54 protein-coding genes (1 of these 54 only partly in view) are annotated in these 56,428 nt (G+C 72.2%); 33 read left to right on the forward strand and 21 right to left on the reverse strand.

Annotated elements, in window-relative coordinates; all coding sequences use genetic code 11:
* The first annotated feature begins 133 nt into the window (after nt 1-133).
* The gene (locus tag ASG70_RS06695; protein ID WP_056883047.1) at nt 134-466 is read left to right on the forward strand and encodes a WhiB family transcriptional regulator; all 333 of its coding nucleotides are present in this window, start codon (nt 134-136) and stop codon (nt 464-466) included.
* Nucleotides 467-649: 183 nt separating this feature from the next.
* Here the strand turns inward: ASG70_RS06695 and ASG70_RS06700 are convergent, their stop codons facing one another.
* The 3 genes from ASG70_RS06700 to ASG70_RS06710 are packed head-to-tail and all read right to left on the reverse strand — an operon-like array spanning nt 650 to nt 3,670.
* Nucleotides 650-1,831 (reverse strand): ArsA family ATPase, encoded by a 1,182-nt coding sequence (locus tag ASG70_RS06700; RefSeq protein WP_056883048.1) that lies wholly within the window; start codon nt 1,829-1,831, stop codon nt 650-652.
* Entirely contained in the window at nt 1,831-2,886 is a 1,056-nt protein-coding gene (locus ASG70_RS06705) for an ArsA-related P-loop ATPase (RefSeq protein WP_082590213.1), read from the reverse strand. The genes ASG70_RS06700 and ASG70_RS06705 overlap by 1 nt, the downstream gene beginning before the upstream one ends.
* A 10-nt stretch (nt 2,887-2,896) precedes the next feature.
* The gene (locus tag ASG70_RS06710; protein WP_056883049.1) at nt 2,897-3,670 is read right to left on the reverse strand and encodes a S9 family peptidase; all 774 of its coding nucleotides are present in this window, start codon (nt 3,668-3,670) and stop codon (nt 2,897-2,899) included.
* A gap of 35 nt (nt 3,671-3,705) precedes the next feature.
* Here ASG70_RS06710 and ASG70_RS19220 point away from each other — a divergent pair, with 35 nt between their 5' ends.
* The 4 genes from ASG70_RS19220 to ASG70_RS06725 are packed head-to-tail and all read left to right on the forward strand — an operon-like array spanning nt 3,706 to nt 6,018.
* Nucleotides 3,706-3,861 carry a DUF4177 domain-containing protein gene (locus ASG70_RS19220; protein WP_140742397.1) on the forward strand — a complete coding sequence of 52 codons (156 nt, stop codon included), beginning with the start codon at nt 3,706-3,708 and terminating at the stop codon, nt 3,859-3,861.
* A 3-nt stretch (nt 3,862-3,864) separates the two neighbouring features.
* Complete coding sequence (locus ASG70_RS06715; protein WP_056883050.1) at nt 3,865-4,341, forward strand: RidA family protein; 477 nt, start codon at nt 3,865-3,867, stop codon at nt 4,339-4,341.
* Between the two features lie 19 nt (nt 4,342-4,360).
* Nucleotides 4,361-5,197 (forward strand): hypothetical protein, encoded by an 837-nt coding sequence (locus ASG70_RS06720; protein ID WP_082590215.1) that lies wholly within the window; start codon nt 4,361-4,363, stop codon nt 5,195-5,197.
* Nucleotides 5,194-6,018 (forward strand): MBL fold metallo-hydrolase, encoded by an 825-nt coding sequence (locus tag ASG70_RS06725; protein ID WP_056883051.1) that lies wholly within the window; start codon nt 5,194-5,196, stop codon nt 6,016-6,018. Before ASG70_RS06720 ends, ASG70_RS06725 begins: the two co-directional genes overlap by 4 nt.
* Before the next feature lie 9 nt (nt 6,019-6,027).
* On the opposite strand, the gene ASG70_RS06730 is transcribed toward ASG70_RS06725, so the two are convergent.
* Nucleotides 6,028-6,705, reverse strand: coding sequence for a Crp/Fnr family transcriptional regulator (locus tag ASG70_RS06730; protein ID WP_056883052.1), 678 nt, complete (start codon nt 6,703-6,705; stop codon nt 6,028-6,030).
* A 163-nt stretch (nt 6,706-6,868) separates the two neighbouring features.
* On the opposite strand from ASG70_RS06730, the gene nth reads away from it, so the two are divergent.
* Genes nth through ASG70_RS06745 form a run of 3 tightly spaced genes read left to right on the forward strand, consistent with a single transcriptional unit; the run spans nt 6,869 to nt 9,510 of the window.
* Nucleotides 6,869-7,603, forward strand: coding sequence for an endonuclease III (gene nth / locus ASG70_RS06735; RefSeq protein WP_082590217.1), 735 nt, complete (start codon nt 6,869-6,871; stop codon nt 7,601-7,603).
* Entirely contained in the window at nt 7,600-8,298 is a 699-nt protein-coding gene (locus tag ASG70_RS06740) for a CoA pyrophosphatase (protein ID WP_235531376.1), read from the forward strand. The genes nth and ASG70_RS06740 overlap by 4 nt, the downstream gene beginning before the upstream one ends.
* The gene (locus ASG70_RS06745; protein ID WP_056883053.1) at nt 8,299-9,510 is read left to right on the forward strand and encodes a MarP family serine protease; all 1,212 of its coding nucleotides are present in this window, start codon (nt 8,299-8,301) and stop codon (nt 9,508-9,510) included.
* Nucleotides 9,511-9,553: 43 nt separating this feature from the next.
* On the opposite strand, the gene ASG70_RS06750 is transcribed toward ASG70_RS06745, so the two are convergent.
* Complete coding sequence (locus ASG70_RS06750) at nt 9,554-10,468, reverse strand: alpha/beta fold hydrolase (RefSeq protein WP_056883262.1); 915 nt, start codon at nt 10,466-10,468, stop codon at nt 9,554-9,556.
* 132 nt (nt 10,469-10,600) lie between these two features.
* Complete coding sequence (locus ASG70_RS06755) at nt 10,601-10,999, reverse strand: phage holin family protein (RefSeq protein WP_056883054.1); 399 nt, start codon at nt 10,997-10,999, stop codon at nt 10,601-10,603.
* A 126-nt stretch (nt 11,000-11,125) separates the two neighbouring features.
* On the opposite strand from ASG70_RS06755, the gene ASG70_RS06760 reads away from it, so the two are divergent.
* Both ASG70_RS06760 and ASG70_RS06765 read left to right on the forward strand, forming a co-directional pair.
* Nucleotides 11,126-11,641, forward strand: coding sequence for a CBS domain-containing protein (locus ASG70_RS06760; protein ID WP_056883055.1), 516 nt, complete (start codon nt 11,126-11,128; stop codon nt 11,639-11,641).
* Nucleotides 11,638-12,927: an SLC13 family permease gene (locus ASG70_RS06765; protein WP_056883056.1), complete on the forward strand. Its 1,290-nt coding sequence runs from the start codon at nt 11,638-11,640 to the stop codon at nt 12,925-12,927. Before ASG70_RS06760 ends, ASG70_RS06765 begins: the two co-directional genes overlap by 4 nt.
* On the opposite strand, the gene nhaA is transcribed toward ASG70_RS06765, so the two are convergent.
* The 7 genes from nhaA to ASG70_RS06800 form a co-directional block, all read right to left on the reverse strand.
* Nucleotides 12,909-14,237: a Na+/H+ antiporter NhaA gene (gene nhaA / locus ASG70_RS06770; protein WP_056883057.1), complete on the reverse strand. Its 1,329-nt coding sequence runs from the start codon at nt 14,235-14,237 to the stop codon at nt 12,909-12,911. The genes ASG70_RS06765 and nhaA overlap by 19 nt on opposite strands.
* 154 nt (nt 14,238-14,391) lie before the next feature.
* Nucleotides 14,392-14,826, reverse strand: coding sequence for a thioesterase family protein (locus ASG70_RS06775; RefSeq protein ID WP_235531377.1), 435 nt, complete (start codon nt 14,824-14,826; stop codon nt 14,392-14,394).
* Nucleotides 14,823-17,252 (reverse strand): bifunctional salicylyl-CoA 5-hydroxylase/oxidoreductase, encoded by a 2,430-nt coding sequence (locus ASG70_RS06780; protein WP_056883058.1) that lies wholly within the window; start codon nt 17,250-17,252, stop codon nt 14,823-14,825. Before ASG70_RS06780 ends, ASG70_RS06775 begins: the two co-directional genes overlap by 4 nt.
* Nucleotides 17,249-18,928 carry an AMP-binding protein gene (locus ASG70_RS06785; protein WP_056883059.1) on the reverse strand — a complete coding sequence of 560 codons (1,680 nt, stop codon included), beginning with the start codon at nt 18,926-18,928 and terminating at the stop codon, nt 17,249-17,251. Before ASG70_RS06785 ends, ASG70_RS06780 begins: the two co-directional genes overlap by 4 nt.
* Complete coding sequence (locus ASG70_RS06790; protein WP_056883060.1) at nt 18,928-19,854, reverse strand: acyl-CoA thioesterase II; 927 nt, start codon at nt 19,852-19,854, stop codon at nt 18,928-18,930. Before ASG70_RS06790 ends, ASG70_RS06785 begins: the two co-directional genes overlap by 1 nt.
* Nucleotides 19,851-20,336, reverse strand: coding sequence for a cupin domain-containing protein (locus ASG70_RS06795; protein WP_056883061.1), 486 nt, complete (start codon nt 20,334-20,336; stop codon nt 19,851-19,853). Before ASG70_RS06795 ends, ASG70_RS06790 begins: the two co-directional genes overlap by 4 nt.
* A gap of 78 nt (nt 20,337-20,414) precedes the next feature.
* Nucleotides 20,415-21,248: a fumarylacetoacetate hydrolase family protein gene (locus ASG70_RS06800; protein WP_056883062.1), complete on the reverse strand. Its 834-nt coding sequence runs from the start codon at nt 21,246-21,248 to the stop codon at nt 20,415-20,417.
* An 89-nt stretch (nt 21,249-21,337) separates the two neighbouring features.
* Between ASG70_RS06800 and ASG70_RS06805 the strand changes: the two genes are divergently transcribed.
* Nucleotides 21,338-21,769 (forward strand): RidA family protein, encoded by a 432-nt coding sequence (locus ASG70_RS06805; protein WP_056883063.1) that lies wholly within the window; start codon nt 21,338-21,340, stop codon nt 21,767-21,769.
* Here ASG70_RS06805 and ASG70_RS06810 read toward each other — a convergent pair.
* Nucleotides 21,735-22,592, reverse strand: a complete 858-nt coding sequence (locus tag ASG70_RS06810; protein WP_056883064.1) for a PaaX family transcriptional regulator C-terminal domain-containing protein — start codon at nt 22,590-22,592, stop codon at nt 21,735-21,737. The genes ASG70_RS06805 and ASG70_RS06810 overlap by 35 nt on opposite strands.
* Before the next feature lie 177 nt (nt 22,593-22,769).
* Between ASG70_RS06810 and ASG70_RS06815 the strand changes: the two genes are divergently transcribed.
* The 19 genes from ASG70_RS06815 to ASG70_RS06905 all read left to right on the forward strand — a co-directional run bounded on the left by ASG70_RS06815 (nt 22,770) and on the right by ASG70_RS06905 (nt 46,128).
* Complete coding sequence (locus ASG70_RS06815; protein WP_056883065.1) at nt 22,770-24,191, forward strand: NAD-dependent malic enzyme; 1,422 nt, start codon at nt 22,770-22,772, stop codon at nt 24,189-24,191.
* Nucleotides 24,188-25,441, forward strand: coding sequence for an aldolase/citrate lyase family protein (locus tag ASG70_RS06820; RefSeq protein ID WP_056883066.1), 1,254 nt, complete (start codon nt 24,188-24,190; stop codon nt 25,439-25,441). Before ASG70_RS06815 ends, ASG70_RS06820 begins: the two co-directional genes overlap by 4 nt.
* A 102-nt stretch (nt 25,442-25,543) precedes the next feature.
* Entirely contained in the window at nt 25,544-26,092 is a 549-nt protein-coding gene (locus tag ASG70_RS06825) for a helix-turn-helix domain-containing protein (protein ID WP_056883067.1), read from the forward strand.
* 354 nt (nt 26,093-26,446) lie between these two features.
* The gene (gene pucL, locus ASG70_RS06830) at nt 26,447-27,355 is read left to right on the forward strand and encodes a factor-independent urate hydroxylase (protein WP_056883068.1); all 909 of its coding nucleotides are present in this window, start codon (nt 26,447-26,449) and stop codon (nt 27,353-27,355) included.
* 7 nt (nt 27,356-27,362) lie between these two features.
* The gene (locus tag ASG70_RS06835) at nt 27,363-28,775 is read left to right on the forward strand and encodes a nucleobase:cation symporter-2 family protein (RefSeq protein ID WP_082590219.1); all 1,413 of its coding nucleotides are present in this window, start codon (nt 27,363-27,365) and stop codon (nt 28,773-28,775) included.
* Nucleotides 28,776-28,886: 111 nt separating this feature from the next.
* Nucleotides 28,887-30,821, forward strand: coding sequence for a 2-oxo-4-hydroxy-4-carboxy-5-ureidoimidazoline decarboxylase (gene uraD, locus ASG70_RS06840; protein WP_056883069.1), 1,935 nt, complete (start codon nt 28,887-28,889; stop codon nt 30,819-30,821).
* A 10-nt stretch (nt 30,822-30,831) separates the two neighbouring features.
* Nucleotides 30,832-31,326 (forward strand): 2-oxo-4-hydroxy-4-carboxy-5-ureidoimidazoline decarboxylase, encoded by a 495-nt coding sequence (uraD, locus tag ASG70_RS06845; RefSeq protein WP_056883070.1) that lies wholly within the window; start codon nt 30,832-30,834, stop codon nt 31,324-31,326.
* Nucleotides 31,326-31,652 carry a hydroxyisourate hydrolase gene (gene uraH, locus ASG70_RS06850; protein ID WP_056883071.1) on the forward strand — a complete coding sequence of 109 codons (327 nt, stop codon included), beginning with the start codon at nt 31,326-31,328 and terminating at the stop codon, nt 31,650-31,652. The genes uraD (ASG70_RS06845) and uraH overlap by 1 nt, the downstream gene beginning before the upstream one ends.
* A 179-nt stretch (nt 31,653-31,831) precedes the next feature.
* A complete protein-coding gene (locus ASG70_RS06855) occupies nt 31,832-32,665 on the forward strand; it encodes a hydroxypyruvate isomerase family protein (RefSeq protein WP_056883072.1) in 834 nt (277 codons plus the stop codon).
* 40 nt (nt 32,666-32,705) lie between these two features.
* Nucleotides 32,706-33,587 (forward strand): 2-hydroxy-3-oxopropionate reductase, encoded by an 882-nt coding sequence (locus ASG70_RS06860; RefSeq protein ID WP_056883073.1) that lies wholly within the window; start codon nt 32,706-32,708, stop codon nt 33,585-33,587.
* A 105-nt stretch (nt 33,588-33,692) separates the two neighbouring features.
* Nucleotides 33,693-35,471, forward strand: coding sequence for a glyoxylate carboligase (gcl, locus tag ASG70_RS06865; protein ID WP_056883074.1), 1,779 nt, complete (start codon nt 33,693-33,695; stop codon nt 35,469-35,471).
* Between the two features lie 8 nt (nt 35,472-35,479).
* Nucleotides 35,480-36,610, forward strand: coding sequence for a glycerate kinase (locus tag ASG70_RS06870; RefSeq protein WP_056883075.1), 1,131 nt, complete (start codon nt 35,480-35,482; stop codon nt 36,608-36,610).
* Entirely contained in the window at nt 36,607-37,503 is an 897-nt protein-coding gene (locus ASG70_RS06875) for a fumarylacetoacetate hydrolase family protein (RefSeq protein ID WP_056883076.1), read from the forward strand. The genes ASG70_RS06870 and ASG70_RS06875 overlap by 4 nt, the downstream gene beginning before the upstream one ends.
* Before the next feature lie 98 nt (nt 37,504-37,601).
* Entirely contained in the window at nt 37,602-38,942 is a 1,341-nt protein-coding gene (gene allB / locus ASG70_RS06880) for an allantoinase AllB (RefSeq protein ID WP_056883077.1), read from the forward strand.
* On the forward strand, nt 38,939-39,778 hold the full coding sequence (locus ASG70_RS06885; protein ID WP_056883078.1) for a bifunctional allantoicase/(S)-ureidoglycine aminohydrolase: 840 nt from the start codon (nt 38,939-38,941) through the stop codon (nt 39,776-39,778). The genes allB and ASG70_RS06885 overlap by 4 nt, the downstream gene beginning before the upstream one ends.
* Before the next feature lie 234 nt (nt 39,779-40,012).
* Complete coding sequence (locus ASG70_RS06890) at nt 40,013-41,581, forward strand: xanthine dehydrogenase small subunit (protein ID WP_056883265.1); 1,569 nt, start codon at nt 40,013-40,015, stop codon at nt 41,579-41,581.
* Nucleotides 41,578-43,980 carry a xanthine dehydrogenase molybdopterin binding subunit gene (gene xdhB / locus ASG70_RS06895; RefSeq protein WP_056883079.1) on the forward strand — a complete coding sequence of 801 codons (2,403 nt, stop codon included), beginning with the start codon at nt 41,578-41,580 and terminating at the stop codon, nt 43,978-43,980. The genes ASG70_RS06890 and xdhB overlap by 4 nt, the downstream gene beginning before the upstream one ends.
* Nucleotide 43,981: 1 nt before the next feature.
* Nucleotides 43,982-44,818 (forward strand): xanthine dehydrogenase accessory protein XdhC, encoded by an 837-nt coding sequence (gene xdhC, locus ASG70_RS06900; protein ID WP_056883080.1) that lies wholly within the window; start codon nt 43,982-43,984, stop codon nt 44,816-44,818.
* On the forward strand, nt 44,815-46,128 hold the full coding sequence (locus ASG70_RS06905) for a guanine deaminase (RefSeq protein ID WP_056883081.1): 1,314 nt from the start codon (nt 44,815-44,817) through the stop codon (nt 46,126-46,128). The genes xdhC and ASG70_RS06905 overlap by 4 nt, the downstream gene beginning before the upstream one ends.
* A 58-nt stretch (nt 46,129-46,186) precedes the next feature.
* Here the strand turns inward: ASG70_RS06905 and aceB are convergent, their stop codons facing one another.
* Entirely contained in the window at nt 46,187-47,794 is a 1,608-nt protein-coding gene (gene aceB / locus ASG70_RS06910; protein ID WP_056883082.1) for a malate synthase A, read from the reverse strand.
* Between the two features lie 90 nt (nt 47,795-47,884).
* On the opposite strand from aceB, the gene ASG70_RS06915 reads away from it, so the two are divergent.
* Both ASG70_RS06915 and ASG70_RS06920 read left to right on the forward strand, forming a co-directional pair.
* On the forward strand, nt 47,885-48,679 hold the full coding sequence (locus tag ASG70_RS06915) for an IclR family transcriptional regulator (protein WP_056883083.1): 795 nt from the start codon (nt 47,885-47,887) through the stop codon (nt 48,677-48,679).
* A 121-nt stretch (nt 48,680-48,800) separates the two neighbouring features.
* Nucleotides 48,801-49,598, forward strand: coding sequence for a glycerophosphodiester phosphodiesterase family protein (locus tag ASG70_RS06920; protein WP_056883084.1), 798 nt, complete (start codon nt 48,801-48,803; stop codon nt 49,596-49,598).
* A gap of 23 nt (nt 49,599-49,621) precedes the next feature.
* On the opposite strand, the gene ASG70_RS06925 is transcribed toward ASG70_RS06920, so the two are convergent.
* Complete coding sequence (locus ASG70_RS06925) at nt 49,622-50,065, reverse strand: PA2169 family four-helix-bundle protein (RefSeq protein ID WP_056883085.1); 444 nt, start codon at nt 50,063-50,065, stop codon at nt 49,622-49,624.
* Nucleotides 50,066-50,226: 161 nt separating this feature from the next.
* Complete coding sequence (gene acs, locus ASG70_RS06930; RefSeq protein WP_056883086.1) at nt 50,227-52,200, reverse strand: acetate--CoA ligase; 1,974 nt, start codon at nt 52,198-52,200, stop codon at nt 50,227-50,229.
* A gap of 140 nt (nt 52,201-52,340) precedes the next feature.
* On the opposite strand from acs, the gene ASG70_RS06935 reads away from it, so the two are divergent.
* Complete coding sequence (locus ASG70_RS06935) at nt 52,341-53,177, forward strand: hypothetical protein (RefSeq protein ID WP_056883087.1); 837 nt, start codon at nt 52,341-52,343, stop codon at nt 53,175-53,177.
* Between the two features lie 91 nt (nt 53,178-53,268).
* Here ASG70_RS06935 and ASG70_RS06940 read toward each other — a convergent pair whose 3' ends face one another.
* The 4 genes from ASG70_RS06940 to ASG70_RS06955 form a co-directional block, all read right to left on the reverse strand.
* Nucleotides 53,269-53,904 (reverse strand): hypothetical protein, encoded by a 636-nt coding sequence (locus tag ASG70_RS06940; protein ID WP_082590225.1) that lies wholly within the window; start codon nt 53,902-53,904, stop codon nt 53,269-53,271.
* Nucleotides 53,905-54,049: 145 nt separating this feature from the next.
* Nucleotides 54,050-55,696, reverse strand: a complete 1,647-nt coding sequence (locus ASG70_RS06945) for a cation acetate symporter (protein WP_056883088.1) — start codon at nt 55,694-55,696, stop codon at nt 54,050-54,052.
* On the reverse strand, nt 55,693-56,025 hold the full coding sequence (locus tag ASG70_RS06950; protein WP_056883089.1) for a DUF485 domain-containing protein: 333 nt from the start codon (nt 56,023-56,025) through the stop codon (nt 55,693-55,695). Before ASG70_RS06950 ends, ASG70_RS06945 begins: the two co-directional genes overlap by 4 nt.
* Nucleotides 56,026-56,240: 215 nt before the next feature.
* Nucleotides 56,241-56,428, reverse strand: partial view of a cation acetate symporter gene (locus ASG70_RS06955; protein WP_056883090.1) — the final stretch only. 1,342 nt of this gene lie beyond the right edge of the window; 188 of the gene's 1,530 nt are visible here — the last part of the coding sequence; its start codon lies beyond the right edge, outside the window; it ends in the stop codon at nt 56,241-56,243.

Raw genomic sequence — 56,428 nt, forward strand, 5'->3', positions numbered from 1 at the left:
CTTCGGACATCGCAGAACTACACGAATGGGCCATGTCGTTGCAGTGCCAACCCTTCCTATGGTTTCAGCACATCGAGACGGACATAAGGCGCACGCACATGCACCTTGAACAGCAGCATCTGGAGGCACTGGGATGACGATCGCACCGGCCCGACCCACCCGACAGGGTGCTGCGAACGGCTGGGTCGAGGACTGGGCCCCTCTGGGCTCCTGCTCCACCGCCGACCCCGACGCCCTCTTCGTCCAGGGCGCGGCCCAGCAGACTGCCAAGGTCGTCTGCCAGCGGTGCCCCGTGATCGCCGAGTGCCTGGCGGACGCCCTCGACAACCGCACCGAGTTCGGCGTGTGGGGCGGGATGACCGAGCGTGAGCGCCGGGCCCTGCTCAAGCGCCGCCCCAACATCACCTCGTGGGCCAACCTCTTCGCAGCCGCGCGCGGCCAGTCCCGCGACGAGCAGAGCGCCTGAGCGCGCCGCTCTCCACCAGCCACCCGGGCCGGTCACCTCTTCGGGAGGAGGCCGGTCTGAGGTCTTTCCGGGGCAGGTCCGGGGCGGGCACGTCAGCCGTGGGCGCCCGGTCGGGGGGTGGGTCACCGACCGGGGCGGTCAGTAGGCGGGCGGTCAGCGACCGGGCGGTCAGCGACCGGGCGGTCAGCCGCCGGTCAGCGCGGTGGCGACCTCGCGCAGCCCCTCGAGGTCGTGGATGTCCTGGGCCGCGGCCGGCACCTCCACGAGGGGTATGCCGGGGTGCCCGGCCGTGAAGCGGGCCACCTGCCGCTGCTGGCGGTCGGCCGTCTCCGCGAGGGTGGCATGGAGGCGCAGCAGCCCCTCCGTGGTGGCGGTCGTCGAGGTGGTCGTGCCCGCGTCGCTGTCGGCGAGCTGCTCGGCGGCGGCCAGCGCCCGTGACGCACTGAGCGACGGGGCGGCGACGCGCTGGACGCGGTTGACGACCAGGCCCGCGAGCGGCATCCCCTCCTCGTCGAGGCGACCGGCGAAGTACGACGCCTCGCGCAGGGCGTCGCGCTCGGGGGTGGCGACGACGACGAACGCCGTCTCGGCCGCCTTGAGCAGGGCGTAGGTCTGGTCGGCCCGCTCGCGGAACCCGCCGAACATGGTGTCGAGGGCCGCGACGAACGTCTGCACGTCCTGCAGCAGCTGCCCACCGAGCAGCCTCGACATCGTGCTCGTGGCCACCTGCACCCCCACGCTGAACACCTTGAGCCCGGCCCGGCCGCCGGCCTTGGCCGGGGCCGTCAGCAGCCGGATGAAGCGGCCGTCGAGGAAGGACCCGAGCCGCTTCGGGGCGTCGAGGAAGTCCAGCGCCGAGCGGGACGGCGGGGTGTCGACGACCACGAGGTCCCACCGGCCGGTGCGGTCGGCCTCGGCCCGCAGCTGCCCCAGCTTCTCCATGGCCATGTACTCCTGCGTGCCCGCGAAGGAGCTGGAGACCGCCTGGTAGAAGGGGTTGGCGAGGATCTGGGCCGCCTTGTCCGGGGCGGCGTGCTGCTCCACCACCTCGTCGAAGGTGCGTTTCATGTCGAGCATCATGGCGTCGAGCGAGCCGCCCTCGGCGCCCGCGCCGGCGACCGGCCGGGGGGTGTTGTCGAGCTCGGTGAGGCCGAGCGACTGGGCCAGCCGCCGGGCCGGGTCGATGGTGAGCACGACGACCTTGCGCCCGTGCTCGGCGGCCCAGAGGCCGAGGGCTGCCGCGGTGGTCGTCTTGCCGACGCCCCCGGCGCCGCAGCAGACGACGATCCTGACCTGCTGGTCGGCCAGCAGGTCGCCGAGGTCGAGGCCCGGCGCAGTGGCGGGGGCGGTGCGGCGGGCGGGCATCAGATCATCCCCTGCTCGGCGACGGCGTCCGCGAGCACGGAGATGCCGCCGCCCTCGGTGCCCTCGGGCAGCAACGGCAGCCGTACGGTGAGGCGCCCCTCCTGCGCGAGGATCGCGTCCTGCTCCCGCTCCAGGGCGAGGCGGTCGGCGTGCTCGGCGGCATCGGCGAGCAGTCCGCCGACCACGGTCGCGGTGGCCCGGACGCGCACCGAGGACAGGTCGGCGGTGACGCGCTCGGCGAGGGAGCCGGTGCGTCCGGCACGGACGGCCGCGAGGTCGCGGTCGGACAGCAGCGGGTCGCGCAGCTGGTTCACCACGATCGCGCCCAGCGGGAGGTCGGCGGCGCGGAGCTCGGCGAGCGCGTCGACGGTCTCCTGCACCGGCATCTCCTCGAGCAGCGTGACGACGTGCACGGCCGTGGTGTGGCTGCGGACCATGCGGGTGATCGACTCGGCCTGGGAGTGGATCGGACCGACCCGGGCGACGTCGGCGACCTCGGCGTTGACGTTGAGGAAGCGGACGACGCGGCCCGTCGGCGGCGCGTCGAGGACGACGGCGTCGTAGGCGAGCCCCCCGCCTCGGCCGCGCCGGCCGGCGGCCTCGTACACCTTCCCGATGAGCAGCACGTCCCGCAGGCCGGGGGCGATCGTCGTCGCGAAGTCGACCGCCCCGAACTTGTCGAGCAGCCCCATGGCGCGGCCGACCTTGTAGAACTTCTGGAGGTACTCGCCGAGCGACTGCTTGGCGTCGACCGAGATGGCCCACAGCTCGCCGCCGCTGCGGTCGTGCACGATGCGGGTCTCGGTGTGGCCGAGCGGCGGCACGTCGAACGTCTGCGAGATGCCCTGGCGCCCCTCCACCTCGACGAGCAGCACCCGTTTGCCCTGGCGGCTCAGGCCGAGCGCGAGGGCGGCGGACACCGTCGTCTTGCCGGTGCCGCCCTTGCCCGTGACGACGTGCAGGCGGACCTTGGACGGGTCGTGCCCCGCCCGGTCCTCGGAGCCTGCGCGGGCCGCCGCCGCACCGCGCACGGGTCGGTCCACGGGCGCAGGCATGGGGCCCAGCCTAGGAGGCGAGCAGGTCCACGGCCGCGGCGACCTCGGCGAACGCCGGGTGCTCCGGGTCGATCAGCCCGTAGTGGCCGCCGGTCTCCACCGGCATGAGGCGCACGGAGGGCCCGCGGTGCTGCGCGGCATACCGGGTGGTCAGGTCGAACGGCACCACCTCGTCGTCCACGGCGTGCACGAGGATGACGGGCACCGACGGCGAGAGCCGCGCCGGGTCGGCCTCGGCATAGGCCTCCGGCACCTGCGCGGGGGTGCCGCCCAGGAACGCCGGTATGGCGCCGCCGCCCACCCCGGAGGCCTCGCCGTGGGCGAGGTCCAGGACGCCCGCGAGGCTGACGACCCCGCGCAGGCCGTGGGCCCACGGCTGCGCCGCGGCCCACGCGACGAGCTGCCCGCCGGCGGAGTGGCCGACGAGGACGAGGGGGTGGGCGAGGTCGGGGTCGCGGCGGATGGCGCCGACGGCAGCGGCGAGGTCCTCCGCGGTGCCCGGCCAGCCCCCACCCGTCATCCCGGGCCGGCGGTACTCGACCACGGCCGTCGGGTGGCCGGCGTCGGCGAAGGCCTGCGCCTGGCGGCTGGCGTGGGCGCGGTCGTAGTCCAGGCGCCAGAAGCCGCCGTGCACGACGACGACGGTCAGGGCGCGGGTGACGCGCTCCGGGAGGCGCACGTCGTAGACCTGGACCTCGTGGTCGCCGTACGCGGTCGTGCGCGTCGGCGGGGCGGCCCGCTCGTCGAGCACCTGGATGGGGTCACGCCTGCCGACAGAGGCCATGCGCCCATCCTGCCAGCGGTGGCTAGGCTGCGGGCATGCAGAAATGGGAGTACGCGACCGTGCCGCTGATCGTCCACGCGACCAAGCAGATCCTCGACCAGTGGGGCGAGGACGGCTGGGAGCTCGTGCAGGTCCTGACCGGGCCCGACGGCAACGGCCTCGTGGCGTACCTGAAGCGGGAGAAGGCCTGACCAATGAGTGCAGTCGAAGATCGCCTGGCCGAGCTCGGCCTGTCCGTCCCCGAGGTCGCCAAGCCGGTGGCCGCCTACGTCCCGGCCGTCCAGGACGGGCGCCGGATCTACACCTCCGGGCAGCTGCCCATGGTGTCCGGTGAGCTGGTGCAGACCGGCAAGGTCGGCGACGGCCACGGGCTGGTGCCCGCCGACGACGCGAAGAAGCTCGCGGAGATCTGCGCGCTCAACGCCATCGCCGCCGTCAAGGGCATCGTCGGCGACCTCGACAAGGTGACCCGGGTGGTCAAGCTCGTCGGGTTCGTCGCCTCGGACCCCTCCTTCACCGGCCAGCCCGGGGTCATCAACGGTGCGAGCGAGCTCATGGGCAAGGCCTTCGGCGACGCGGGCATCCACGCCCGGTCCGCCGTCGGCGTCGCCGTCCTCCCGCTGGACGCCCCCGTCGAGGTCGAGATCGTCGTCGCCCTCGCCGACGACTGAGCCCCTCGGGACCCGCGCGGTGCTCCGCGACTTCCCGGTCAGCGAGTCACCGTCGCTGCGTGCGCGCATCGACGCGTGGCTCGCTGACCCGGACCCGTCCTCGGCCCCCGACCCACGCCTCGCGGCGACCGTCATGTTCGTCCGCGACGGGGCGGCCGGGGTCGAGGTGTTCATGCTGCGCCGGGTCGCGACCATGGCCTTCGCGCCGCGGATGATGGTCTTCCCCGGTGGCGGGGTCGACCCCCGCGACGCCGAGGGGCAGCTGCCCTGGGCCGGCCCGACACCGGCCGCGTGGGCGCAGCTCCTGCGGGTCGACGAGGCCCGGGCGCGCGAGCTCGTCGCCGCCGCGGTCCGCGAGGTGTTCGAGGAGTGCGGCGTCCTCCTGGCCGGGCCGTCGGCCGACGCCGTCGTGGACGACCTCGCCAGTGACCACTGGCGCGAGCAGCGACGGCGGCTGCTGGACCGCGAGGCGTCCTTGTCCGAGGTGCTGGTGGAGCACGGCCTCGTGCTGCGCTCGGACCTGCTCGGCTACCGCGCCCACTGGGTGACCCCGGTGTTCGAGGCCCGCCGCTACGACACCCGGTTCTTCACCGCTGCCGTGCCCGCCGGGCACCGGGCCGACGACGGGACGACGGAGGCCGACCTCGCCACCTGGGTCCGGCCGGCCGAGCTGCTGCAGGCGTGGAGGGAGGGGGAGGCGCTCATGCTCCCGCCCACCGTGGTCGCGGTGGAGGAGGTGGCCGCCGCCTCGTCGGCCGCGGAGTTCATTGCCGAGCGTCCGGTCGTCGAGACCGTGCAGCCGGAGCTCGTCGACACCGGGTCGGGCGTCGTCCTGCGGGCGACCCTGCCGCGATGAGCGAGGCGCCACCGACCCCGTCAGCCGCCTTCGGTGCGTGGGCCGGCGGCCAGGTCACCGAACGGGCGCTGTGCGTCCTGTGCCCCAACCCCGGGCCCATGACCCTCGACGGCACCAACACGTGGGTCCTGCTCGAGCCCGGTGCCACCGACGCCGTGGTCATCGACCCCGGCCCCCTGCACGAGGAGCACCTGCGCGCAGTGGTCGCCGCGGTGGAGGCGCGCGGGGCCCGTGTCGCCCGGACCGTCCTCACCCACGGCCACGCCGACCACGCCGAGGGTGCCGAGCGCTTCGCCGAGCTGACCGGAGCGCCGACCCGGGCCGTGGGTCGTGGCCACGACGACCTCGGTGACGGCGACGTCGTCCGCGCCGGAGGACTCGAGCTGCGGGTCGTCGCGACCCCGGGCCACACCTCTGACTCCCTGTCGTTCGCGCTGCCCGCCGACCACGCCCTGCTCACCGGCGACACCGTCCTCGGCCGCGGCACCACGGTGGTCGCGCACCCCGACGGCGAGCTCGCTGCATACCTCGACTCGCTCGCGCGCCTCGCTGCGCTCACGGGCGGTGGGTCGGTGACCTCGATCCTGCCCGGGCACGGGCCGGTCGTGCCCGACGCCGCGGCGATGGTCGCGTTCTACCGGCGGCACCGCGCCGAGCGCCTCGAGCAGGTGCGGCAGGCGCTCGCCGACGGGGCGGCGCAGGCCGACGACCCCGTGCAGGCCGTGGTGGAGCGGGTGTACGCCGACGTGCCCCGCGAGGTCTGGCCGGCGGCAGCGCTGAGCGTGGCTGCGCAGCTGGAGTACCTGCGCGCCCGCCCCTGAGGAGCGGACCTAGCGGGCGCGGCGCTTGAGCCGCTCGACGTCGAGGATCAGGACGGCGCGGGCCTCGAGGCGCAGCCAGCCCCGGGTCGCGAAGTCGGCGAGGGCCTTGTTGACCGTCTCGCGGGAGGCGCCGACGAGCTGGGCGAGCTCCTCCTGGGTGAGGTCGTGGGCGACGAGGATGCCCTCCTCGACCGGCCGGCCGAACCGGGCCGACAGGTCGAGCAGCGCCTTGGCCACGCGACCGGGGACGTCGGTGAAGACGAGGTCGGCGAGGTTCTCGTTGGTGCGGCGCAGGCGCTGGGCCAGGGCGGCCAGCAGGACCTTCGCGACGGCGGGGCGGCCCGCGAGGAGGCCGTTGAGGTCCTCGTTGCCGAGGCCGAGCAGCTGGGTCTCGGCGACCGCGGTGGCGGTCATCGTGCGCGGGCCGGGGTCGAACAGGCTGAGCTCGCCGAACATCTCGCCCGGGCCGAGGATCGCCACGAGGTTCTCGCGGCCGTCGGGGGAGCGGCGGCCGAGCTTGATCTTGCCCTCGCGGATGACGTAGAGGCGGTCGCCCTGGTCGCCCTCGTTGAAGAGCACGTCGCCACGCTCGAGGCGCGTCTGGGTCATCGACTGCATCAGCGTCGAGGACGCCTCCTCGTCGAGGGCAGCGAACAGCGGGGCTCTTCTCACCACGTCGTGATCCACGGGCGACAGTGTGCCATGCGGCCGGAGGTGGCTGTCCCCGGTGACCGGGGCCCTCGTCAGCGGCGACCCGTAGGCTGGCCGGGTGCCCCGATCCGTCGCCCCTGCCGCGGCCAGCTCGCCCCGCGAGGAGTCCCCGGTCGCCCTGACCAGGCGTGCCCGGAAGATGTACCGCGTGCTCCACGAGCACTACCCCTATGCGCACTGCGAGCTCGACTTCGAGTCCCCGCTGCAGCTGCTCGTGGCCACGGTGCTGTCCGCGCAGACGACCGACGTCATGGTCAACAAGGTGACGCCGCAGCTGTTCGCCCGCTACCCCGACGCCGCCGCCCTCGCCGGGGCCGACCGCGAGGAGATGGAGGCGCTGCTCAAGCCCACCGGGTTCTTCCGGGCCAAGACCAACTCGGTGATGAAGCTCGGCGCCGACCTCGTCGAGCGGTTCGACGGCGAGGTGCCCCCGCGGATGAAGGACCTGGTCACCCTCCCCGGGGTCGGGCGCAAGACCGCCAACGTCGTGCTGGGCAACGCCTTCGGCATCCCCGGCATCACCGTCGACACCCACTTCGGCCGGCTCGTGCGCCGGTTCGGCTGGACCGCCGAGGAGGACCCGGTCAAGGTCGAGGAGGTCGTCGGCAGGCTCATCCCCCGCAAGGAGTGGACGATGCTGTCCCACGTCCTGATCTTCCACGGCAGGCGCACCTGCCACGCCAGGAAGCCCGCCTGCGGTGCCTGCCCGATCGCCCGGCTGTGCCCCTCCTACGGCGTCGGCGAGACCGACCCCGTCAAGGCGGCGAAGCTGCTCAAGTTCGAGATGGCCGAGGGGGCCGACAACCCGTATGCCGCGCGCACGGTCGACGTCGTGGCCGCAGCGGGCGGCGCGGAAGCGGCCGACGCGTCGTGACGGAGCGTCGCCAGCGTCCTGGGTGGATCGACCACGCCCACCGGGGGATCGCAGCCGCGGAGCGCGGGTTCTTCGACCGGTTCGCCCCACCGCCCAGCGGTGGTCGCCGCTCGAGCGTGCTGCTGCTCTTCGGACCGGCCGAGGGTGGGGGCGAGGACGTCGTGCTCACCGAGCGCGCCCACACCCTGCGCACCCAGCCGGGCGACATCTCCTTCCCCGGCGGCAAGCGCGAGCCGCACGACGCGTCGAACGCCGCTGCGGCGCTGCGCGAGACCCAGGAGGAGGTCGGGATCGACCCGGCCACCATCGACGTGGTCGCCGAGCTGCCCGACATCTACCTCAGCCCGCGGCGGTTCGTGGTGACGCCGGTCCTCGCGTGGTGGCGCGAGCCGGGGCACGTCGACGACATCGACCCCGGCGAGGTCCACCGCGCCGTGCGCGCCCCGCTGGCCGACCTGCTCGACCCGGCGGCCCGGTTCACCGTGACCCACCCCAGCGGCTACGTCGGCCCGGGGTTCGAGTTCGACGGGTTGTTCGTCTGGGGGTTCACTGCCGGCCTGCTGTCGGCCGTGCTCGATTTCGGTGGCCTGACCATCCCGTGGGACCGTGGGGTGGAGCGACCGCTCCCTGACCGCTACCGGCCCGGTGGCCCGCGGGACGCCCTGACCCAGACCGCGACGGAAGGCCGAGCCTGAATGTTCCTCGGACTCACCCTTCTCGATTTCCTGCTGCTGGTGCTGTTCGTCAGCTACGCCGTCACCGGCTACCGCCAGGGCCTGGTCGTCAGCGTGATGTCGCTGGCCGGGTTCCTGGCCGGCGGCGCCCTGGCCATGTGGCTGCTGCCGCTGGCGGTCAGCCAGTGGAGCGACCTCGAGACTGCGCCGCTGCTGCGGACGGTGGTGCTCATCGCCGGCGTCTTCATCGTCGCCTCCGCCGGGCAGGCCCTGGCCGTGGCCCTCGGCGGACGGCTGCGCTCGCGACTGCGGATCAAGCCGGCCCAGGTCTTCGACGCCGGCCTCGGTGCGATCGCGGTGGTGCTGTCGGCGGCCGTCCTCGTGTGGTTCATCGCCGGCGCCCTGCGCGGTGGGGCGCCCGCACCGATCGCCAGGGCGATCGGTGAGTCGCGGGTCCTGCGCGTCATCGACGGGGTGGTCCCGCCGGGGACGTCCAGGCTCTTCGCCGGATTCCGGGAGGTGCTCGACCGCGAGGGCTTCCCGCGCGTGTTCAACGGGCTCGAGGCCGAGCGCATCGCCCCCGTCGCCCCACCGGACCAGCGGGTCGCGCAGACGCCGGGGGTCCGCGACGCGGCCGCCTCGGTCATCAAGATCACCGGCGTCGCCACCTCCTGCAACCGCGGCCAGGAGGGCAGTGGCTGGGTGGTGTCACCCGGACGGGTCGTGACCAACGCCCACGTCGTGGCCGGTATGCAGTCGGCCACCCTGCGCGTGCACGGCACCGGCCGCTCCTACACCGGCCGGGTCGTCCTCTTCGACGCCAGGCGTGACCTCGCGGTGCTGTCGGTGCCGGACCTGCCGGCTCAGCCGCTGAGGCAGGGCGAGGACCTCCAGCGCAGCGACAGCGGCGTGGTCGCCGGCTTCCCGCTCGACGGGCCCTACCGCCTCGACGCCGCACGGGTCCGCGAGGTCATCCAGGCCCACGGCTCCGACATCTACGGCCGTCCCGGCGCCAGCCGCGAGGTCTACTCGCTCTACGCCCAGGTGCGTCCGGGCAACTCCGGTGGCCCGCTGCTGTCGACCGACGGCCGCGTCGTCGGCGTCATCTTCGCCAAGTCGCTCGACGACGCCAGCACCGGCTACGCCCTGACGATGGACGAGGCGCGACCCGTGCTCGACGCCGCGGCCAGCGCGTCCTCGCCGGTCGACACCGGTCCCTGCGTCGCGGGCTGAGAGCTCCCGCCCCCGCGCCGCTCGCTGGCAGCAACCGCGGCGCTCAGGCGTGGAGCGAGTCGAGCCACCCGACGAGCCGGTCGCTGACCTCGTCGGGCGCCTCCTCGGGCAGGAAGTGCCCGGCGCGCGGCACGAGGCTGCGCTCGTGGCGGCCGGTGCACCACTCCTGCGCCCCGCCGGCCGTCGAGGGCAGCACCGCGCCGTCGCGCTCACCGTGCAGCTGCAGCACCGGGACGGTGATCGGGGTCCGCATCCGGGCTGCGAAGCGCCAGCCGTCGGGGCGCGCCTGGCTGCGCACCAGCCACCGGTAGTACTCGGCCGCCGAGTGCGCCACGAACGGCAGCGCCATCGCGTCGGCGTAGACCTGGGCCTCCTCGGGCGACGGCCAGATCCCCTCGGGGGAGGCCCACTCGCGCAGCAGGCGCTGCACGTAGCCGCCGTGCACGGTCATCTGGTGCTCGGGGACGAAGGGTCGTTGCAGCCCGGCGAGGTAGGCGTTGGCCCGGGCCTGCCGGGCACTGGTGAACGACGCCCTGCGGAACACCAGCGGGTGCGGCATCGACAGCGACGCGATGGCGCGGGTGACGGTCGGCTGCAGCGTCGGCATGCTCCACGCGATCCAGCCGCCCCAGCCGTGCCCGACCACCGGCGCACGGGAGGCGCCGAGCGAGCGCAGGACACTTGCGACGTCCGTGGCGGAGGTGCGCGTGTCGTACCCGCGCGGGGGCTTGTCCGACGCGCCGTACCCGCGCAGGTCCATGGCGCAGGCGCGGTAGCCGGCGTCGGCGAGGGCCTGCATCTGGTGGCGCCAGGCCCACCAGAACTGCGGGAAACCGTGCAGCAGGAGCACGACGGGGCCCTCGCCCTGCTCGGCGACGTGGAAGCGGGCACCGTTGGCCGCGACGAAGCGGTGCTCCCACGGGCCGTCGATGAGCGCCATCGAGGCGTCGAGACTCATGCGGGGGAGTATGCCGTGCGGCGAGGTGCGCGAGCCCGCACCCGGACGCCTGCCCACTGCCGTCCACACGTTTGGGGGCCAGAAGGTGAACCCCAAGTCACCTTCTGGCCCCCAAACGCGGGTGAAAGGGGCTCAGTCGCCGGACTTGAGCGCCTGGACGGTCTCCTGGGCGTTCTTGATGGTGCGCTCCGGTTTGCCGTTGACCTTGGCGATGTTGTTCTTGCCGACCAGGGCGAGGATGCCCGCGACGGCGAACAGCAGGGCCGTGGTGATGAGGTAGCCGGCCCACTCGGGCAGCCAGATGTCGAGCACGGCGACGATGGTGTGGAAGAAGAAGATGAGGCCGAGCAGCCCGACGAACGCTGCGGCACCGAACATCGCGGCGCTCTTGCCGGCGGTCTTGGCCTCGGTCGTGATCTCCGCCTTGGCGAGCGCGATCTCGCTGCGGACGATGGTCGACATGTCGTGGGTGGCGTCAGCCACCAGCTGGCCGAGCGTGCGCTCGGGCGTGGGACCGTTCGGTGTGGTCATGTCGTCATTCCTCCGTGTGGCTGGACCTGCCGTCACGACCCTACCCAGTGCGGTGGGGAGACCGCCCCCTGGCGAGGGTGGTTACAGTCGACGCGTGGACGCCGACGACCAGGCCCGGGACCGCGGATGAGGGCGCGCGACCTGGCGCAGGAGTTCCCCACCGTCGACCTCGGCGACGACGCACTGGTGGCGGCGCGCACCATGGCCGAGAGCGGCCGGCCCGGGCTGGTCGTCCTCGATGACAGGGGGAGGGCGTGCACCGTGCTCCCGGGTTCGCAGGTGCTGCGCCTCGCGGTGCCGGTGTACGTCCAGAGCGACCCCCACCTCGCCAGGGTGTACGACGAGAAGGCAGCCGACGAGCTCTTCGGCAAGCTGTCCGGCAAGACGGTTCGCGACCTGCTGCCTGACCCCCATGACCACGCCGAGCTGCCCGTGGTCGACCCGGATGCGACGTCGATCGAGGTGGCAGCGGTGCTGGCCAGGATGCGCAGCCCACTGGCCGTCGTCAGCGAGGGCGACCGCGTCCTCGGGGTGATCACGGTCAGCCGCCTCCTGAGGGCCCTGCTGCCTGCTGCCCCGGACCCCACCGGTCATGACGAGCCGCGCGGATCGACCTCGGACGGGGAGCCAGAGCTCCGTTGACCACGTACCTCGTCGTCGCGGCATTCGCGGCTGCCTACATCCTCATCGCCACCGAACGCATCCACCGCGTCGCGGCGGCCCTCTGGGGCGCGGCAGCCATGGTCGTGCTCGGGGTCGTCGACGCGAAGACCGCCTTCTTCAGCGAGGAGACGGGCATCGACTGGAACGTCGTCTTCCTGCTCCTGGGCATGATGGTGATCGTCGGGGTCCTGCGCCAGACCGGGGTCTTCGAGTACCTGGCCATCTGGGCCGCCAAGCGTGCGGGTGGACGGCCCTTCGCGGTCATGGTGATGCTCGTGGTGATCACGGCGGTGGCATCGGCCCTGCTCGACAACGTGACCACGGTCCTGCTCGTGGCGCCCGTGACCCTGCTCGTCTGCGACCGCTTGGGGCTCAACCCGGTTCCGTTCCTCATCGCCGAGGCAATGGCATCGAACATCGGCGGGACCGCCACCCTCGTCGGTGACCCGCCGAACATCATCATCGCGAGCCGGTCGGGGCTCTCGTTCAACGACTTCGTCCTGAACATGACGCCCATCGTGGTGGTGCTGCTCCTGGTGTTCATCGGCCTGTGCCGGGTCATGTTCCGCCGGAGCTTCACCTATGACGCCGAGAAGGCCGAGGCGGTGATGGAGCTCGACGAGCGCGAGGCGATCGAGGACCGGGGGCTGCTGCTGAAGGCCCTGGTGATCCTGGGTCTGGTGCTCGTCGGCTTCGTCTCCCACTCCGCGCTCCACCTCGAACCCTCGATCGTGGCCCTCTTGGGCGCCGGGGCGGCGGTGGCCGTGTCCAGGCTGGAACCGGGTGAGTACCTCGGTGAGGTGGAGTGGTCGACGCTCGTCTTCTTCGGTGGCCTCTTCGTCATGGTGGGAGCGCTCGTCGAGGTCGGTGTGGTCGGGTCAGTGGGCCATGCGCTCACGGAGGCGGTCGGTGACCGGCTGCTGCTGGCGACGAGCGTGGTCCTGGGCGGGTCCGCCGTGCTGTCCGGGATGGTGGACAACATCCCCTACGTCGCGACCTTGGCGCCGGTCATCCAGGACCTCGTCGGGAAGAGCACTGACGCGCAGCACCAGGCTCTCTGGTGGGCCCTCGGCCTGGGCGCCGACCTCGGGGGCAACTCCACGGCCGTGGGTGCCAGCGCCAACGTCGTGATCCTCGGGATCGCGGCGCGCAACGGCCACCGCATCAGCTTCTGGCAGTTCACCAAGTACGGACTGGTGGTCACGTCGGCCACGGTCACGCTCTCGTGGGCCTACCTCTGGCTCCGCTACTTCGTGCTGGCCTGAGGCTCGAAGCAGTCGGGCACCCCGTCCCCGTCGGAGTCCAGCGCCTCCTCCTCCTCCAGACGCCGGTACACCGTGTTCCTGCGGCGCAGCACGAGCGCTGCCAAGGACGCCGAGACCACCGACCCGATCAGGACGGCCAGCTTCGCGTGCTCGAGCCGGTCGGTCTGGTCGGCGAAGGCCAGCTCGCTGATGAGCAGCGAGACCGTGAACCCCACGCCCGCCAGCAGGGAGAGGCCGAGCACGTCCCACCAGGACAGGTCGTCATCGAGCCGGGCCCGGGTGAAGCGGGCCACGGCCCAGGTCCCGGCGAACACCCCGACGAGCTTGCCCAGGACCAGGCCGGCGACGGCACCCAGGACCACGGCGTCGGTGACCGCCGCGCCCAGGTTGCTGCCGACGACCGTGACGCCGGCAGCGAAGAACGCGAAGACGGGGACCGCCACGCCTGAGGACAGGGGGCGCAGGCGGTGCTCGAAGTGGTGGGCGACATCGGCGGAGGCGTCGAGCGTGCTCGCCCGGGGGACACTACGCCGCGGCCGGACCGGCACGGTCAGCCCCATGAGGACGCCGGCAACCGTGGCGTGGATGCCGGACGCGTGGACCAGCGCCCAGACGGCGACGCCCAGCGGTACCAGCAGCCACCAGTGGGTGATGCGCCGCTGGACGAGAAAGGCGAACGCGGCCAGGGGGATGGCTGCCAGCGCGAGCATCGGGAGGTCGAGGTCGCTGGTGTAGAAGATGGCGATGATGCTGATGGCGACCAGGTCGTCCACCACGGCCAGGGTCAGCAGGAAGCTGCGCAGGGCCGATGGAAGGTGCGTCCCCACGACCGCGAGGACCGCCAGGGCGAAGGCGATGTCGGTGGCCGTCGGGATCGCCCACCCACCCAGGGCGTCTGCGTCCGCTCCCAGGCCGGTGACGGTGACGGCGTACACGATGGCAGGGACCGCCACCCCGCACAGGGCCGCGGCGACGGGCACGGCCGCCTTGGCGGGGATGCGCAGGTCACCCACGAGGAACTCCCGCTTGAGCTCGAGGCCTGCCACGAAGAAGAAGATCGCCAGCAGCCCGTCGGCTGCCCAGGTCCCGAGCGTGAGATCGAGGTGCAGGACGTGCGGACCGATGGTGAAGTCCCGGAGTCCCTCGTACGTCTCGTGCCACGGGGTGTTGGCCCAGACGAGCGCGGCGACGGCCGCCACGAGCAGGATGGCGCCGCCGACGGTCTCGGTCCGCAGGGCTCTGGCGACGTACTGCGCCTCCTGCCAGGTCGAGCGGGCGAAGAGGCGCGGGCGCAGGGGGTTCAGGCTCACGGAGGCCTTCCTTGGTCGGCGAGGAACAAGACGCTGCCACTCGCTGGGGCAGCGACGCCGACCAGACTTCCCGGCTCACCAGCACCAAGGGTATCCGGCGCGGCCGGCGCGGTGCTCCCGCGACCAGCTCGCGGGACCACTGGCGCCCCGTGGCTCAGCGGGCGGTGAGCCGCTCGACCCACTCGGCCGGCCAGGGCGCGCTCGACGGGCGCCCCGGCCCGGTGCGGTCGAGGTGCACGGTGACGTAGCGGCCGCGTACGGCGCGCTCGCGGGGCGCGCCCTCGAACTCCTCGCCCCAGACCTCGAACTCGAAGGTCATCGAGGAGGTCCCGAGCTCGGTCACCGACACGGTCGTCGTCACCTCCTGGCCGAAGAACAGGGGCGCCTCGAAGTCGGCCTCGTAGCGCACCCTCGGGGCCACGGGGAAGTAGCCGTCGAGGCCCCGCTCGCGCGTCAGTGACGCCTCGACGGACTCGACCAGCCGCAGCACGGTGCTGTTGTGGTAGATCCCGGCTGCATCGGTGTCGACCCACTCGATGCGCGAACGCAGGGTGGCGCTCGCGATGACGGGACGGTCCAGTGCGGTCACGCCGACACGGTCTCAGGAGCCGCCTCGGCCGCCCCCACCGACCCCGGCCGCCACCGCAGGTGCACGTCGCCCGAGTCGCCCTCACGCAGGAGCGCCAGGCGCGGCGGCACCTTGTCGGTGCGTGACGTCGGCGGCCGCCGCCGGCCGGCCTGCCACTGCACCGGCCACTCGGCAGCGGGTCCCGCGTAGTCCTGCTCCGCTGCTGCGTGCAGGGTCCACTGGGGGTCGTAGAGGTGGGTCCGGCCGAGCGCGCACAGGTCGGCGCGTCCGGCGAGCAGGATCGAGTTGACGTCGTCGTGCGACGAGATCGCCCCGACCGCGATGACCGCCACCCCGGCCGGGCGGGCGACCTCGTGACGGATCCGGTCGGCGAACGGCGTCTGGTAGGACCGCCCGAACGCCGGCTTCTCGTCCTTGGTCACCTGCCCCGACGAGACGTCGATGGCAGCTGCGCCGTGCTCGATGAAGGCCCGCGCGATCTCGACCGCGTCGTGCTCGGTGTTGCCGTCCGGCGCCCAGTCGGTGGCCGAGATGCGCACGGTCACGGGCACGTGGTCGGGGACCACGCCGCGTACGGCGTCGAACACCTCGAGGGGGAAGCGCAGGCGGTTCTCGAGCGAGCCGCCGTACTCGTCGGTGCGGACGTTGGAGATCGGCGACAGGAACGACGAGAGCAGGTAGCCGTGGGCGGCGTGCACCTCGACGAGGTCGAACCCGGCCTCCACACCCCGGCGCGCTGCGTCACGGAAGTCGGCGACCACCTGGTCCATGTCGTCGCGCGTCATCTCGCGTGGAACGTGGCAGCCGTCGCCGTAGGGGAGCGCGGACGGGCCGACGACCTCCCAGTTGTCCTGGGCGAGGGGCTCGTCCATGCCGTCCCACATGAGCTTGGTCGAGCCCTTGCGCCCCGAGTGGCCGAGCTGCAGGCCGATCCTGCCGGTGCTGCGCTCGTGGACGAACGCCGTGATCCGGGCCCAGGCGTCGCGCTGCTCGTCGTTCCACAAGCCGGGGCAGCCCAGGGTGATCCGGCCCTCGGGCGACACACAGGTCATCTCCGACATCACGAGGCCCGCGCCGCCGAGCGCCTTGGACCCGAGGTGCACGAGGTGGAACTCGCCGGGCACGCCGTCGACCGCGGAGTACATGTCCATGGGCGAGAGGATGACGCGGTTCTTGAGCTCCAGCGCGCCGATCCGCGTCGGCTGGAACATCGCCGGCGCGGCCTCGTCGACCCCGCTCCCGTCGACCTCGCCATCGCCGACCGCAGCTCCTCGTGCGAACGCGGCCTGGATGCGGGCGGCGAACTCGGCGTCGCGGTCCTTGAGGTTCTCGAAGGTGATCCGGCGCGAGCGGGTGAGCAGGTTGAAGACGAACTCGTCGTGGTCCTGCCCCGCGTACATGCCGATGTTCTCGAACCACTCGAGGCTGGCCTGCGCCGCGCGCTGGGTCGACTCGACGACCGGCTTGCGCTCCTCCTGGTATGCCGCAAGGGCTTTGGGCACGGTGTCGTGCTCGTGCAGGCAGGCGGCGAGGGCCAGGGCGTCCTCCATGGCGAGCTTGGTGCCGGAGCCGATGGAGAAGTGCGCCGTGTGGGCGGCGTCGCCGAGCAGGACGACGTTGTCGTCGTGCCACTTCTCGTTGCGGACCGTGGTGAAGCTCAGCCACTTGGAGTTGTTGGTGAGGATGTGGTGGCCGCCGAGGTCGTCGGCGAAGATCTCGGCGACCCGCTGCACGGCGTGCTCGTCGGACACCCCGGGAGGGAACACCTCGTGCTCGGTACGGTCGAAGCCGGCCCGGCGCCACACGTCCTCGTGCATCTCCACGATGAACGTGGATCCCTTGTCGGAGTAGGGGTATCCGTGGATCTGCATCGTCCCGAACCCGGTGTTGCGGACGATGAACTGGAAGGCCTCGAAGACCAGGTCCGTGCCGAACCAGATGTACTTGTTGTGGCGGCGGTCGAGGCTGGGCCCGAACGCGTCGGCGTAGCGGGTCCGCACCTGCGAGTTCAGCCCGTCGGAGGCGACGACCAGGTCGTACTCGGCGCGGAGCCGGTCGGTGTCCGGCGCCTCGGTGCGGTAGTGGACCTCCACACCCAGCTCCGCCACCCGGGCCTGCAGGATGCGGAGCAGCTCCTTGCGGCTCATCGCCGCGAAGCCCTGCCCGCCGATGGTGGAGGAGCGCCCGTCGACGGCCACGTCGATGTCGGTCCAGCGCGCGAACTGCCGCTCCATGGCGCCGTAGATCGCGGTGTCGGCGCTCTCGATGCCGCCGAGGGTCTCGTCGGAGAACACCACCCCGAACCCGAAGGTGTCGTCGGGGGCGTTGCGCTCCCAGACCGTCACCTCGTGGCCGGTGTCGAGCTGCTTCATCAGGGCGGCGAGGTAGAGGCCGCCGGGCCCCCCGCCCACGATCGCGATCCTCATGACGACTCCTGCCCGGTGCGGACGGCCTGCTCGCGCAGCTTGAAGTGCTGGAGCTTGCCGCTGGTGTTGCGCGGCAGCTGGTCGACGAAGCGGACGCGGCGTGGGTACTTGTACGGCGCCAGCGTCGCCTTGACGTGGTCCTGGATCTCGCGGGCCTTCGCGTCGTCGCCGACCACGCCCTCGCGCAGGACGACGAACGCGCTGACGATCGAGCCGCGCTCGGGGTCGGGCTCGCCCACGACACCGGCCTCGACGACGTCGGGGTGCCCGTCGATGGCGGCCTCGACCTCGGGGGCGCCGATGTTGTAGCCGGAGCTGACGATCATGCTGTCGGTGCGGGCCCGGTAGAAGAAGTAGCCGTCCTCGTCCTGCACGAACGTGTCGCCGGTGACGTTCCAGCCGTTGACGACGTAGCCGAGCTGCCGGTCGTCGTCGAGGTAGCGGCAGCCGACCGGCCCGATGACCGCGAGCCTGCCCTCGGTGCCGGGCGGGACCGGCTCGTCGTCGGCGCCGAGGATCGTGGCGCGGTAGCCGGGCACGGGTCTTCCGGTGCTGCCGGGGCGGATGTCGTCGCCGGCCGCGGAGATGAAGATGTGCAGCATCTCGGTCGCGCCGATCCCGTCGATGATGGCCAGCCCGAGCTCGGCACGGATCGCCTCCCAGACCTCTTGGGCGATGTGCTCGCCGGCGCTGACCGCGGCCCGCAGGCCCTTGAGCCTGGGCAGGTGGCCGGCCTTGATGATCTGCTTGTAGGCCGTCGGCGCGGTCGCGAGGACGGTGACCCCGTGCTCCTCGACGAGCTCGGCGAGCTGGGCGGGGGTGGCTGCCTCGGTGAGCAGCGCGCACGCCCCGGCCCGCAGGGTGAACACCACGAGCATGCCCAGCCCGAACGTGAAGGCGAACGGCGCGGTGCAGGCGACGACGTCGTCGGGCTGCAGGCGCAGGACGTGGCGGCCGAAGGTGTTGTCGATCGAGAGCACGTCGCGGTGGAAGTGCGTGGTGACCTTCGGGACGCCGGTGCTGCCGGAGGTGGGTCCGAAGAGGGCGACGTCGTCGGCGGCGGTGTCGACGGCCGTGTAGCTGCCGGACTTGGCGGTGACCCGTCGGGTGAGGTCGTCGTCGGTGTCGCCGCCGTAGGGCACGACCACGAGGCCCGGGGCCACGGTGTCGCGGACGGTCTCGACGTCCTCGGTGAAGCGGTGGTCGACCAGGGCCACGGCGGGGCGCGTCTTCTCCACGACCGGGCCGAGCTCCCGGGCGCGCAGCGCGGCCATCGTGGTGACGACCACGCCGCCGGCCTTCAGCGTGCCGAGCCAGGCGGCGACGGTCCAGGGGTTGTTGGGGGAGCGCAGCAGGACGCGGTTGCCGGGCACGAGCCCGAGGTCCTCGGTGAGGACGGCGGCGACCTGGTCGACGGTCCGCAGCAGCTCGCCGTAGGTCCACACCGTGCCGTCAGGGGTGCGCAGGGCCGGCCGGTCCGGCCCGTGGGTGGCCACCGTCGCGTCGAGGAGCTCGACGGCGGCGTTCAGCCGTTCGGGGTACTGCAGGTCCGGCGTCGTGAACTCGAGCGTGGGCCACTGCGCCATCGGCGGGAGGTGGTCTCGCGCGAAGGTGTCGGTGTGCCCGCTCGGCGAGAGCGTGGCCGTCGCGTCGGCGGCGTGTGGCGTGGTCGACATCAGTGACCTCCGGAGGTGGCGCGGATCATGCCTTCCTGGACGACGGTGGCGAGGTGCTCACCGTCGGGGGTGAAGAAGCGGCCGAGGCCGACACCGCGACCGGAGTCGGCGGCCACCGCCTCCTGCGCGTAGAGCAGCCAGCCGTCGAGGGCACCCGGTGCCGGCGGCCGGTGGAACCACATGGCGTGGTCGAGGCTGGCGGTCACCAGACCGGGCTGCGCCCAGGGCAGGTCGAGGACGCGCAGCACCGGCTCGAGGATCGTGTAGTCGCAGACGTAGGCGAGGGCGGCGAGGTCGCGCTGGCTGTCGGTGAGCCCGTCGACCGGGCGCAGGGCGTCGAACGGCTTGACCCACAACGCCTGGTGCGGCGCGCTGCCGCCGTCGACCTCCAGGTAGACCGGTCCGGGCACGTGGCGCATGTCGAAGCTGCGCCCGCCCGACCAGTACGCCTTGGACTCCCCGGTCATCGTCGAGCCGTCCCCCGGCTCGCGGTCGGCGAGGTATGCCGCGGAGCTGGGCAGCGTGTCCGGTGCGGGGACGTCGGCCGGTGCCGACGCGGCGTACCGGCCTCCGTCCTCCCCGGCGGCGAAGCCGACGAGGCACGTGTAGGCGGGCTTGCCGTTCTGGAACGCCCGCACCTGCCGGGTGGCGTAGCCGCGGCCGTCGCGCAGGACCTCGACCTCGTAGGTGACGGGGGCACCGATGTCGACCGGGCGCATGAAGTAGCTGTGCATCGAGTGCATGGTCTTGCCGTCGGTCACCGTCAGCATGGCTGCGGCCGCGGCCTGGGCGACCATGTCGCCGCCGTACGCCTTGGGCCACGGGCACGGCTGGGTGGTCGCGGTGAACGCGACGTCGAAGTGCTGCGCCGCAACGGGTTCGAGGGCCAGGGCGTTCGTGACGACCTCGGACGTCGGGTGCGTCACGGGCGGTCCGCCCAGTGCCGCAGGTCGGCGTCGTCGACCTGCGGGAGGTTGACGACGATGTTCTCCGGCGTGCGGGTGGTCATCCAGGTCAGGGGGTTGTTGCGGTCGAGGTTGCACTCGACGTGCGGCATGAACGGCGGCACGAAGACCCAGTCGCCCTCGGCCATGTCGATGTAGTCCTCGAAGCGCCCGCCGAAGTAGATCCGGGCGCGGCCGGACAGCACGTAGCCGCCGGTCTCGGCCTCGCCGTGGTGGTGGGGGACCGAGCGGTAGCCGGCCTCGTTGCTCACCTTGCCGAACCACAGCCGCTTCGCCGGGGTGTGCTGGATGCTGACGCCGGAGATCCGGCTGGCGCCACCGGACTGCCCGGTGTCACCACCCTCGGAGCCGCCGCGGGTGACGACGGGGACGACCAGGCCGTTCTCGTTCGCCCAGGCCGAGGGGTCGCCCTCGAGCTGGTACTTGCTGAAGTCGGGTTCCACGGGGGCTCCTTCGTCGGTCCGGGCAGTGGTCTGGGCGGTGGTCTGGGTGCTGGTTCGGGTGGTCGCCGCGGTCGTCGGTCAGGTCAGGCGGATGGTGTTGCGCAGCAGGCCGATTCCCTCGATCTCGGTCTCGAGGACGTCGCCGTCGCTGAGGAAGCGCTTCGGGTCGCGGGCGACGCCGACCCCGCCGGGGGTGCCGGTGAGGACCAGGTCGCCGGGGCGCAGCACCGTGAAGGTCGAGATGTAGGCGAGCAGGTCGGCGGCGTCGAAGACCAGGGTCGCGGTGCTGTCGCGCTGCACCTCCTCGCCGTTGACCCGGCAGGTGACCGTGAGGCCCGCAGTGGGGTCGACCTCGTCAGGCGTCACGACGACGGGGCCGGTGGGCGTGGAGCCGTCCCACGCCTTGCCCTGGAACCACTGCAGCGTGCGGTACTGCCAATCGCGCACCGAGACGTCGTTGGCCACCGTGTAGCCGGCGATGGCGGCCGTGGCGGTCGCCCGGTCGGCGCCCCTGAGGGTCGTGCCGACGACCACGGCGAGCTCGGCCTCCCAGTCGACGTCGGTGCCGGCGAGGAGCCGGACGTCGTCGGTGGGGCCGACCAGGCTGTCGGCGTACTTCGCGAAGAGCGTGGGGTGGCTGGGCAGGTCGCGGCCGGTCTCGCGGATGTGCTCCCCGTAGTTGAGTCCGCAGCAGATGACCTTGCCGGGGTGGGGAAGGGGGGCCAGCGGCTCGGCGCCGTCGAGGACGTCGCCGGTCAGCGTGGCCGGGTCGAGGGTGCCGCCGGCGGCGAGGAAGGCGGACAGGTCCGCGGCATACCGGTCCGTCCCGGGCAGCAGGAGCGCGCGCCAGCCGTCGTCGGTGAGGGCGGCGGCACGGGTGGTGCCGGCATGGGCGACGGTGCCGAGCTGCATATAGCGAGATTTTCACGACCGTCGTCAAACGTCAATAGGTCCGCTAGGCTCGAGGACCACCGGAGCACGCCCACCGACCTGGAGGTCCGATGTCCGCCCACCCGCTCACCCCGGTCCCCGTCAACCCCGCCTCGCTGCCGACGCCGAGCGGCTACTCGCACGGGACGCTGTCGGGCAACACGTTGTACCTCGGAGGGCAGACGGCGCTCGACGCGCAGATGCAGATCGTGCCGGGCGGGATCGTCGAGCAGTTCCGGCAGGCGTTCTCCAACGTCCTGGCGACCCTGGCCGAGGCCGGCGGTGTGCCCGAGGACCTCGTGAGCATCACGATCTACCTCACCGACATCCCGGACTACCAGGCGCACGGGCGCGAGATCGGCCGCGCCTGGCGCGAGCTGGCCGGGCCGGTCTACCCCGCGATGGCCGGCATCGGCACGACGGCGCTGTGGCAGCCCGAGGCCCTCATCGAGATCGTCGGCGTCGCCGTCATCCCTGACGAGCGGCTCCTGCCTCCGCGGTGACGAAGTCGTGGGCCGGGCCCGCGAGCACGCGGTGCAGGGCGAAGAACGTCTCGGCCGCCCTCGTGCCCGACCACGAGGCGGGCAGCAGGTCTGTGGGCAGGCCCGGGTCGAGGTAGGGAAGCCGGCGCCACGCCGTGAGGGCGCGCACGTAGTCGGCGAACGCGTCCGGCCCGGACGGCACCTCTCGTCGGGCGGCCCACGCCTGCCGGGCGGGCTCGTGGGCCTCGAGGAAGTCGGTGTAGAGCTGCTCCAGCGTCACGAGGTCCCACCACTGGGCGACCTTGGCCGCCGGGTCGCCGAAGGCGAGGTACTCCGCGCGGAAGAGGTCGACGTACGGGTGGAGCCCGTCGCCCAGCAGCACCTCGCGCGCGTCGTCGGCGAGGTGCCCGGGGGCGATCCACACCCCCGACGACACCGTGCCGAAACCGAGCCAGGACAGGCGCGATCGCAGCGCATGCCGCTTCTGCCGCTCCGACTCGGGCACGGAGAAGACGACCACCACCCAGTCGTGCGCCTGCTGCTCGCGGCGGGCGAAGATCCGGCGGTCGCCGACCTCGAGCACCGCGCGGGCGTACTCCGACAGGGCGTAGCCGGCGACGCCACCGCGGCGCTCCGCCTCGACGATGCCGCGGCGCTTGAGCCGCGACAGCGACGACCGCACGGCCTGCTCGTCGACACCGGCCGCCGCCATGAGGCGGATCAGGGCGCTCACGCTGATCCAGCCGCCGAACTCGCGGACGTAGAGGCCGAGCATGGTGACGATGAGCGCGCGCGGCGGCAGGGGTCCCCGTTCGCTGCCGCCCTCGAGCTCCGTCGTCGTCACGGGAGGCAATGTATCCGGCGGCGCGGCGTGGTCCCGTGCCGACCGCGGGTGCGGCCCCTTGCCGGACGGTGGGGTGCAGCCACCTGTCGGGCCGTGCTTGTCCGGGGCGGCCACCGGGCCTTAGTCTTCCGTAAGACAGAAGCGGAACTCCATATCGTGGAATTGCGAGGTCGTCAGATGGCAGCACCGAGCCCCGGCTACTCCATCACCGTGCGGGCCGAGGCGCCTGCTGCGATCGACACCACCGGCACGCTGGCGGCAGCGGTCGCCGACGCGGGCGGCGCCCTCACGGCCCTCGACGTCGTCGAGTCGCGCTCGCAGGTCCTCGTGGTCGATGTGACCTGCAACGCCTCCGACGCCGACCACGCCGAGCGGATCACCGCCGCGATCGCCGCCGTCCCGGGGGTGAAGGTGCGCAAGGTCAGCGACCGCACGTTCCTCCTGCACCTCGGCGGCAAGCTGGAGGTCAACCCCAAGGTGCCGCTCAAGCACCGGGACGACCTCTCCCGCGCCTACACGCCGGGGGTCGCCCGGGTCTGCCTCGCCATCGCGGCCAACCCCGAGGACGCACGCCGGCTGACCATCAAGCGCAACACCGTGGCGGTGGTGACCGACGGGTCCGCCGTGCTCGGGCTCGGCAACATCGGCCCCGCGGCGGCGCTGCCCGTCATGGAGGGCAAGGCGGCGCTGTTCAAGCGGTTCGCCGGGGTGGACGCCTGGCCGGTCTGCCTCGACACCCAGGACCCCGAGGAGATCATCTCCATCGTCAAGGCGCTGGCCCCCGTCTACGGCGGCGTCAACCTCGAGGACATCTCGGCACCCCGGTGCTTCGAGATCGAGCGGCGACTGCGCGACGAGCTCGACATCCCGGTGTTCCACGACGACCAGCACGGCACCGCCATCGTCGTCATGGCGGCCCTCACCAACGCGCTGCGGGTGGTGGGCAAGAACTTCGGGGACGTGCGCATCGTGGTGTCCGGCGTCGGTGCCGCGGGCCACGCGATCATCAGGCTGCTCGACGCGCAGGGCGCCACCGACATCATCGGGTGCGACCGGCACGGGGCGCTCGACCCGGACGCCGAGCACCGCGACGAGTTCCGCGGCTGGATCGCCGCCAACACCAACCCCCGCCGGGTCCGCGGCACCCTCAAGGAGGTCCTCGCCGGGGCCGACGTGTTCGTGGGGGTCTCGGCCCCCAACCTGCTGGACGGCGACGACATCGCCACCATGGCTCCCGACGCCATCGTCTTCGCGCTCGCCAACCCCGACCCCGAGGTCGACCCGGTCGCGGCCAGCCGCCACGCCGCGGTCGTCGCCACCGGGCGGTCCGACTACGCCAACCAGATCAACAACGTGCTCGCCTTCCCGGGGTTCTTCCGAGGCCTGCTCGACGCCGGCGTCAGCGACATCACCGACGAGATGATGATCGCCGCGGCGACCGCCATCGCCGACTGCGTGCACCGCGACGAGCTCAACGCCAGCTACATCGTGCCCAGCGTCTTCGACCCCGACGTCGCGCCGGCGGTCGCAGCAGCCGTGCGGCGCGTGGCCGGCGTGCACGGACACCACACTGACGACCCCGAGGACGCCCACGCATGACCTTCGACGCCACCGACCTCACCGCCGAGCTCGACACCCACCTTGCGGACGCGGATGCCCTTCTCGCACAGGCATTCCCGGGCGAACGGGCCGCGCGACAGCCCGTCCACACCGTGTACGTGCCGGCCGACCGCTACGACGCCGGCCTCGTGCCGCGCTGGGGCAAGGAGGCGCTCGCGGCGCTCGACGAGCACGGGGGCAGTGCGACCGAGTACGCAGCGGTGCTGGGACTGCCTGCCGACCTGGCCGACGAGGTGGTCACCCGCGTCCGGGCCAAGCTCGCGAGCGAGCCTGTCGAGGACCTGCGCATCGACCTCGAGGACGGCTATGGCGTGCGGTCCGACGACGAGGAGGACGCCGCGGTCGATGCCGTTGCAGCCGCGCTGCGTGCGGCCCTCGACGCGGGGGATGCGGCTCCCTTCAACGGCATCCGGTTCAAGAGCTTCGAGGCGCCGACCCGGGCCCGGGGCGTCCGCAGCCTTGCGCGGTTCGTCGAGGCGGTGACGGTGGACGGACGGCTGCCGGACGGGTTCGTGGTGACGTTGCCGAAGGTGACGTCGGTGGACCAGGTCGAGGCGATGGTCACCGCCTGCGATCGACTAGAAGCGGGACTCGAACTGGTTTCTGGCGCAATGGGTTTCGAGATCCAGGTGGAGACGCCGCAGTCCATCCTCGGCCCGGACGGGACCGCGCTCGTCGCCCGGATGGTGCACTCCTCGGCCGGACGGTGCACCGGCTTGCACTACGGCACCTACGACTACTCCGCCTCGTGCGGCATCGCGGCGGCCTACCAGTCGATGGAGCACCCGGCCGCCGACCACGCCAAGGCCGTGATGCAGGTCGCCGCCGCAGGCACCGGCGTCAGGCTCTCCGACGGGTCGACCAACGTCCTGCCGGTCGGCGACCGCGACCAGGTCCACGCGGCATGGGCGCTGCACGCGCGACTGGTGCGGCGGTCGCTCGAACGCGGCTACTACCAGGGCTGGGACCTTCACCCTGCCCAGCTGCCCAGCCGCTACGCCGCGACCTACGCCTTCTACCGCGAGGGCCTGCCGGCGGCCGCCGAACGCCTGCGCAACTACGTCGGGAGCGTCGACTCCGGCGTCATGGACGAGCCCGCGACGGCGAGGGCGCTGGCTGACTTCGTCGTGCGCGGGCTGGACTGCGGCGCGGTCGACGCCGACGAGGTCGAGGCGCTGACCGGCATCGACCGCGCGAGGATGGACGTCCTGGCCCGCCGCTCTGCCTGACCCCTCTCCCCTCTCTTCGGTTTGGGGGCGCGAGGGTGCGGTATTGCGCACTCTCCTGCCCCCAAACCTCAGGATGGTGCGCGGAGAAGTAGCGTGAGCGGCATGCGGGTGCGCGTGGAGTTCACGACCGAGCCGTTCCACGGCGAGGACGACGACGTGCCCGCCCACGTCACCGCCGCGGCGGACGCACTCCGGGAGGCGGGCCTCGCGCCCGACCTGGGCCCGCTCGGTACCAGCGTCGATGGCGAGGCCGAGGCCGTGGTGCCCGCCGTCGCCGACGCGATGCGGGCGGCGCTGGCCGGCGGCGCCACGCGTATGACGCTCACGCTGAGCGACCTGGCCGCGCCCACGGAGCACGGGGTGGCGCCGGCGACGGCGGGCGGGCGGCGTACCCAGCCGGTGGGCCAGCCGACGGACCTCTCGGACGGCCTGGCGCGCCTCATCGCGGCGGTCGAGGTGGAGCTGGGCAGCCCGCTGGCCGACCTGCCCCGCGCCGGAAAGCAGCAGGCCGTGCGGCTGCTGGAGGAGCGCGGTGCCTTCGAGATGCGCCGCAGCGCCGAGACGGTGGCCGAGGCGATGGGCCTGACCCGCTTCACCGTCTACAACTACCTCAACCGCGTCCGCGAACCCGCCGAGCCACCCGCCGGCTGAGCGCCGAAGTCTGGGACTTCGGGCCAACGCAGGCGCGGGAGAGCCGAGGTCTGGGACTTCGGGGCGCGCGAGCCCACCTGGCACGGGTGGTCGGGGGTGGACAGCGACAACTCGTTTTCAACAAACTGTTGACCCTGCCCTGCCGCCGCCCTATCGTTCCATCATTCGTAAACAGTTTTCCGTATCACGGAACTCAGGAACCGCCCGGCGCCCAGGAGCGCCACGCGACACCCCGACCCACCCGGTCCTCGTGTCGTGGCACACGGCCCCCGCAGCGCGGGGCGCCCGGACCCGAACCCACCGCCACGGCACACGCCGCGTGGCCCGACGGAGCACCCGCGAGGAGCACCTGTCATGACCTACGTCCTCGGACCCAACCAGTACGGCAAGGCGGAGAACCGCGTCGTCCGCATCTACCGCGACACCGCCCGCCACGAGATCCGCGACCTCAACGTCTCCAGCGCCCTGCGCGGCGACTTCCGCGAGGCGCACGTCACCGGCGACCAGGCCAACGTGCTGCCGACCGACACCCAGAAGAACACGGCGTTCGCGTATGCCAAGCAGCACGGCATCACCTCCCCGGAGGACTACGCCCTCGCCCTGGGCTCCCGCTTCCTCGACGTGACGCCGGCCGCCACGGCCAGCCGCGTCGAGGTCGAGGAGTACGCGTGGGACCGCATCGAGGTCGGCGGCCAGGGCCACGACCACGCCTTCGCCCGCCGCGGCGGCGAGGTGCGCACCACGGTCGTCACCCAGGACCGCAGCGGCGACACCCCGCGACAGTGGGTGGTGTCCGGGCTCAGGGACCTCGTGGTACTGAAGTCCACCGGCTCGGAGTTCAAGGGCTTCCTGCGGGACGAGTACACGACGCTGCAGGAGGCCGACGACCGGATCCTGGCGACCTCGCTCGTGGCCCGCTGGCGCTACGAGACCACCGAGGGCGTCGACTGGAACAAGTCGTTCGACGACATCCGCACCGTGCTGCTCGAGACCTTCGCGACGACCTACAGCCACGCGCTCCAGCAGTCGCTCTACGCCATGGGGTCGGCGGTCCTCGAGGCCCACCCCGAGGTGGCGGAGGTCAAGTTCTCCGCGCCCAACAAGCACCACTTCCTCGTCGACCTCAGCCCGTTCGGGGTGGAGAACGACGGCGAGGTGTTCATCGCCGCCGACCGCCCCTACGGGCTCATCGAGGCCACCGTGCAGCGCGAGGGCGGGTCGGACGCCGGCGACGCCTGGCTCACCGTCCCGGGCTTCTGCTGAGGCGGGCATGCGACTGCGACAGCGGACAACGACGTCCGCACCCAGCGCCCGCCGCCAGCACCAGGGGCGTCCGGAGGACCAGAGGTACGGCGCCGGCCCCCTGCTCGCCTATGGCACCCAGCACATCCTGACGATGTACGGCGGGGTCATCGCCCCACCGCTCATCGTCGGCGGCGCCGCCGGCCTCAAGCCCACAGACATGGCCCTGCTCGTCACGGCCGGCCTGTTCGTCAGCGGTCTCGCGACCCTGCTGCAGACCCTGGGCCTCGGTCCGTTCGGGAGCCGGCTGCCCATCGTCCAGGGCATCTCGTTCGCCAGCGTCTCGACCATGGTGGCGATCGCGAGCGAGGGCGGCCTGCGCCCGGTCTTCGGCTCGATCATCGTCGCCGGTCTCATCGGCCTCGTGGCGTCCTCGTTCTTCGCCCAGCTGGTGCGGCTCTTCCCGGCCGTCGTCACGGGAACGATCATCACCGTCATCGGGCTGTCGCTGCTGCCGGTGGCCTTCCAGTGGGCGATGGGCAACAACGCCGAGGCGCCCGGCTACGGCTCCATGGGCAACATCGGCTTCGCCGGGCTCACGCTCCTGGTCATCCTCGTGATCAGCCGGGTCTTCCAGGGCGCCGTCTCCCGGTTGTCGATCCTCCTCGGCCTCGTCGTGGGCACGGCCATCGCAGCCCTCACGGGGCGCGCGGACTTCTCCTCGGTGGGTGACGCCCAGGTCGTCGCGCTGCCGCAGCTGTTCCACTTCGGCTCGCCCACGTTCCAGGCGGGCGCGATCGTCTCGATGACCATCGTGGTCTTCGTCATCATGACCGAGACCACGGCCGACATCCTCGCGATCGGCGAGATCGTCGGGACGAAGGTCGACGCCCGTCGCGTCGCCGACGGCCTGCGCGCCGACATGGCGGCGACGACCGTGGCACCGGTGTTCGGCACCTTCCCCGCGAGCGCGTTCGCCCAGAACGTCGGCCTGGTCGCGCTCACCGGCATCAAGAGCCGGTATGCCGTGGCGGCCGGCGGTGGGGTCCTGCTCCTGCTCGGGCTGCTCCCGGTCGTGGGGGCGGTCGTCGCCGCGATCCCGTACCCCGTCCTCGGTGGAGCCGGCATCGTGCTCTTCGGCTCCGTGGCCGCGAGCGGCATCCGCACCCTGTCCCGCGTGGAGTACCACGACAACCTCAACATGGTGATCGTCTCCGTGGCGGTCGCAGTCGGCATCATCCCCATCGCGGCGCCGACGTTCTGGGACGGCTTCCCGGACTGGTTCGCCACGATCATGCACTCGGGCATCAGCGCCACCGCCGTCGTCGCCGTCGTCCTCAACGTGCTTTTCAACGAGGTCAAGGCCGGCAACCGGCCCGGCGCCTCGGTGTTCGCCGCCGCCGAGCGCGAGAAGGACGACCTGGCCCGCACCTCCCACTGAGCAGCCCCACTGGGCAGCCCCACTGGGCAGCCCCACTGGGCAGCCCCACTGAGCAGGACCCGTTCCACCCCAACCCATCCCGACCCTTCTGCCGGAAGGAAGGTGCCTGTCATGAGCACAGCCACCGACACACCCCGCACCACCTCTCGCCCGTCCCGCCACCCCGTCGACGAGGTGCTGCCCGTCCCGCGGCTCGCCGTCTACGGCTTCCAGCACGTCCTGGCGTTCTACGCCGGTGCGGTCATCGTGCCGATCCTGCTCGCGAACTCCATCGGGCTCAGCACCCAGGAGCTCATCCACCTCATCAACGCCGACCTGTTCACCTGTGGCATCGCCTCGATCATCCAGTCGGTCGGCTTCTGGAAGGTGGGGGTCAAGCTGCCCCTCCTGCAGGGCGTGACCTTCACCGCGGTCTCGCCGATGATCGCGATCGGCCTCGCGGCCGGTGGTGGCACCGACGGCCTGCTCGTCATCTACGGCGCGGTCATCGTGGCGGGGTTGTTCACCCTCCTCATCGCGCCGTACTTCAGCCGGCTCATCCGGTTCTTCCCACCGGTGGTCACGGGGTCGGTCATCACCATCATCGGCCTGGCCCTGCTGCCGGTGGCGGCCGCCGACGCGGCCGGTGGGGCCGGTCCGACGCTGCACCCCGAGAGCGGGCGCAACCTCGCGTACGCCATCGGCACCCTGGCACTCATCGTCGCGATCCAGCGCATCTTCAAGGGCTTCATGGCGACCGTCGCGGTGCTCGTCGGCCTGGTCGTCGGCACCCTCGTCGCCTGGACCCTCGGTGACGCGGACTTCGGCGCCGTGTCCGGCTCGGGCTGGGTCGGGGTCACCACCCCGTTCCACTTCGGCTGGCCGCGGTTCTCGGTCGCCGCGATCATCTCGATGATCGTGGTCATGCTCATCACGGCCGTCGAGACCACCGGCGACGTCTTCGCCACCGGTGAGATCGTCGAGAAGCGGATCGGCCGGGACGACATCGCCCGGGCGCTGCGGGCCGACGGCCTGTCGACCACCATCGGCGGGGTCTTCAACTCCTTCCCCTACACCTGCTTCGCCGAGAACGTCGGCCTCGTCCGGCTGACCCGGGTCAAGAGCCGCTGGGTCGTCGCCGCCGCCGGCGCGATCATGATCATCATCGGCCTGGTGCCGAAGGCCGGGGCGCTCGTCGCCGGGATACCGCACCCGGTGCTCGGTGGCGCGGCGCTGGCCATGTTCGCCACCGTCGCCGTGGTCGGCTTCCAGACCCTGTCGCGCGTGGACTTCCACGACCACCGCAACGTCGTCATCGTCGCCACCAGCGTCGGCCTGGCGATGTACGTCACCGCCCAGCCCGACGTCGCCAAGGCGGTGCCGGAGTGGGCGCAGATCATCCTCGGCTCAGGCATCACGCTCGGCTCGATCACGGCCATCGTGCTCAACCTGCTGTTCCACCACGTCGGCTCCAGCCGCGGTCCGGCCGTCGCCGGCGCCCCGGGGAGCGGCCTGGTGCGGCTCGCCGAGGTCAACCAGATGTCGCGGGAGCAGTTCGTCGACACCTTCGGCGGCCTGTTCCAGGGACCGCGCTGGGCCGCCGAGCGGGCTTACGACAGCAGGCCGTTCAGCGACACGACCGACCTGCGCCGCTCCTTCCAGGAGGCCCTGTTCTCAGCCACGGAGGAGGAGCAGCGCCAGCTCATCGACTCCTACCCCGACCTCGGCGCCGACAGCGTGGCCGAGGGCATGGAGGGTCAGGGCTCGCTCGTCGATCAGGCCTCCCTCGGCCTGACGCGCCTCGACGAGAAGGCCCAGGGCGAGCTGTCCGACCTGACCAGCCGCTACCGCGACCGGTTCGGCTTCCCGCTGGTGACCTGTGTGCGCGACCGCGACTCCTTCGAGCAGGTCGTCCGGGCAGGATGGGACCGGCTCGAGAACTCCGAGTCGCAGGAGCACGCCGCGGCCCTCGTGGAGATCGCCAAGATCGCCGGGTACCGCTTCGACGACCTCGTCGCCGACGCCAACCCGATCCACGCGTCCCGCGCCCGGTTCGCCCACGAGTGAGGAGATCGGCATGACCCTGGCCGAGTTCAACGAGCTGCCGCCGCAGGACGCGGACGCGGTGCTCACCCGGTGCCTCCCGGTGCCGCGGTGGGTGGCCGCCGTCCGTGAGGGCCGACCGTATGCCGCGTGGCCCGACCTCGAGTCGGCCGCCGCCGCGGCGGCAGGCTCGCTGGGCGACGGCGAGCTCGACGAGGCGCTCGCGGGACACCCGCGCATCGGTGAGCGGGCGTCCTCGCCCGCCCACCACGCCGAGGCGAGCGCACGCGAGCAGTCCGGGGTCGACCGGTCCGACGCGGGGGTGGCGCGTGCCCTGGCCGAGGGCAATGCGCAGTACGAACGGCGCTTCGGGCGGGTGTTCATCATCCGGGCCGCCGGCCGGTCGGCTCCCGAGGTGCTGGCCGAGCTCGACCGGCGGCTCGGCAACGACGACGCCACCGAGCGCGACGAGACCGTCAGCCAGCTGTGCGAGATCGCGCTGCTCCGACTCCGGGAGGTGGCCTCCTGATGGGGACCCTCAGCACGCACGTCCTCGACACCAGCCTCGGCCGGCCCGCGCAGGGGGTGGGGGTCCGGCTCGAGACGGCCGCAGGTGAGCCCCTCGGCGCCGCGGCCACGGACAGCGACGGCAGGGTCGGCTCGATCGGGCCCGAGCGGCTCGACGCGGGCGACTACCGGCTGCGGTTCGCCTCCGGCGACTACTTCGCCGCGCAGGGGACGACCGGCTTCTACCCCGAGGTCGTCGTGGTGTTCACCGTGGCCGACGCCGAGGCTCACTACCACGTGCCGGTGCTGCTCAACCCGTACGGCTACAGCACCTACCGGGGGAGCTGACCGTCACCTCGGCGCGGCCGCGGGGCACACCCGGGCCGCGCCGAGGCGGCCTGCGGATATATCCGGCCGCAGCGTGAGACGAGGGCCGGCGACCGTTGACGGCGTCGGTGGCCGACTCCTACTCTCTCACTAGTTGGAAAAAAGATTCCGCAATACGGAAAACGAACGGACTGATCACCATGACGACTCCCGACCACGGACTGCGCTACGAGGCCAACTGCTCGCTGCTGTTCACCGAGGTGCCGCTGCTGCAGCGCCCGGCGGCGGCGAAGGCGGCGGGGTTCGACGCCGTCGAGTTCTGGTGGCCCTGGCCGGACCAGCCCGTCCCGTCGGACACCGAGGTCGACGCGTTCGTGACGGCCGTCCGCGACGCCGGCGTCCACCTGGTCGGGCTCAACTTCTTCGCCGGCGACCTGGCCGGGCCCGACTGCGGGGTGCTGTCCGTGCCGGACCGCGTGCAGCAGTTCCGCGACAACGTCGACGTCACGGTCGGCATCGGGGATCAGCTGGGCGTCGAGGCGTTCAACGCCCTCTTCGGCAACCGGGTCGACGGCGCGAGCCCGGAGCAGCAGGACGAGCTCGGCCGTGAGTCGATCGCCGCCGCCGCCAAGGCGGCCGACCGGATCGGTGCCAGCGTCCTGGTCGAGGCCGTGAGCGGCCCCAAGCCCTACCCGCTGCGCACCGCCGCCGACGCGGTCGCCGTCGTCGACGACGTGCGCGGCACGGGTGCGGCCAACGTGGGCTTCCTGCTCGACCTGTTCCACCTCGCGGCCAACGGGGACGACGTGGACGGCGCCATCGCGGCGTACGCCGACCGCACGCTGCACGTCCAGGTCGCCGACTTCCCCGGCCGCGGCGAGCCGGGCACCGGGGAGCTCGACCTCCAGCACCACCTCGGCGACCTCGCGCAGCGCGGGTATGCCGGGTGGGTGGGCCTGGAGTACAAGCCCACCACCGCGACCACCCCCGAGAGCCTGGCGTGGCTCCCGCGCGAGCGCCGCCGCGCGAGCTGACGACCAGAACTGACGACGAGAACCCTTCGAGGAGAACGACATGACCAGCATCGCCTTCATCGGACTCGGCATCATGGGCAGCCCCATGGCCGTCCACCTGCAGCAGGCCGGCCACGACGTCGTCGGCTACAACCTGCACCCCGACAAGACCAAGCCCCTGGTCGAGGCCGGTGGCCGCGCGGCTGCCGACATCGCCGAGGCGGTCAAGGACGTCGACGTCGTCGCCGTCATGGTGCCCGACAGCCCCGACGTCCAGGACGTCCTCACCGGGGAGGGCGGCGTCTTCGACCACGCCAGGCCCGGGACGCTCGTCATCGACTTCTCCAGCATCCGCCCCGACGTCACGGCCGAGCTCGCCAAGACGGCCAGGGACAAGGGTTTCCGCCTCCTCGACGCGCCGGTCTCCGGTGGCGAGGCCGGGGCGAAGAACGCCGCCCTGTCGATCATGGTCGGGGGCGACGGCGCCGACTTCGAGGAGGCCAAGCCGCTGTTCGACGTCGTCGGCAAGACGGTCGTCCACGTCGGGGGCAACGGCGCCGGGCAGACGGTCAAGGCCGCCAACCAGCTCATCGTCGCCGCCAACATCCAGGCCCTCGCCGAGGCAGTGACGTTCCTCGACGCCTACGACGTCGACCTCGAGGCGGCGCTCGACGTCCTCGGTGGCGGCCTCGCCGGCTCGAAGGTGCTCGACCAGAAGCGGGGCAACATGGCCAAGCACGACTTCACGCCGGGCTTCCGGATCGACCTGCACCACAAGGACATGGGCATCGTGACGTCGGCGGCGCGCGAGGCCGGTGTCGTCGTACCCCTCGGCGCCCTCGTGGCGCAGCTGATGGCCTCCGCCCGCGCCAACGGCGACGGCGGCCTCGACCACTCCGCGCTGCTGCGCGGCGTCGAGCGGCTCTCCGGGCGTCTCGCCTGACTCATCCGTCCTTCCCAGCTTCTCCTCGTTCGAGGTATTCCCCTACCGGAATCCAGTAGCTGAATACCTCGACCCGGGGGAGCGTCACGAACCAGGAGCAGTCCCATGGCACGTATGACCGCGGCCCAGGCGGCCGTCGAGATCCTCAAGAAGGAAGGGGTGACCCACCTCTTCGGCCTGCCCGGGGCCGCGATCAACCCCTTCTACAAGGCGATGAAGACGGGCGGCGGCCTGCACCACACGCTGGCCCGGCACGTCGAGGGCGCCTCGCACATGGCGGAGGGCTACACCCGCGCCAAGGCGGGCAACATCGGCGTCTGCGTCGGCACCTCCGGCCCGGCCGGCACCGACATGATCACCGGGCTCTACTCGGCCAGCGCCGACTCGATCCCGATCCTGTGCATCACCGGGCAGGCGCCGGTGGCCAAGCTGCACAAGGAGGACTTCCAGGCGGTCGACATCGCCTCGATCGCGAAGCCGCTCACCAAGATGGCGGTCACGGTGCTCGAGCCGGCCCAGGTGCCGGGGACGTTCCAGCAGGCGTTCCACCTCATGCGGTCAGGTCGCCCGGGCCCGGTGCTCATCGACCTGCCGATCGACGTGCAGATGGCCGAGATCGAGTTCGACGTCGAGACCTACGAGCCGCTACCGGTCTACAAGCCGGCCGCGACCCGGGCGCAGGTCGAAAAGGCGCTCGACCTGCTCGAGGCGGGGGACAAGCCGCTCATCGTCGCCGGCGGCGGGGTCATCAACGCGGACGCGGCCGACCTGCTGGTCGAGCTCGCCGAGCTGACCGGCGTCCCGGTGGTCCCGACCCTCATGGGCTGGGGCGCCATCCCGGACGACCACCGGCTCAATGCCGGCATGGTCGGCCTGCAGACGAGCCACCGCTACGGCAACGCGACCATGCTCGAGGCAGATGTCGTCCTCGGCATCGGCAACCGCTGGGCCAACCGCCACACCGGCGACCTCGAGACCTACACGGCCGGGCGCACCTTCGTCCACGTCGACATCGAGCCGACCCAGATCGGCCGCGTCTTCGCCCCGGACTACGGCATCGTCTCCGACGCCAAGGCTGCCCTGGAGCTGTTCGTGGCCGCGGCCCGTGAGCGCAAGGACGCCGGGCGGCTGAAGGACCGGTCGACCTGGGCGCAGGCCTGCCAGGACCGCAAGCGGACCCTGTTGCGGCGCACCAGCTTCGACGTCACGCCGATCAAGCCGCAGCGCGTCTACCAGGAGATGAACCGCGCGTTCAGCCGCGACGTCCGCTACGTCTCGACCATCGGCCTGTCCCAGATCCAGGCCGCACAGCTGCTCCACGTCTACAAGGACCGGCACTGGATCAACGCCGGCCAGGCCGGCCCGCTCGGCTGGACGGTGCCGGCGGCGATCGGCGTCGCCACCGCCTGCCCGGACGAGACCGTCGTCGCCCTGTCGGGCGACTACGACTTCCAGTTCATGATGGAGGAGCTGGCGGTCGGGGCGCAGTTCAACGTCCCCTACGTCCACGTCCTGGTGAACAACGCCTACCTCGGCCTCATCCGGCAGAGCCAGCGCGGCTTCGACATGGACTACTGCGTGCAGCTGTCCTTCGACAACCTCAACAGCCCCGAGGTCGGTGGCTATGGCGTCGACCACGTCAAGGTCGTCGAGGGACTGGGCTGCAAGGCGATCCGCGTCACCGACCCCGACGAGATCCTGCCCGCGCTCGAGAAGGCGCAGGTGATGGCGCACGAGTACCGCGTGCCCGTCGTCGTCGAGGTCATCCTCGAGCGGGTCACCAACGTCTCCATGGGCACCTCGATCGCGAACGTCACCGAGTTCGAGGAGTTGGCCGAGCACGGTGACCACGCCCCGACCGCGCTGTTCGCCAACCTGGACTGAGGTCGTCCGTGCCCCGCGTCCTGCTCGCCCCCGACAAGTTCAAGGGCACGCTCACCGCGGCCGAGGTGGCGACCCACCTCGAGGTCGGGCTCCGCTCGGTCGTCCCGGGGCTCGAGGTGTCCGTCGTCCCCGTCGCCGACGGGGGCGACGGGACGCTGGCCGCGGCCGAGGCGGCAGGGTTCGAGCGGGTGCCCGTGCGCGCGACCGGCCCGACCGGTATGCCGTGCTGGGCCGCCTACGGGCGCCGCGGGGACGAGGCCGTCGTCGAGCTCGCCGAGGTGTCGGGGCTGGCCCGGCTCGGCGAGGGGCAGCTGGCCCCGCTCGCTGCGACGAGCCGTGGCACCGGCGAGCTCGTGGCCGCGGCCCTGGACGCAGGCTGCCGCCGCATCGTCGTCGGGATCGGTGGGAGTGCCAGCACCGACGGGGGCGCGGGGCTGCTCGAGGGCCTCGGGGCGCGCATCAGCGGGCCGCGTGGCCGTGCCCTGCACCCGGGTGGTGCCGCGCTGGTCGAGGCGGTCTCCCTCGACCTCTCCGAGCTCCACCCCGGGCTCGCTGACGCAGAGCTGGTCGTCGCCTGCGACGTCGACAACCCGCTGACGGGCCCGCACGGCGCTGCGGCCGTCTACGGCCCACAGAAGGGCGCCGGCCCTGAGGACGTCCGCGCCCTCGACCTGGCCCTGTCGGCCTGGGCCGACGTGGTGGCCGAGCGGACCGGCCGTGACCTGCGCGACCAGCCCGGCGCGGGGGCGGCGGGTGGGGTGGGCTTCGCCCTGCTGGCCGTGCTGGGCGCCCGGATGCAGGCCGGCGCCGAGCTGGTGGCCGAGCTGACGGGCCTCGCCGACGCCGTGGGTGCGACCGACCTCGTGGTCACCGGCGAGGGCTCGCTCGACGAGCAGAGCCTGCACGGGAAGGCCCCCACGGCGGTGGCCGCCATGGCTCGCGACAAGGGTGTGCCGGTGGTCGCGGTCGCGGGGCGAGTGACCCTCGACGAGGCGAGGCTGCGCGCGGCAGGCATCGCGGCCGCATACCCGCTCCTGACCGAGGCCGCCGACGAGCGCGAGGCGTTCGAGCGGCCGGGACCCCTCCTCGAACGGATCGGGGCGCGCATCGCCCGCGAGCACCTCGGTGGTGCGTCGTGAGGATCGCGCGGGTCGGCGCCGCCGGCGCGGAGCGGCCCGCCGTGGTCGCCGCAGACGGGACGTTGTTCGACCTCAGCCCCCTGACCGACGAGATCGATGCAGCCTTCCTGGGGTCGCTGGGCAGCGTGGACCCGTCCACGCTCCCGGTCCTGGCCGGACCCGTCGGCGCGGCGGAGAAGTGCCGGTTCGGGGCGCCGATCACCCGTCCGGGCAAGGTCGTCGGCATCGGGCTCAACTACCGCGACCACGCGGCCGAGGCGGGGATGCCGCTGCCGACCGAGCCGGTGGTCTTCCTCAAGGCGCCGACCTCGGTGAGCGGGCCGACCGACGACGTGGTCATGCTGCCCGGCTCGACCACCACCGACTACGAGGTCGAGCTCGGCGTGGTGCTCGGGCGGACTCTGCGTGGGGTCACGGACCCCCGCGCCGCGCTGAGCGCCGTGGCCGGCTACGTGCTCGCGCAGGACGTCTCCGACCGGGCCCTGCAGCTCGAGCGCGGCGGCACCTGGACCAAGGGGAAGTCGGCCGACACGTTCTGCCCGCTGGGGCCGTGGGTGGTCACACCCGACGAGCTCGGCCAGGGTGGACCCGGCGCGGTGCGCCTGCGGCTCACCGTCGACGGCGACCTGCGGCAGGACGGCCGCACGTCGGACATGGTCTTCGGGGTGGGCGAGCTGCTCTGCTACAGCAGCGGCCTGATGACGCTCGAGGCCGGCGACGTCGTCCTCACCGGCACGCCCGCCGGTGTGGCGATGGGCAGGCCCGAGCCCCGGCCCTACCTGCGCCATGGCCAGGTGGTCGAGGCCGACGGCGGTGTGCTCGGACGGCAGCGGACCCGGGTCGTCGACCCGGATGCCCCCGTGGCCCTCGACGAGGAGGCAGCGGCAGGATGACCGGTACTGGTTACATGACAGGCAGCGACGTGACAGGCACTGACATGGCAGGCAGCCGCGCACCGGGGACCCCGGAGCGGTCGAGCGAGAGGAGCCGCGTGACCGAGCAGGTGGCGTTCCGGGCCCGGCGGGCGGTCGTGGGCGACCGCGAGGTGGCGGCCACGGTGGTGGTGGCCGACGGCAGGGTCGTGGCGGTGGAGGCGTTCGACGCCGAGGTCGTCGACGGCACCCGCGTCGTGGAGCTCGCCCCGGACGAGGTGCTGCTGCCCGGCCTGGTCGACACCCACGTGCACGTCAACGAGCCGGGACGCACCGACTGGGAGGGCTTCGCCAGCGCCACCCGGGCCGCGGCGGCCGGCGGCGTCACGACCATCGTCGACATGCCGCTCAACAGCATCCCGCCCACCACGACGGTCGAGGCGCTGCGCACCAAGCAGGAGGTGGCGCGCGACCAGGCCTGGGTCGACGTGGGGTTCTGGGGCGGCGCCATACCGGGCAACGTCGAGGACCTGCGACCGCTGCACGAGGCGGGCGTCTTCGGCTTCAAGTGCTTCCTGCTCCATTCGGGGGTCGACGAGTTCCCCCACCTCACGACCCCCGAGATGCGTGCGGCCCTCGCCGAGATCGCGTCCTTCGACGGGCTGCTCATCGTCCACGCCGAGGACGCCGAGACCATCGACGCCTCGGTGTCGCAGGGCGGCCGGGCGTATGCCGACTTCCTCGGCTCCCGGCCGCGCGAGGCCGAGGAGCGGGCCATCCGCACCGTCGTCGACGCCGTGCGCGACACCGGTGGGCGGGCGCACATCCTGCACCTGTCGGACGCCGACGCCCTGCCGATGCTGGCCGACGCCCGCGCAGAGGGCCTGTCGCTTTCCGTCGAGACCTGCCCGCACTACCTCACGCTGGAGGCCGAGGGCATCCCCGACGGCGCCACCCAGTTCAAGTGCTGCCCGCCGATCCGCGAGCACGAGAACCGCGACCGGCTGTGGCAGGGACTGGCCGACGGGACCATCGCGACCATCGTGTCCGACCACTCGCCGAGCACGGCCGACCTCAAGCTGCTCGACGTGGGCGACTTCGCCCAGGCGTGGGGTGGCATCGCCGGGCTCCAGCTCGGGCTGCCGGCGATCTGGTCCGAGGCGCGCGAGCGCGGACACGACCTCGTCGACGTCGTGCGCTGGATGGGCCGCAACACCGCCGACCAGGTGGGCCTGCACGACCGCGGCCGCATTGAGGTGGGTGCCACCGCCGACCTCGTCGTCTTCGCGCCCGACGAGCGGTTCACCGTCGACGTCACCGCCCTGCACCACAAGAACCCCGTGTCGGCGTACGCCGGCCGCGAGCTCACCGGGGTCGTGCGCCAGACCTGGCTGCACGGCACCCCCGTCGACACCGGCGCCGCTCCCCGGGGGCAGCTCCTGAGGAGAGGACAGCCATGACCGCCACCCCGCCCCGCTACCACGTGCCCACGGGGGGCCTGCCGCCGCAGACGCAGCTCACCACCGACCGTGCGGTCTTCACCGAGGCGTATGCCGTCCTGCCGCGCGGGACGATGACGGACATCGTCACCAGCCAGCTGCCCTTCTGGGAGCAGACCCGGTTGTGGGTCATCGCGCGGCCGCTGTCCGGGTTCGCGGAGACGTTCTCGCAGTACATCGTCGAGGTGCAGCCGGGCGGTGGCTCCGACCGCCCCGAGCTCGACCCGGGCGCCGAGGGCGTGCTCTTCGTCGTCGGCGGGACGCTGACGCTGACCCTCGACGACGACACCCACGAGCTGGCGCCCGGCGGCTACGCGTTCCTGCCGCCCGGCCAGCGCTGGACCCTGCACAACACCGGCGACGCGGCGGCGACCTTCCACTGGGTGCGCAAGGCCTACCAGCGGGTCGACGGCATCGAGGTGCCCGAGGCGTTCGTGACCAACGAGGCGGACGTCGTGGGCGGCGAGATGCCCGACACCGACGGCGCCTGGACGACGCAGCGGTTCGTCGACCCGATGGACGTGCGCCACGACATGCACGTCAACATCGTCAACTTCGAGCCCGGTGGCGCGATCCCGTTCCCTGAGACCCACGTCATGGAGCACGGCCTGTACGTCCTCGAGGGCAAGGCTGTCTACCTGCTCAACAACGACTGGGTCGAGGTGCAGGAGGGCGACTTCATGTGGCTGCGGGCGTTCTGCCCGCAGGCCTGCTATGCAGGAGGTCCCGGACGGTTCCGCTACCTGCTGTACAAGGACGTCAACCGACACGCGGTGCTGAGCCGGCAGCTGCTCTGACCGGGTGGAACCGGCCGACGGCAGCGGCCGGTGCGGGAGCGGGATCCCATGGGACGAGATCCCGCTCCCCAAACCCTTGATTCAACAGTTTGTTGAGCGTTACCGTCGTCGGAACCTCCGGCGACCGTTGTTCTGCATGGATAACCGACGGCCCGCCCCACGCACCGCAACCATGCACCCGCCCGCACGGGCTGGTGGATGATGGACCCCAACGACGGGGGACGGGAGCGCGCGATGGCTGCGAACGACGGACACGACGGCGGCGGACACCGGGTTGAACACCGGGTCACGGTCAACGGGGCGCCCTGCTCCCTGGTGGGCACCGACCCGGCGACCAACGCCCTGGACTGGCTCCGCGACCAGGGGCTGACCGGCGCGAAGGAGGGTTGCGCCGAGGGCGAGTGCGGTGCCTGCTCCGTCATGGTCGCCCGGCCCGACGGCGACGGCGGCACCCGCTGGACCGCGGTCAACGCCTGCCTGGTCCCGGCCGCTGCCCTCGACGGCCAGGAGGTCGTCACCGCGGAGGGCCTCGGCACGCCTGAGGCGCTGCACCCGGTGCAGCGTGAGATGGCAGTCCGTGGCGGGTCCCAGTGCGGCTACTGCACACCCGGGTTCGTCTGCAGCATGGCGGCCGAGTTCTACCGCCCCGACCGCAGCCCCGACCGCAGCCCCGGCCGCAGCCCCGGCCGCAACCCCGTCCCGGCCGCGTCCCGGAACGGTGACCGCCCGCCAGCCGAGGGTTCCGGCCACGACGGTGGCCACGACGCCCACGAGTGCGGTCCCAACGGGTTCGACCTGCACGCCCTGTCGGGCAACCTGTGCCGCTGTACCGGGTACCGCCCCATCCGCGACGCCGCCTACGCCCTTGGCAGCCCCGAGGAGGGCGACCCGTTCGCCGCCCGCGTGCGCGAGCCGGCCCCGGCCGCGGCGGCCACCCGCCTCACCGGGGCCAGTGGCACCTACGCCCGTCCGGGTGACCTCGCCGAGGCCCTGGCCCTGCTGGCCGAGCACCCCGACGCCGTCCTCGTCGCCGGCTCGACCGACTGGGGCGTCGAGACCAACCTGCGCGGCTCACGGGCCGAGTTCGCGATCGGCATCGACCGCCTGCCGGAGCTCCGCACGCTCGAGCTCGGCGACGACGTCGTCGAGATCGGCGCGGCCCTCAGCCTGTCGGAGGTCGAGCGCGGCCTGGCGGGACGGATCCCGTTGCTGGACCAGCTCTTCCCGCAGTTCGCCTCGCGTCTCATCCGCAACGGCGCCACGATCGGCGGCAACCTCGGCACGGGCTCGCCCATCGGCGACACCCCGCCGGCCCTGCTCGCCCTCGAGGCCGACGTCGTGCTGGCCTCCTCCGGTGGGGAGCGGGTCGTGCCGCTCGCCGACTACTTCACCGGCTACCGCCAGAGCGTCCGCGAGCCCGGGGAGCTGATCCGCGCCGTGCGGGTCCCCTTACCGCTCAGTGGGACCACGGCGTTCCACAAGATCGCCAAGCGCCGGTTCGACGACATCTCCAGCGTGGCAGTCGGGTTTGCCCTCGACGTGGTCGACGGCGTGGTGGCCAAGGCCCGCATCGGGCTCGGCGGCGTCGCTGCGACACCGATCCGCGCGCTCGGCACCGAGGGCGCGCTCGAGGGCCGTCCGTGGACCCGTGAGACCGCCCGTGCCGCTGCTGCGGTGATGCGCACCGAGGGCACACCCATGGACGACCACCGGGCCAGCGCGGCCTACCGGGCGGCGACGCTCGGCACCGCCCTGCTCAAGCTGCACGCCGACACCGCGACCCCGCAGGAGGTGGGAGCATGAGCTCGCTCTCGGACCGCCCGGCGAACCCCGTGGTGGGGGAGTCGATCCCGCACGAGGCGGCCGCCCTGCACGTCACCGGGCAGGCGCTCTACACCGACGACCTCGTGGGCCGCACGCCCGGCGCGCTGCACGCCCACCCGGTCCAGGCGCCCCACGCCCACGCGCGCGTCACCCGGCTCGACGTGACCCCTGCGCTCGCAGTCCCCGGCGTGGTGCGTGTCCTCACGGCCGACGACGTGCCCGGGGTCAACGACGCCGGGGTCAAGCACGACGAGCCGCTGTTCCCCTCCGAGGTCATGTTCTACGGGCACTCCGTCTGCTGGGTGCTGGGCGAGACGCTCGAGGCAGCGCGACTCGGTTCGCTGGCGGTCGAGGTCGACTACGAGCCGCTGCCGTCCCTTGTCACGGTGACGGAAGCCATTGCGGCGCAGAGCTTCCAGGGCGGCCAGCCCACCATGGAGCGGGGTCAGGTTGACGCGGCGTTCGAGGAGGCGCCGCACGTCTTCAGCGGCGAGTTCGAGTTCGCCGGCCAGGAGCACTTCTACCTCGAGACGCACTCCTCGCTGGCCCAGGTCGACGAGAACGGCCAGGTCTTCGTGCAGTGCAGCACCCAGCACCCGACCGAGACCCAGGACATCGTCGCGCACGTCCTCGGCCTGCCGAGCCACGCCGTGACCGTGCAGTGCCTGCGCATGGGCGGCGGCTTCGGGGGCAAGGAGATGCAGCCCCACGGGTATGCCGCGATCGCGGCCCTGGGTGCGACCCTCACCGGTCGCCCGGTGCGCCTTCGCCTCTCGCGGGCGCAGGACATGACGATGTCGGGCAAGCGCCACGGGTTCCACGCGCAGTGGCGGGTCGCCTTCGACGACACCGGGATGCTGCAGGCCGTCGACGCCACGCTGACCAGTGACGGCGGCTGGAGCCTCGACCTCTCCGAGCCGGTGCTGGCGCGCGCGCTCTGCCACATCGACAACGCCTACTGGATCCCCAACGTCCGCGTGAACGGCCGGATCGCCAGGACGCACAAGACCTCGCAGACGGCCTTCCGCGGGTTCGGCGGTCCCCAGGGCATGCTCGTCACGGAGGACATCCTGGGCCGGTGTGCGCCGCTGCTCGGCATGGACGCCGCCGACCTGCGCCGTCGCAACTTCTACCGCGACGGGCAGGACACGCCGTACGGCCAGCCGGTCCGGCACCCCGAGCGGGCCGGGTGGTGCTGGGACCAGGTCGTCGAGACCGGCGACCTGGCCGCGCGGTGGCGCGAGGTGGCGGAGTACAACGACGCGCACGAGGACTCCAAGCGCGGGCTGGCCATCACGCCCGTGAAGTTCGGGATCTCCTTCAACTTCACCGCCTTCAACCAGGCGGGCGCGCTGGTCCACGTCTACAAGGACGGCTCGGTGCTCATCACCCACGGTGGCACCGAGATGGGTCAGGGGCTGCACACCAAGATGCTCCAGGTGGCGGCCACCGCCCTCGGCGTCCCGCTGTCGATGGTGCGGCTCGCGCCGACGCGCACCGACAAGGTGCCCAACACGTCGGCCACGGCGGCGAGCTCGGGCGCCGACCTCAACGGCGGTGCCGTCAAGGACGCCTGCGAGCAGATCCTCGAGCGGCTGCGCCCGTTGCGCGAAGACCCCGCCAACGCCGGGCTGTCGTGGTCCGAGCTGGTCAACAAGGCCTACTTCCAGCGCATCCAGCTGTGGGCTGCGGGCTTCTACCGCACCGAGGGGCTGCACTGGGACTCCTCGGTGATGCACGGCTCGCCGTTCAAGTACTTCGCGTACGGCGCGGCTGCGGCCGAGGTCGAGGTCGACGGGTTCACCGGCGCCTACCGGCTGCGACGCGTCGACATCGTCCACGACGTCGGCGACAGCCTGTCGCCGCTGGTCGACATCGGCCAGGTCGAGGGCGGGTTCGTGCAGGGTGCGGGGTGGCTGACGCTGGAGGACCTGCGCTGGGACGAGTCGGACCGGCCGACGCGGGGCCGGCTGTCGACCCAGGCTGCGAGCACCTACAAGCTGCCGAGCTTCTCGGAGATGCCCGAGGTCTTCAACGTGGCCCTGCTCGACCGGGCGCACGAGGACGGGGCGGTCTACGGCTCCAAGGCTGTCGGCGAGCCTCCGCTGATGCTGGCGTTCTCGGTCCGTGAGGCGCTGCGCCAGGCCGCGGCCGCCTTCGGGCCGGCCGGGACGAGTATCGACCTGGCCTCACCGGCCACCCCCGAGGCCGTCTTCTGGGCCGTCGAGGAGGCGCGCGGCGGTGTCGAGCCGCCGCACATGACCCCGATGCGGCAAGGCGCACCCGGTGACGTGCCGGACCAGCCCGGCGACGGGGCGCCGCGGCTGCACCCGCACTCCGAGCGGGTCGCCGAGCCCGCCGGCCGAACGGGGTCCTGAGGTGCACTGGCTCGCAGCCGTCGAGCGGTTACGGGGTGAGCGCCGCGCCGGCGTGCTGGTCACCCTCGTGTCCGTCCGCGGCCACGCTCCTCGCGAGGCCGGGGCCAAGATGGTCGTCACCGTCGACGACGCGTGGGACAGCATCGGCGGCGGCAACCTCGAGGCGACTGCCGTGGCGAGGGCCCGCGCGATGCTCGCGGACGGCACCCGCGAGCCCCAGCAGCTCGAGCTCGCCCTCAACGAGCGCGCCCCGGTCGACCACGGCCAGCAGTGCTGCGGCGGTGAGGTGGTCGTCCTGCTCGAACCCCTGGCCGTCGCTCCCTCCGTGGCCGTCTTCGGGATGGGTCACGTCGGCCTCGAGCTGGCGCGGATCCTCGCCCGGCACGACCTCGAGCTGCACCTCGTCGACTCCCGCGCCGACCAGGTCGCCGCATCCCGCCTCGCCGTCCTCGACGACGCCGTCGCGCGGGTCCACGTGCACCACGCGCCGGTGCCCGAGCTGGTCCTCGGGCAGGTGCCGCGCGGCACCCACGTGCTCGTCATGACCCACGACCACGCCGAGGACGCAGCGCTGTGCGACACGGCCCTGCGCTGCGGCCACCTTGCCTCCATCGGCCTCATCGGGTCGTCGGCGAAATGGAGCCGCTTCCGGCAGCGTCTTGCGGCAGAGGGCCACTCGCCGGCCGACATGGAGCGGATCACCACCCCGATAGGCCTGCCCGGACTCGCCGGCAAGGAGCCGGCGACCATCGCGGTCAGCGTGGCCGCAGACCTCGTGCGTGTCCTCGAGGCGGAGCGCGCGAGCGCCCCTGCCGCCCGAGAGGGCGTGACGACGTGACCCTCTACCGCGCCCGCATCGTCGACACGCCTGTCGACCCGTTCACCGGCGCCGGCCTGCGCGCCGAGGAGGACGGCGGCATCGTCGTCGACGAGTCAGGGGTCATCCGGGCCCGGGGCCCGTTTGCAGCCGTGCGCGCAGACCATCCCGAGGAGACGGTCATCGAGCTGCCCGGCGGCATGCTGCTGCCGGGCTTCGTCGACACCCACGTGCACTACCCGCAGGTGCGCGTCATCGGCGGCCTCGGCATGCCGCTGCTCGACTGGCTCGACCAGTGCGCCCTCCCCGAGGAGGCCCGGCTCGCCGACGTCGCCTACGCCAAGGGCGTGGCCCGCGACTTCGTCACCGGCCTCGTCGACGCGGGCACCACGAGCGCCCTGGTGTTCGGGTCGCACTTCGCCACGGCCGTCGACGCGATGTTCGCGGCCGCCGACCTCGCCGGGCTCCGAGTCACCACCGGGCTCGTCGTCTCCGACCGCAGCCTGCGCCCGGAGCTCCTGTCGACCCCCGACCGGGCCTACGAGGAGGCGCGCGGCCTTGCCGAGCGCTGGCACGGCCGGGGACGCCTGCGGTATGCCGTGACGCCGCGCTTCTCCTTCTCCGCCAGCGACGCGATGCTCGAGTCGTGCGCCGCGACGTTCAAGGAGGTGCAGGGCTCGTGGTTCACCTCGCACGTCAACGAGAACCTCTTCGAGGTCGCCGAGGTGCGTCGTCTGTTCGGCGGCACGAACTACGTCCACACCTACGCCAACCACGGACTCGTCGACCGCAACTCCGTGCTGGCGCACAACGTCCACCCGGTGGACGAGGAGCTCGCGCTGCTCGCCAGCCAGGGTGCCTCGGTGGCGCACTGCCCGACCAGCAACTCTGCCCTCGGCAGCGGCCTGTTCCCGCTGCGCCGCCACCTCCAGCACGGTGTCCGGGTGGCCCTGGGCTCGGATGTCGGTGCGGGCACTGGGTTCTCGCTGCTCAAGGAGGGGCTGCAGGCCTACTTCATGCAGCAGCTCCTCGGAGCCGAGGGTGTGCCGCTGACGTCGGCCCACCTGTTGTGGCTGGCGACGGCGTCGGGTGCTGACGCCCTGGGCCTCGCCGACACCGTCGGCGACCTGTCCGTGGGCAAGCAGTTCGACGCCGTGTGGGTGCTGCCCCAGGCCGGCAACCCGCTGGACGTCGGCCTCGGCAACGCCCGCTCCACGCTGGACGCCCTCGCCAAGGTCTTCGCCCTCGGCACGACCACCGACATCGAGGGTGTGTGGGTCGGCGGCGACCAGGTCGCTGCCGGACGGTTCCGCCGCCCCGCCACCCGCTGACGACGACGCCCGCCCCGGCGTCGGGGCGGGCGTCGTCGTGTGGGGCAGCAGATCAGGGTCAGGCCTTCTCGAGCTCCAGCACCTCGGCATACGCAGGCAGCGTGAGGAAGTCGGGGAAGTCGGGGTCGATCGCGCACTCGACGAACAGCCGGCGCGCGGCCTCCCACTCACCCTGCGCGAACGCCTCCGCGCCCACGGACTCGCGCAGCGCGGCGTACTCCTCCTCGACGAGGCGGTCGACGAGCTCGCGGGTGACCTTCTCGCCGGAGGTGAGGGTGACCTCGTTGTTGAGCCACTGCCAGATCTGGGAGCGCGAGATCTCGGCGGTCGCGGCGTCCTCCATCAGGTTGTGGATGCCGACGGCGCCGTTGCCGCGCAGCCACGACTGCAGGTAGGCGATGCCGACGGTGATGTTGCCGCGCAGGCCCTGCTCCGTGCGGTCGCCCGGGGTGCTGCCGGCGTCGAGCAGGTCGTCGGCGGAGACGGACACGTCGTCGCGCTGCTTGGACAGCTGGTTGGGAGAGTCGCCGAGCACCTCGGTGAAGACCTCCTTGCAGAGCTCGACCATGCCGGGGTGGGCCACCCACGACCCGTCGAACCCGGCACCCGCCTCTCGCTCCTTGTCGGCGCGGACCTTGGCGAACGCCTGCTCGTTGACCTCAGGGTCCTTGCTCGGGATGAATGCGGCCATCCCGCCGATCGCGAACGCGCCACGGCGGTGGCAGGTCTTCACGAGCAGGTCGCTGTAGGCCTTCATCATCGGCGCGGTCATGGTCACGGCGTTGCGGTCGGGGAGGGTGAACTCCGGGCCGGCGTCACGGAAGTACTTGATGATCGAGAACAGGTAGTCCCAGCGGCCGGCGTTGAGGCCGGCGGCGTGGTCGCGCAGCTCGTAGAGGATCTCGTCCATCTCGAACGCGGCCGGGATCGTCTCGATGAGGACGGTGGCGCGGATCGACCCGTATGGCACGCCGACGTGCTCCTGGGCGAAGGTGAAGACGTCGTTCCAGAGCCGGGCCTCGAGGTGGGACTCCATCTTCGGGAGGTAGAAGTAGGGGCCGCTGCCGCGCTCGAGCAGCTCGGTGGCGTTGTGGAAGAAGTAGAGACCGAAGTCGACGAACGCCCCGACGAGCGGCTTGCCGTCGAGCTGGAGGTGCTGCTCGTCGAGGTGCCACCCGCGCGGCCGGGGCACGATCACCGGCGTCGAGGACGGGTCCTTGAGGGCGTACTGCTTGCCCTCCGGGGAGGTGAAGGCGATGGTGCGGCGGACCGCGTCCTTGAGGTTGGCCTGGCCGCCGACGACGTTGGCCCAGTGGGGGGTGTTGGCGTCCTCGAGATCGGCGAGCCACACCTTCGCGCCGGAGTTGAGCGCGTTGATCGCCATCTTGCGCTCGGTGGGGCCGGTGATCTCGACGCGGCGGTCGCGGAAGTCGGCCGGGGCCTCGGCGACCTTCCAGTCGCCCTCGCGCACCTCGCGGGTCTCCTCGAGGAAGTCGAGACGACCGGTCCGGGACACCTCCTCCCGTCGGGTCCGGCGGGCGGCGAGCAGCTCGTCACGCCGTGGCCCGAACCGGGTCTGCAGCTCGGCGAGGAAGTCGAGGGCGTCGGGGGTCAGGATCTCGTCGCTGCGCTCGACCGGGCCTCCGGTCACGGTGATGGCGGACATCGGTGGCTCATCCTCACTGTCGGGGTCGGTGCACTAGGATAGTTCCATGATACGGAATCTTCTTCTCATTCGCCGGGTGGGGAGAGATATATGAGCAACGACGGCCCGGTCCTGGACGCCCCGGCCAAGACCGGCGGGGTGCAGTCGCTCGAGCGTGCCTTCGCGATCCTCGAGACCATGGCCGACGCCGGGGGCGTCATCAGCCTCTCCCAGCTCGCGAACGACGCGCAGCTGCCCCTGCCCACCATCCACCGCCTCGTGCGCACGCTCGTCGACCTCGGCTACGTGCGGCAGGAGGCGTCACGCCAGTACTCCCTCGGCCCGCGGCTGATCCGCCTCGGCGAGACGACGTCGCGCATGGTCGGGCGCTGGGCGCGGCCCCACATGGAGCAGCTGGCCCACGAGCTCGGGGAGTCGGTCAACCTCGCCATGCTCGACGGCGACCAGGTCGTCTACGTCGGGCAGGTCATGGCTTCGCGCAACTCCATGCGCATGTTCACCGAGGTCGGCCGCCGCGTCCTGCCGCACTCCACCGGGGTGGGCAAGGCGATCATGGCCGACATGGACCCCGACCAGGTGCGGTCCCTGCTGGCGCGCACCGGGATGCCGGCTCGCACCGAGCACACGATCACCACGCCGGAGGAGTTCGCGGCCGAGCTCGAGCGCACCCGGCGGCGTGGCTACGCCCTCGACGAGGGCGAGCAGGAGGTCGGCGTACGGTGCGTGGCCGTCGCGGTGCCCGACACCCCGCAACGCCTCGCCCTGTCGCTGTCCGGACCCGTGACCCGCGTGACCGACGAGTTCGTGGCCCGGGCGACGGGCCCGCTGCACCGCGCCGCCGAGGCCATCGCGGCCCAGGTGCGAGGAACCAGCGGGGCCGCCTGACCCCTCCCTCGGTGGAAGTTCCCAGCGAGGGAGGCGAACGTTGGCCTCCCCTACGGTGAACACTGGTGGCGCGCAGGGCTTTCCGCGCCCGAGGACCGCGCAAGGGCGGCACGCTGGGCGCATGGCCTACGGCTCCGGTCCCACGCCCCTCGCCCTCGCCCACCGCGGTGGGGCCGCCCTCGCCGCGGAGAACACGCTCGCAGCCTTCGGCCTCGCCACGGCTCTGGGGTTCCGCTACCTCGAGACCGACGTGCGGCTGACCGCGGACGGGCACCTCGTGTGCTTCCACGACGCCACCCTCGACCGGGCCACCGACCACCGCGGGGCGGTGAGGCGCCGGACGCTCTCCCAGCTGCGCGGCGTACGGGTGCACGGGACCGAGCCGGTCCCCACCCTGCTGGAGGCGCTCGAGGCCTTCCCCGACGCGAGCTTCACCGTCGACCTCAAGGACCGCGCTGCCATCCGGCCGCTGGTGGAGGTGTTGCGGCGCAGTGACTTCCGGCACCGGGTGTGCGTCGCCGGGACCTGGGACGGTGCCCTCGCCGCAGTGCGGCGCGAGGTGCCTGGCGTGCGGACGGCGCTCGGCTGGCGCTCCCTGTCGGCCCTGGTGTCCGCCTCGCGCACGGGCAGGAGGCCTTCGCCCCGGATCGCCACGGCGGAGTTCGCGCACGTGCCGCTGCGGCTCGGCCGCGTGCCGGTGTTCGTCGAGCGCCTCGTCGAGGGAGCCCACCGCATCGGTGTGCGGGTCGTGGTGTGGACCGTCGACGACCCGGTCGCGATGCGGCGCGTGCTCGACGCCGGCGTCGACGGCATCATCACCGACCGCCCGGACCTGCTGCGCGAGGTGCTCATCGCCCGGGGCCAGTGGTCCCCCATACCGGCAGCGACGGAGGCCAGGACGCCTGCTTCGGCGCCCTGACCTCCGTGCGTGCCGGCCTGCGGTCAGGACGTCAGCTGCAGGGCCTTGACCTCGTCGCGGGCGGCCACGATCGCGGCGCGCTGCTGCTGGACGACCGAGCGGAATCCCTCACTGAGGTCGTCCTCGAGGGCCTTGTCGTACTCGGAGACGGCGTGGTCCTCGCCGGTCACCGCGGCACCGAGGACGCCGGAGGCGTCGTCGCCGGTGAGGGCGTCCTTGAGCGAGAGCCACCCGCGGTGGAGGGCAGCCGTGACGGTGCCGCTCTTGTCGACGTCGTCGCCGTACTCGTGCCCCATCGCCACGATGTCGCGGGCGAACGCGGCGCGCTGCTCCGACAGGCGCTCCAGCGTCGCGGCCACCTCGGGGCGGTCGCTGTCACGCAGCTTCTCGGCGGCGGACGCGAATCCCGTGCGGCCGTCCTTGAGGGTCTCCACGAGCTCCTTGGCGACCTTCTCGTCAGCAGACATGAACCGTGCTCCTTCGTGTTCGGCGGGTCCCGCGCCGGGCGCGGGACATCGTGCCTCGACCCTGACACAGCTGGAGTGGTGGTGCCTCGTCGAACGACGGCCGCGAGCACGGCGAGCCCCTGCCCGCATCGATGCGGGCAGGGGCCAGGACCGGGTCGGACTCAGTCCTCCTTGCCGGAGCCCATGCCCTCCTTGATGAGGTTCATCACCGAGGAGTCGGCCAGCGTGGTGACGTCGCCGACCTCGCGGTTCTCGGCCACGTCGCGCAGCAGGCGGCGCATGATCTTGCCCGAGCGGGTCTTCGGCAGCTCGGGCACCACCATGATCTGGCGCGGCTTGGCGATCGGGCCGATCTCCTTGGCCACGTGGTTGCGCAGCTCCTGCACCGTCTCGTCGCCGTGGTCCTCGGCTCCGCCGCGGAGGATGACGAACGCGCACACCGCCTGGCCCGTCGTCTCGTCGGTCGCGCCGACGACCGCGGCCTCGGCGACCGAAGGGTGCGACACCAGCGCCGACTCGATCTCCGCGGTCGAGAGGCGGTGGCCGGACACGTTCATGACGTCGTCGACGCGGCCGAGCAGCCAGATGTTCCCCTTCTCGTCGTACTTGGCCCCGTCGCCGGCGAAGTAGTACTTCTCGCCGAACCGCGACCAGTACGTCTCGCGGTAGCGCTCCGGGTCGCCCCAGATGCCGCGCAGCATCCCGGGCCACGGCTTGGTCAGGACCAGGTAGCCGACGGCCTCGGGGTCGTGCAGCGGCTGGCCCTCGTCGTCGAGGATCTCGGCGCTGATGCCGGGGATCGGGCGCTGGGCCGAGCCGGGCTCCAGCGTCGTGACGCCGGGCAGCGGGCTGATCATGATGCCGCCGGTCTCGGTCTGCCACCACGTGTCGACGATCGGGGCGGAGTCGCCGCCGATGTGCTTGCGGTACCAGAGCCACGCCTCGGGGTTGATGGGCTCGCCGACCGAGCCGAGGACGCGCAGCGACGACAGGTCGAACTTCGCGGGGATGTCGTCGCCCCACTTCATGAACGTGCGGATCGCGGTGGGCGCGGTGTAGAGGATCGAGACCTTGTACTTCTCGACGATCTCCCACCAGCGGCCCTGGTGCGGGGTGTCCGGGGTGCCCTCGTAGATCACCTGCGTCGCACCGTTGGCCAGCGGGCCGTAGACGATGTAGCTGTGGCCGGTGACCCAGCCGATGTCGGCGGTGCACCAGTACACGTCGCTCTCCGGGTGCACGTCGTGCACCACCGAGTTCGTGTACGCCGCCTGGGTGAGGTAGCCGCCGGTGGTGTGGAAGATGCCCTTGGGCTTCCCCGTGGTGCCGGACGTGTAGAGGATGAACAGCGGGTGCTCGCTGTCGTGGGGGACTGCCTCGTGGTGGTCGCTGGCGCCGTCTACGACGTCGTGCCACCAGACGTCGCGGTCGTCGTCCCACGCGACCTCGCCCTCGGTGCGCTTGACGACGACGACCTTGTGCACCGGGCTCTCACCGGTGACGGCGGCGTCGACGGCGGGCTTGAGGGGCGCCGGCTTGCCGCGGCGGAACTGGCCGTCGGCGGTGATGACGACCTTGGCCTCGGCGTCGGTGATCCGGGTGCGCAGCGCGTCGGCGGAGAAGCCGCCGAAGACCACCGAGTGGGGTGCGCCGATGCGGGCGCAGGCCAGCATGGCGACGACGGCCTCGGGGATCATCGGCAGGTAGATCGCGACCCGGTCGCCCTTGGAGACGCCGAGCGACTCCAGCGCGTTGGCCGCCCTGGCCACGTCCTTCTGCAGGTCGGCGTAGGTGATGGTGCGGGTGTCCCCGCCCTCGCCCTCGAAGTGGATGGCGACGCGGTCGCCATTGCCTGCCTCGACGTGCCGGTCCACGCAGTTGTGGGCGACGTTGAGCTCACCACCGACGAACCACTTGGCGAACGGCGCCCCGCTCCAGTCCAGCGTGCTGTCGAAGTCCTTGGCCCAGGTGAGCCGCTCGCGCGCCTGGGTGGCCCAGAAACCCTCGTGGTCGGCCTCGGCCTGGTCGAACAGCTCTGCCGTGCCGTTGGCCTGGGCCGCGAGCTCGGGCGAGGGTGACAGGTCCCGCTCCGTCGACTGGCTCGTGGTCGGGGTTGTGGTCCCGCTCTCGGACACGGTTCCTCCTGGGAAGGGGTGAAGACATCGGTGGCTTGCTGCTCCCAGCCAACCCGCATACCGGTCCGGTCTGCAAGGGGAGCGGTCGGCGGGGGCGTCCGGCGGCCCCCGGGCCTCGCCCAGCGGCTAGCCTGCAGGCCGTGTCCACCACCACGACGACGACGTCGGACCGGTCCCGTCCCACGCCCGCGGCACCTGCACGCCCTCTGCTGCACCGCCGCGCCTGGCCGTACGTCTCCATCCTCCTCGGGGCGGCACTGTGGTGGCCCGTCGGGTTCCTCGGCCTGCGCCCCTGGCCGCACCTGCCCCTCGACGTCTTCGCCGGAGACGCCCTCTTCCTGGGGGCCACCGCGGCCGCAGCGTCCGTCTCCCTCGTCGTGCGCTCGCCGTGGCCGAGGCTGCTGGTCGTCGTCCTCGCCAGCGGGCTCGGGTGGCTGGTCGACACCCCGACCGGTCGCTACCCGCACGAGCAGGCCGTCCTGGCGGCCCTCCTCGGAAGCGCCGCCCTCGCCGGGATCCTCCTCGGGGCGCGTGGCTCCAAGGGCCCGCTCGCCGCGGCGACCGTGCTGGCGGTCGTCGCGGGGCTCTCGCCGGCGACCTGGCCCCGCGGCCTGGCACTGGCGCTCGCCCTGGCGCTGCCGTTCGCCGTGGCGACCTGGCAGCGCGTCGCGCCGACGCTGCTGAGCCTCGTGCGCCTCGTGCTGACCTGGCTGGTGTTCGCCCTCCTCGGCAGGGCCCTGTCCTACGGCTGGGACCTCGTGCGCCCAGGCGGCGGGGGAGTCCCGGTCGGCCAGCAGGCGCGCTCGGTCGCCGACGCCGCGTGGGACTTCGTGCGCACGCAGTGGTGGACGCACTCGCAGGCCTTGCTGACCTCCTCCACGCGCTGGTACGTCGCCGCCGCGGTGCTGGCCCTCGTCGTCGTCGCGCTCAGGGTCGGGCGCGGTGTCCTGCGGCGGCGTAACTCCTCCACGGCCTGACGACCGGCGGACGACCAACCTCGGACCCCGGCGCGGTACGCCGTGCTCGGAAAGGCTCCGCGCGCGCCCGGCTGGTCGTCGGCCGGTGGGGTCACCAGCGGTGGGCGACGTCGATGACGAGCCGGCTCGTGGTGCCGTCGTCGAGCCGGAAGACCCGGAACGGCAGCCGCGCCCGGACCCCCAGGCCCATCGAGGTGTAGCCCTCGAAGGTGCCGGCCCAGGCGACCTGCCGGAACGTCGTGTAGCCGGTGACGTCGACGACCTCCCTGGGGTTGCGCGGCGTGAACGCCGCGGACCCGTTCGGGGAGTAGGCCGGGGCGTTGACGACGACGAGCAGCTTGGCGCCACCCCGCAGGGGCACCAGCTTGCCCTGCCCCTCGGTGTAGACGTTGGTCACGTACTTCACGGTGTAGCCGGCCGGCTTTCCCTTGAGGTCGACGACGAGCCGGTCGTAGCAGGTGTGGCGTCCGGACCTCACGCCGGTGACCGGTCCCGCGGCCATGGTGCGGTTGGACTTGGCGAGCGACCCCCAGGCGATGCCGCAGTACGGCGCCGTGACGGCGCCCGTGGTGGCCGTGCTGGTCGCAGTGGTGGTCGCGGTGGTGGCCGCAGTGGTGGTCGCGGTCGCCGGGGCGGCGAGGGTGGTGGTGACGGGGATGGCCCCGAGCGCGGCGGCGACGACGAGCGACCGGACGGTCAGGCGGGTCGTGCGGTGGGTGGTGTGCATGGCGTCCTCCCTTCGGACACCCCAATGACGTCCTCGTGCCCGCCGTGGTTGACCGCGGCTCACGTGCACGGTGCCGCGCCCCCTGTGCGGGGACGCGGCACCGTGGTCTGCGGGCGGGTCGGGCGCGACGCCGGACCCGCGTCACCTAGTGGGTGGTCGCCTTCTCGGCACCGTGGCCGGTGAGGGAGCGCACCTCCATCTCGGCGTACTTCGCGGCGTTGTGCTCCTTGCTGGTCACGGTCCCGAGCCAGCCCAGGACGAACGCCAGCGGGATGGACACGATGCCCGGGTTGTCGAGCGGGAACCAGTGGAAGTCGGTGCCCTGCAACATCGACAGCGACTTGCCCGTGGCTGCGTCGACCGGCTTGCCCGACACCACGGGGCTGAAGACGATCAGCGTCAGCGCCGTGATGAGCCCGCCGTAGATGGACCACAGGGCGCCCCGGGTGTTGAAGCGCCGCCAGAACAGCGAGTAGAGGATCGTCGGCAGGTTCGCGGACGCCGCGATGGCGAACGCGAGGGCGACGAGGAACGCGATGTTCTGCCCGTTGGCGAGGATGCCGCCGAGAATGGCGAAGATGCCGATGACGACCGCGGTGATGCGGGCGACCCTCACCTCGTCCTCGGCCGAGGCCGTGCCCTCCTTGATGACGGAGTTGTAGATGTCGTGGCTGAGGCTGGCGCTCGCGGTGATGGTCAGGCCGGCGACGACCGCGAGGATCGTCGCGAACGCGACCGCCGAGATGATGCCGAGCAGCAGCTCCCCGCCGAGCTCGTAGGCGAGCAGCGGCGCGGCCGAGTTGGCCTTGCCCGGCGCGGCGGCGATCGCCTTCGGGCCCACGAGGGCGGCGGCGCCGTACCCGAGCACGAGGGTGAACAGGTAGAAGATGCCGATGAGCCAGATCGCCCACTCCACGGACTTCCGGGCCTCGCGCGAGGACGGCACCGTGTAGAAGCGCATGAGCACGTGCGGCAGGCCGGCGGTCCCGAGGACCAGGGCCAGCGACAGCGAGATGAAGTCGACCTTGGTCAGCCCGCTCTTGCCGTACTGCAGACCCGGGTCGAGCACCTTCTTGCCACCGGAGGCCTGGACGGCGTCGCCGAGCAGCGTGCTGAGGTTGAGCCCGAACTTGCCGAGCACCCACAGGAACATCACGCCAGCGCCGATGATGAGCAGGACCGCCTTGATGATCTGCACCCAGGTCGTGCCCTTCATGCCGCCGATCAGGACGTAGGCGATCATCAGGACGCCCACGACGGCGATGACCAGCGACTGGCCGGCCTTGTCGTCGATGCCGAGCAGCAGGGCCACGAGGCCGCCGGCGCCGGCCATCTGCGCCAGCAGGTAGAAGAAGCAGACCGCGAGCGTCGAGATCGCCGCGGCCATGCGGACCGGACGCTGCTTGAGCCGGAACGACAGGACGTCGGCCATCGTGTACTTGCCTGCGTTGCGGAGCAGCTCGGCCACGAGCAGCAGCGCCACGAGCCAGGCCACGAGGAACCCGATCGAGTAGAGGAAGCCGTCGTAGCCGTTGAGGGCGATGGCTCCCGCGATGCCGAGGAACGACGCCGCCGACAGGTAGTCACCGGCGATGGCGATGCCGTTCTGCCTGCCGGTGAACGCGCGGCCACCGGCGTAGAAGTCGGCCGCGCTGCGGTTGTTCTTCGACGCCCTGATGACGATCCCGAGCGTGATGAGGACGAAGATGCCGAAGATCGTGATGTTGAGAGCAGGGCTGCCCACGTTGGTGGCGGCCGGCACGAGCGCGGGAACGGCGGTGGGGGCGCTCATCGGTGGTCCTCCCCGATGGTCTTGGCGAGCGCAGCCGCGCGCGGGTCGAACTCCCTGTCGGCCCAGCGCACGTAGACGATCGTGATGACGAAGGTGGAGACGAACTGCCCGAGGCCGAGGATGAGGCCGATGTTGATGTTGCCGAACACCTTGGTGCCCATGAACCCCGGCGCGTAGGTGGAGAGCAGGACGTACAGGAAGTACCAGGCGAGGAACAGCCCGGTGAGGGGGAAGACGAACCGGCGGAAGCGGGTCCGCAGCTCGTCGAACTCCGGCGACCCCTGCAGGTCGACGAAGGGGTCGTGATCCGTGCGAGCGTCGTTGCTCACGGGACACCTCCAGGTGGCTGACGTGGCGCGGCCGGCGTGCGAGACGACCGCAGTGGCCGTGGTGGGCGGCCCGTGCGCCACTGTGACGGGGACGACACCGGTGCGGGAGGTACGGCGCGGGTCCCCGCGCCGTACGGGGTGTGCGGTCGGCGGGTGGACGCTCGTCCTGCGCCGAACGGTCGCCCGGCCGCGACCAACGGCACCTCGGCCGCCACTCAGTCGCGGTCGAGCGCCAGGTCCTCGGGGGTGTGCAGGCGGACCATGGTGCGTGCGGTGTGCCGCGGGACGCGTCCCGGTGTGGCCAGGGAGACGACGACGGCGGTGGCGAACGCCAAGGGGATGCACCACGCCGCGGGCTGGCCGAGCAGGGCTCCCGACCAGCCGGGTATGGGGCCTGCCAGCA

Origin of the sequence: Phycicoccus sp. Soil748 (assembly GCF_001428025.1) — a bacterium.
GTDB lineage: Bacteria > Actinomycetota > Actinomycetes > Actinomycetales > Dermatophilaceae > Pedococcus.

Excerpts from the sequence above, each read along its gene's own strand:
- ASG70_RS06695 (WP_056883047.1), top strand. The coding sequence starts at position 134 with ATGACGATCGCACCGGCCCGACCCACCCGACAGGGTGCTGCGAACGGC.
- ASG70_RS06700 (WP_056883048.1), bottom strand. The coding sequence starts at position 1,831 with ATGCCCGCCCGCCGCACCGCCCCCGCCACTGCGCCGGGCCTCGACCTC.
- ASG70_RS06705 (WP_082590213.1), bottom strand. The coding sequence starts at position 2,886 with ATGCCTGCGCCCGTGGACCGACCCGTGCGCGGTGCGGCGGCGGCCCGC.
- ASG70_RS06710 (WP_056883049.1), bottom strand. The coding sequence starts at position 3,670 with ATGGCCTCTGTCGGCAGGCGTGACCCCATCCAGGTGCTCGACGAGCGG.
- ASG70_RS19220 (WP_140742397.1), top strand. The coding sequence starts at position 3,706 with ATGCAGAAATGGGAGTACGCGACCGTGCCGCTGATCGTCCACGCGACC.
- ASG70_RS06715 (WP_056883050.1), top strand. The coding sequence starts at position 3,865 with ATGAGTGCAGTCGAAGATCGCCTGGCCGAGCTCGGCCTGTCCGTCCCC.
- ASG70_RS06725 (WP_056883051.1), top strand. The coding sequence starts at position 5,194 with ATGAGCGAGGCGCCACCGACCCCGTCAGCCGCCTTCGGTGCGTGGGCC.
- nth (WP_082590217.1), top strand. The coding sequence starts at position 6,869 with ATGTACCGCGTGCTCCACGAGCACTACCCCTATGCGCACTGCGAGCTC.
- ASG70_RS06745 (WP_056883053.1), top strand. The coding sequence starts at position 8,299 with ATGTTCCTCGGACTCACCCTTCTCGATTTCCTGCTGCTGGTGCTGTTC.
- ASG70_RS06750 (WP_056883262.1), bottom strand. The coding sequence starts at position 10,468 with ATGAGTCTCGACGCCTCGATGGCGCTCATCGACGGCCCGTGGGAGCAC.
- ASG70_RS06755 (WP_056883054.1), bottom strand. The coding sequence starts at position 10,999 with ATGACCACACCGAACGGTCCCACGCCCGAGCGCACGCTCGGCCAGCTG.
- ASG70_RS06760 (WP_056883055.1), top strand. The coding sequence starts at position 11,126 with ATGAGGGCGCGCGACCTGGCGCAGGAGTTCCCCACCGTCGACCTCGGC.
- ASG70_RS06780 (WP_056883058.1), bottom strand. The coding sequence starts at position 17,252 with ATGAGGATCGCGATCGTGGGCGGGGGGCCCGGCGGCCTCTACCTCGCC.
- ASG70_RS06785 (WP_056883059.1), bottom strand. The coding sequence starts at position 18,928 with ATGTCGACCACGCCACACGCCGCCGACGCGACGGCCACGCTCTCGCCG.
- ASG70_RS06800 (WP_056883062.1), bottom strand. The coding sequence starts at position 21,248 with ATGCAGCTCGGCACCGTCGCCCATGCCGGCACCACCCGTGCCGCCGCC.
- ASG70_RS06805 (WP_056883063.1), top strand. The coding sequence starts at position 21,338 with ATGTCCGCCCACCCGCTCACCCCGGTCCCCGTCAACCCCGCCTCGCTG.
- ASG70_RS06815 (WP_056883065.1), top strand. The coding sequence starts at position 22,770 with ATGGCAGCACCGAGCCCCGGCTACTCCATCACCGTGCGGGCCGAGGCG.
- ASG70_RS06820 (WP_056883066.1), top strand. The coding sequence starts at position 24,188 with ATGACCTTCGACGCCACCGACCTCACCGCCGAGCTCGACACCCACCTT.
- ASG70_RS06825 (WP_056883067.1), top strand. The coding sequence starts at position 25,544 with ATGCGGGTGCGCGTGGAGTTCACGACCGAGCCGTTCCACGGCGAGGAC.
- pucL (WP_056883068.1), top strand. The coding sequence starts at position 26,447 with ATGACCTACGTCCTCGGACCCAACCAGTACGGCAAGGCGGAGAACCGC.
- ASG70_RS06835 (WP_082590219.1), top strand. The coding sequence starts at position 27,363 with ATGCGACTGCGACAGCGGACAACGACGTCCGCACCCAGCGCCCGCCGC.
- uraD (WP_056883069.1), top strand. The coding sequence starts at position 28,887 with ATGAGCACAGCCACCGACACACCCCGCACCACCTCTCGCCCGTCCCGC.
- uraD (WP_056883070.1), top strand. The coding sequence starts at position 30,832 with ATGACCCTGGCCGAGTTCAACGAGCTGCCGCCGCAGGACGCGGACGCG.
- uraH (WP_056883071.1), top strand. The coding sequence starts at position 31,326 with ATGGGGACCCTCAGCACGCACGTCCTCGACACCAGCCTCGGCCGGCCC.
- ASG70_RS06855 (WP_056883072.1), top strand. The coding sequence starts at position 31,832 with ATGACGACTCCCGACCACGGACTGCGCTACGAGGCCAACTGCTCGCTG.
- ASG70_RS06860 (WP_056883073.1), top strand. The coding sequence starts at position 32,706 with ATGACCAGCATCGCCTTCATCGGACTCGGCATCATGGGCAGCCCCATG.
- gcl (WP_056883074.1), top strand. The coding sequence starts at position 33,693 with ATGGCACGTATGACCGCGGCCCAGGCGGCCGTCGAGATCCTCAAGAAG.
- ASG70_RS06885 (WP_056883078.1), top strand. The coding sequence starts at position 38,939 with ATGACCGCCACCCCGCCCCGCTACCACGTGCCCACGGGGGGCCTGCCG.
- ASG70_RS06890 (WP_056883265.1), top strand. The coding sequence starts at position 40,013 with ATGGCTGCGAACGACGGACACGACGGCGGCGGACACCGGGTTGAACAC.
- xdhB (WP_056883079.1), top strand. The coding sequence starts at position 41,578 with ATGAGCTCGCTCTCGGACCGCCCGGCGAACCCCGTGGTGGGGGAGTCG.
- aceB (WP_056883082.1), bottom strand. The coding sequence starts at position 47,794 with ATGTCCGCCATCACCGTGACCGGAGGCCCGGTCGAGCGCAGCGACGAG.
- ASG70_RS06915 (WP_056883083.1), top strand. The coding sequence starts at position 47,885 with ATGAGCAACGACGGCCCGGTCCTGGACGCCCCGGCCAAGACCGGCGGG.
- ASG70_RS06920 (WP_056883084.1), top strand. The coding sequence starts at position 48,801 with ATGGCCTACGGCTCCGGTCCCACGCCCCTCGCCCTCGCCCACCGCGGT.
- ASG70_RS06925 (WP_056883085.1), bottom strand. The coding sequence starts at position 50,065 with ATGTCTGCTGACGAGAAGGTCGCCAAGGAGCTCGTGGAGACCCTCAAG.
- ASG70_RS06940 (WP_082590225.1), bottom strand. The coding sequence starts at position 53,904 with ATGCACACCACCCACCGCACGACCCGCCTGACCGTCCGGTCGCTCGTC.
- ASG70_RS06945 (WP_056883088.1), bottom strand. The coding sequence starts at position 55,696 with ATGAGCGCCCCCACCGCCGTTCCCGCGCTCGTGCCGGCCGCCACCAAC.